We start from the raw sequence: 56,282 nt of genomic DNA on the forward strand, positions 1-56,282 counted from the left end.
GACTGGACTCGAACCAGTGACATACGGATTAACAGTCCGCCGTTCTACCGACTGAACTACAGAGGAATCGTGTGAACGGGGCGAATACTAACGGCGTGAGTCCGGGTTGTCAAAGGCTGTTTTGGTGAAATGCGTTTAACTGCCGATTAATCCAGCAAATCAATGAAAAAGGCCGCAAACGCGGCCTTTAATGGTTACTGCTTGCACAGCGGGCTAACGGGCTGCGTGGCGGCTTCAAGCCAATGACGCACCTCTTCGTTCACCCGCGGGGAGAGCATTTCCCGCACCTGCTGGTGGTAGTCGTCAAGCCAGGCAATGTCCTGCGGGCTGAGCAAATCAACGTCAACGGCGGACAGATCGATAGGGATCAGCGTCAGCGACGAGAACTTGCAGAAGCCAGGCCGGGAGGCAATGACCTCGACCTGGTTTTCGATGCGGATCCCGTGGCTGTCCGCCAGGTAATAACCCGGCTCAATGGTGAGGATGTTGCCCGGCAGCATCGGCCACGGGTTTACCTTCTTCGCCATGCGGTGCGGGTTTTCGTGGATCATCAGCCGGTGGCCGACGCCGTGCCCGGTGCCGTGGTCGTAGTCCAGTCCCAGCTCCCAGAGCGGAGCGCGGGCAAAGGCATCGAGCTGGTGGCCCTGAGTCCCCTGCGGGAACTGCAGCGAGATCAGCGCCAGGAAGCCTTTCAGCACGGCGGTGTAGTGCAGGCGGCGGGTCGCATCCAGCTCGCCAAAACTGAGCGTACGGGTGGCGTCCGTCGTGCCGTTGATATACTGCCCGCCGGAATCATTGAGGTAGAACTGCGCGGCGGTTAGGGCGAAGTTCGTTTCCGGCGAAGAGTGGTAGTGGCACATCGCGGCGTTGCTGCCCGCGGCAGAAATGGTGCTAAAGCTTTGCTCGGTAAAGGTGGAACCCTGCTGGCGGAAGCTCAGCTGTTTTTCCTGCGCCTCCAGCTCGGTGACCGGGTTACCTGCGGCTTCGCGGCGCGGCACTTCTCGGGTCAGCCAGGCAAGGAAATTCACCCAGGCCACGCCGTCTTCGATGTGGCTGTCGCGGTAGCCTGCCAGTTCGGTTTCGTTCTTATTGGCTTTGATTAGCGTGACAGGATCCGGCGCCCACAGCACGCTGCCTCCGCCTTGCTCCACGGCAAAGCGCACGGCGACCGGCGCAGAGTCCGCGTCGATGAGGGTATGTTTCCCGGTTGCCAACTGCTGGCAGCGGGCAAGGAATTCACTCATCGGGCGGAGCGTGATGCCGTTGAGCCAGGCTTTATCCAGCTTCCGCAGTTTTTCTTCCGCTACAAACCATTCAATGTCACCCCTGGCGCTCAACAGTGCGAAGGAGTGCGGCACCGGGCTCATTGGAATATCCGAGCCACGTACGTTCAGCAGCCAGGCGATATTGTCCGGCTGCGTCAGCGCCAGATAATCCGCCCCGGCTGTGCTCAGCACCTGGGCGATCCGCTCACGCTTTGACGCAGCGCTTTCGCCACTGATTTCATCCGGCATGGCGATGATTTCCCCGCAGGGTGCTGCCGGGCGATCGGGCCAGATTGCATCAAGCGGATCGTCATCTAACGCCACCAGATCGCAGCCGCTGGTACGCAGGCTTTCGTACTGGCTGTTGACCATCAGCAGCGGTTCGAAGGCGATGCGTTTACCTGCCGGAAGATTATCGCGGAGCCAAAGGTGCAGCGGCTCGTCGTGCAGATGATGAATCTCGAACTCTGCCAGATTCACCTGATGGCGAGCCTGAACCTGGTAGCGCCCGTCCACAAACAGCAGGGCGCGGTCAGCAAGCACTAGCGCCAGCCCGGCGGAACCGGTAAAGCCGCTGATAAACTCGAGTTTATTGTCATAAGGTGCACAGTATTCGCTCTGATGGGCGTCGGCGCGCGGCACGATGATCCCATCCAGCTTGCGCTCCCGGAGCAGCGCCCGCAGTGCGCCGAGTGATGAAGTGTGTGGCATCCAGCTTCCTTATTCTTTTTATTAACGGAACGGAGGTTCGTTGAAGGTACGCAGCTTGCGCGAGTGCAGCTTTTCACCTTCGGCACGCAGCAAATCAATGGCGCGAATGCCAATCTGCAGGTGCTCGGAAATCGCCCCTTCATAGAAACGGTTGGCCTGGCCTGGCAGCTTGATTTCGCCGTGCAGTGGTTTGTCTGAAACGCACAGCAGCGTGCCGTAAGGCACCCGGAAGCGATAACCCTGCGCGGCAATCGTCGCACTTTCCATATCGATAGCCACCGCGCGGCTGAGGTTGAAGCGCAGCGCAGAAGCTGAATAGCGCAGCTCCCAGTTGCGGTCATCGGTGGTGACCACCGTGCCGGTGCGCAGGCGCTGTTTCACTTCTTCGCCCGGCATACCGCTGACCTGCTTGGTGGCGTCATAAAGGGCGCGCTGCACCTCCGCGATGCTTGGAATAGGAATATCCGGCGGCAGCACCGCATCCAGTACGTGATCGTCACGCAGGTAGGCGTGAGCCAGCACGTAGTCGCCAATTTGCTGGCTTTCACGTAGGCCGCCGCAGTGGCCAATCATCAGCCAGGCATCCGGGCGCAGCACCGCGAGGTGGTCGCAGATGGTTTTGGCATTGGACGGGCCTACGCCGATGTTAATCAGCGTAATGCCGCTGCCGTTTTTATCGATCAGGTGCCAGGCTGGCATCTGGTGTTTCTTCCACGCCAGGTCGGAAATCGCCTCTTCCGGGGCTTCGGTTTCGGCGGTCAGCCAGGTGCCTCCGGCGCAGGACAGGGCGATATACGGGCTGTCCGGGTCGAGGATTTGCTGGCAGCCCCAGCGGACAAACTCGTCCACATAGCGGGTGTAGTTGGTGAACAGCACGAAGGGCTGGAAGTGCTCCACCGGCGTGCCGGTGTAGTGGCGCAGGCGAGCCAGCGAGAAATCCACGCGGCGGGCGTCAAAGTGCGACAGCGGCCAGGCTTCCGTCGGGTGGAACAGGCCGTCGGCAGTTTCATCGCCAATCTGCGACAGCTCGGTGGTTGGGAAATGGCGCGTCAGTCCGGCGCTCATCGTGCGGTCGAGGTTCAGGCCGTCAATCACGTATGGGTAAGGGATCTCATGCTGAGAAGGGCCAACCTCAATGTGCACGCCGTAGTCTTCACTCAGCAGGTTCAACTGTTCGTGCAGGTAGCTCTTAAACAGCGCGGGACGGGTCACCGTGGTGGTGTAGCTGCCGGAGTGGGTAAAGCGGGCATAGGAGCGGGTATTTTTCGGGCCACGGGGAACGCCGTCCCAGCTCACCCGCAGTTCGGGGTAGACAAACAGCCCGTCGGAACGCGCGTCTACGTCCGGCAGCGTGCCATGTTGGGTGTAGAGGGCAATCGCATCGCGAAGGGCGGTTACCGAACTTTCGTACAATGCTTCCAGCTTGTCCAGGGCTTCAGCAGGCGTCAGCCCCTGGCATACAACGTTATTATTCATTGATTCTCCTTTACCGGTTCTCGCCGGGTTAGTGTCTCAGTATGTCACGCCGGGCGAAGAACGGAAGCGGAAGACGGGAAGAGTTGCGAGCCTCATAAAAAATTCATCACAAAAAAATGAATACCCGCGCAGAGGCTGCCGATAACCCCATTGATACCCGAGCTTGATGGGATAACGACAATAACGATGAGGGGAACGACATGGGAATGTTAAAGAATTTTACCGTACGCCGGGTGCTGCTCACCGTGCTGGGGCTGTTCTGCCTGCTGTGGTCAGCCGTGGGCGTGTTTACCGTTTATTCGCTGGCGAAGCTGGGGGACGGCAACGCCGTTGACCATCAGCTGGTGTCGCAGATGACGATACTCAGCAAAGGCAACGACCAGTATTTTCGCTTTATTACGCGTCTTTCGCGGGTGATGGAGGCGAAGGCGGCGGGGGAAGCTGCCGATTTTAAGCCCGTGCAGGAAGCGCTGGATAACATGAAAAGCGAGCTTGAGCGTCTGAAGAGCGTTTCGCCTGGGCCAATGGATCCGGCCGTTTCCGCCGACGTGATCGAAAAATGGCAGCAGCTTTTAGATAACGGCGTGGCGGTGCAGATGCAGCTTGCCCGGCAGGGAAGCGCGTCGGATTATCGCCAGCAGGCCACCCAGGTCACGCCGCCGCTCAGCCGTGCCTTCGGAGCCAGCAGCAGCAAGTTTACCGCCGTGGCCGAAGAACGACTGGACCGGACGCGGGTTGCCGTGGACTCTCTGACTCGCCTGATGAAAATCACCGTGCTGGTGGCGATTGTGATTGGGCTGCTGATCCTGCTGTTTACCGATCGTTATCTGGTGAACCTGCTGGTGAAACCGCTGGACCGCATTCGGGATCATTTCTCGGTCATTGCGAAAGGCGACCTCAGCCATCCGGTGGAGGACTTTGGGCGGAACTGCGTCGGCAAACTGTTCCCGCTGCTGGCCGAGATGCAGGGCAGCCTGCGTGATGCGGTGAGCGCGATTCGCAGCGGCACGGAGAACATTTATCGTGGCTCGGCGGAGATCTCTTCCGGCAATAACGATCTCTCTTCACGCACCGAAGAACAGGCCGCCGCGCTGGAAGAAACCGCCGCCAGCATGGAGCAGCTCACGGCCACGGTTAAATTCAACGCCGAGAATGCGCGCCAGGCCAGCAGCATTGCGGAAAAAGCTTCACAAACCGCCAGCCGCAGCGGCAAGCTGGTGGGCGATGTGGTGGTCACGATGGAAGGGATCTCCGACAGCTCCCGCAAAATCAGTGAGATCACCAGCGTCATCAACAGCATTGCCTTCCAGACCAACATTCTGGCTCTAAACGCTGCCGTTGAGGCCGCCCGCGCAGGTGAACAGGGCAGAGGTTTTGCCGTGGTGGCGGGGGAAGTGCGCAACCTGGCCAGCCGCAGTGCGGGCGCGGCGAAAGAGATTGAAACGCTGATTGCCGACTCGGTAAACCGGGTGAACAGCGGCGCGGCGCTGGTCAACGAGGCAGGCAACACCATGAAAGAGGTGCTGAAGGCGGTGTCTGACACCACGCAAATTATGAAGCAGATTGCCTCGGCAACGGACGAGCAAAGCAAAGGTATTTCTCAGGTGAGCGTGGCGGTCAGCGAAATGGACAGCGTGACGCAGCAAAACGCCGCGCTGGTGGAGCAGATCTCGGCGGCGGCGGCGGCGCTCGAAGGCCAGACTGAAATGCTGCAAAAAGCGGTGGCGCGTTTCCGTCTGTCCGGGCGCGAAGAACACGCCGTGGTGGAAACGAAAGTCAAACCTCAGGCAAAAGCCGCAGCAGCCACCACGGCAGGAGATGACTGGGTCACGTTTTAAGTTTCGATAGCGGGCAGGGTGCGCATCGCGTTTTCGCAGCGCGCCTTGACCGCTTCGTGCAGCAGCCGCACCGTGGACGACAGTTGCTTACGGTGCGGGCAAATCAGATTCAGTGGAATGCTGTCCCCTTCATACTGCGGCAGCAGCAGCTTTAAACGGCCTGCCTGCACATCGTCGCTGACATCCAGCCAGGATTTGTAGGTAATACCTTCCCCTTTTACCGCCAGCCGGTGAATGACTTCCGCATCATCGCTCATCATTGAACCTTTCACCGCCACCTGCTGCATTTTGCCGCGTTGGCTGAACGACCAGCTATTGTGCACCCGCCCGCGAAGCACAAACGTCAGCGCATTGTGTTGGGCCAGGTCGGCAAGGGTTTGGGGTTCGCCATAGCGTGCCAGATAGGCGGGAGATGCAACCAGCACGCGGCGGTTTTCTGGCGCGACCGGCAGGGCTATGTAAGACGCATCATCGTTATTACCGTAGCGAAAAGCCACATCCACCGGATCTTTAAACACGTCGGTGATTCGATCGGAAAACAGAAGTTTCAGGCTTAGCGCCGGGTAAGTGCTGCGAAATTGCTGAAAAACATCCAACAGGAGATTTCGCCCAAGATCCGAAGGGACGGCGATTTGCAGCGTGCCGCGTACTTCGTCGCTGGGGGGCTGGATCTGTTCATACCCGGCATCCAGCGTCTGCAGCACCTGCTGGGCGTAAGGCAGCCAGGCTTCACCTTCGGGCGTCAGGCGCAGGCTGCGCGTTGAGCGGGCGAACAGGCGAATATTGAGGTTCTGCTCCAGGCGCTTAATGGCGGTGCTGACCTGGGCTGGCTGCAGCCCGGCTTCCCTGGCGGTATCGCTAAAACTGTTTAACGCCGCCGCCCTGACAAACAGCGCAAGGTCTTCCAGCCTGAGCATTTTCACTCTCCGAGTATAAGTGTTGTTTCCTGACGCCGGTTTTTCACCTGACGCGCTCCTTGTACCATGATTTTACTCAATTGATGAACCCATTACCTTATTGGAGCTGCTATGAAAGCTATTGCTATTACACGCGCCGCAAAAGACGGCAGCAATATTGATGCGCTGCAGGACATCACGCTGCCGAAGCCCGTTGCTCAGGGGCACGACATTCTGGTGGCGGTGAACGCTATTTCCGTGAACCCCGTTGATACCAAAGTTCGCAGTGGCTTTAGTAGCGAAACCCCTCGCGTACTGGGCTGGGACGCCGTGGGTACCGTTGTGGAAGTGGGGGAAGCCGTCACGCTGTTCAAGCCTGGCGATGCCGTGTGGTACGCCGGGTCGCTGACTCGCCCGGGCAGCAACAGTGAGTTTCAGCTGGTGGACGAACGCATTGCGGCACTTAAGCCTCAGTCCGTGGAAAATGCCGCTGCTGCCGCATTACCGCTGACGGCAATTACCGCGTGGGAAATGCTTTTCGACCGCCTGGGTATTCAGGAAAACGGCAGTGAAGATGCCGTGCTGTTGATTGTGGGCGCGGCCGGCGGCGTGGGCTCAATTCTGACCCAGCTTGCACGCAGGCTGACAAAAGCCACCGTGATTGGCACCGCCTCTCGCCCGGAAAGCCAAAAGTGGGTGAACGAACTCGGCGCCCACCACGTTATCGACCACAGCCAGCCTCTGACGGAAGAATTACAGCGTATTGGCGTGAAGCACGTTACGCACGTTGCCAGCCTGACCAATACCGAACAACATTATGCCCAGCTGATTGAGGCGCTCATCCCGCAGGGGAAATTTGCGCTAATTGATGATCCGACCGCGCTGGACGTTCGCGCCTTGAAGGCCAAAAGTATTTCGCTGCACTGGGAGTTTATGTTCACCCGTTCGATGTTCGTCACCAGCGATATTATTGAGCAGCATAATCTGCTGACGCGCGTGGCCACGCTTATCGACCAGGGCGTGTTAAGAACTACGCTCGGCGAACACTATGGCACAATCAACGCGGGCAACCTTCGCCGCGCCCATGCGCTGCTGGAAACCGGGCGTGCGGTGGGTAAAATTGTGCTGGAGGGATTCTGATATGGCAGCGACAGAAACCCTGACGATTATTGCCATGCTGAAGGCGAAAGCTGGCCAGCAGGAAAACCTGAAAGCCGCGTTGAAAGCGCTGGTCGCGCCGAGCCGCCTTGAGCCAGGCTGCCTCGACTACACCCTGTTTCAGCTTCAGCAAGAGCCGGATACGTTTTACGTTCGCGAGTCATGGCGCGGGCAGCAGGCGCTCGACCTGCACAATGCGCTGCCTCACTTCCAGGCCTTTGTGAAACAAATGGACGCCCTGCTGGCGGAACCGCTGAAGCTGGTACCGCTGGACGAAGTTGCCGTTTAACACTTTACTCGCGGCGGCCAGGCTGGCCGCTGCAAAACACAACGACTTATTCAGGAAAAATAATGAACATTGTTGATGCTGCCTCCCGGCGCTATGCCACGAAAGCTTTTGATGCGTCTAAAAAAATTGCCGCTGAAGACGTGGATAAAATCAAAAATCTGCTGCGCCTGAGCCCGTCGAGCACCAACTCGCAGCCGTGGCATTTCTTGCTGGTAAGCAGTGATGAAGGCAAGGCGCGTATTGCCAAAGCGACTACCGGGCCTTACGCGGCAAACGAGCCTAAAGTGCTGAATGCTTCACATGTCGTGGTGTTCTGCGCCAAAACAGCTTATGACGATGCGCACCTGCAAACATTGCTGCAAAAAGAGCAGGATGATGGGCGCTTTGCCACGGAACAGGCCAAAGAAGGGCAGCACAAAGGCCGCTCTTTCTATGCCAATAAACACCGGTTTGACCTGAAAGATGCGCAGCACTGGATGGAGAAGCAGGTTTACCTCAACCTCGGTACGCTGCTGCTGGGCGTTTCCACCCTGAACATTGATGCCGTGCCGATTGAAGGTTTTGATGCCGCCGCGCTGGACGCAGAGTTTGGCCTGCGCGAGAAGGGCCTGACCAGCGTGGTGATGGTGGCGCTGGGCTATCGCAGCGTGGAGGACTTTAACGCTGGACTGCCAAAGTCGCGCCTCGATTTCAGTCAGATCCTGACCGAAATCTAAGGCGTGATAATAACTTGATTTAACTTTTCCTGGCTGACGCAGGAATGGATATTAGGCCATTCCTGCGTTTATTCATCAAATCGGTGGCATTGAGGTGTGGCAAGCGAAGGGAAATGATCTATACTTTGTTCTCTTAATTCTACGGACGGCGATGGTTGTGAAGGACACGTATTATAATGACAGCAAAGTAAATTCATTAATTCAGCGCGAACTTGATGAATTTATTCTGGATTACAAACATACGACCTACGCGTATGCTGTGATGAATAAGAAAGACCCTTCCCAAATGCGTATTATTAATAACAATCCGCAATGGTTTAACATTTATCTCGAGAATAAATATCAATTTATTGACCCAGTGATTGTCCGGTCTCTCAGCACCCTGGAGGATTTTTCATGGGACAGCGGGATGATGGTCTCTTCCGGGTATACGCTAAAGCGTATTTTTGACGAAGGTTCACAGCACAATATTGTGCAAGGGCATACTTATCCGCTCCACGACTATGTGAACAATCTTGCGGTGCTTTCGCTGATTAGCCATCAGCCTTCAGATGTTAACCTCACTGAAAACCGTGAGGCGGCGATCGCTTTCTTTATCAAGCTGCACCAAAAAATGCTGAATTTATACAGCGATATTCGGCAGAAAAAGAATGTTTTCTTGTCACCGCGTGAGCAGCAAATTTTGCAATGGGTCTATACCGGAAAAACCTATGGCGAGATTGCGACTATCTTGTCCATTACCGAGCGCACGGTGAAATTCCACATGGGCAATGCCATGAAAAAGCTTGGCGTTAACAATGCGCGTCACGCGGTTAAACTAAGTATCGAACTCAGGCTGTTGGATCTGGGTGCCTGACCGACGAGGTTACAGGTTATTGAGCTGGGTGAGCGTCTCACGCAACCATGCGCTGTTTTTATCTTTATTAATAATATCTTCTATAACCTGTTGATTAGCAGGCATGTAAATATAATAAACCGCTTCGCCCTTTTCTGAGAGCCCCTTCTGCAGCACATCAACTTTCCAGTTGGCCTGACGGAAAATGGCGTACATTCCCCGACTTGTCACCGCGTGCATACCGGGATAGCCATTTTTCATGCAATACATAATCATCGCCAGAAATAATGCTTTACTGGCGGGTAGGGTGCGTAAATTACCTTCGTCACGACGATCTTTGTCGAGGAATAATCGGGTAATTTCACAGCATGGAATATCTTTTGGTAAACTAATGTTATTAAAATATTGATAAAATATTTCATCTGTCATTGTCGGATGTTTGGCATCAATAAAGCGTGCGCCGCAAAATAATTTACCTTCCAACATGCCCATTAAATAAGTTGTATTTGCGTTATCGAATTGATCTCTTTCCTGATTATCTTCACATTCCACTTTCCATTCGAGCCGTTCGTGAAATGTTTTTTTGCGTAACGCATACAATTCCCGGGCGAGACCGGGGTGTAAATCATTATGATTACTTATAAAAAATTCAATTGCAGAACACATCGCGTATCCCTGTATGTGGAGGTCCCCTGTACTTAAAGACAGCTTTTTTTTGCCTAAGGCCTTCTCTAAACTTAAAAAAATCCTGACCGGCCGCGCCAACACGCAAGCGGGTCAGGCGGTCAAAGACCTGAGCAACACCAAGGGAAATGTTCACAGATTATTATCTAGTACACCGATTTCCCGATGCACAAGATTGTAAGCACTTGTAATTTTACATTACAAAAAATAAAAATAAAGAAAATTAAGCCCCTGCATTTGCGGGGGCTTTTCTTTTATATCGATTAAGAAGCCTGCTCGTTCAATGCAGTTCCCTGCAATATGCTGCAATTCTCCGCGAAAATTTACTAACATAACGGCCTGCATGTGGGGTAAATATTTTATAACGCGGCGGGGCTGGGTTGCGTGAAAAGCGTACGGTATAACTGAATAGTAGCCGACTAATTTAAAAAGTGAACGGCTGATGCAGAGGAAAAATGAATTTTGTGAAGGAAAGAAAACTTTGTGAAAAATCAAAAGCAAAAAGCCCGCTTAAGTTTCCTTAAGCGGGCTTCTTAAATATGGCTCCTCTGACTGGACTCGAACCAGTGACATACGGATTAACAGTCCGCCGTTCTACCGACTGAACTACAGAGGAATCGTGTGAACGGGCCGCATATTAGCGAGGCCACACGGCCTTGTCAAAGCCTCCAAAGCGTCTTTTGTATCGTTTGCCGATAAAACAAGCAAAAATTGCCAGAAAACAGGCTCAGACATAACTTTACAGCACAAAGATTGCCAATCTTTCGCCAGCCGCTAAGATAAGCCGGGTTAAACAGTGAGGACCTGATGGTAAAACAGCGGCGTATAGGGATTTGGTTTCTTTGCCTGGCATGTGTTGTGGTACTGGTTTGTACCGCGCAGCGCATGGCGGGCCTGCACGCGTTGCAGATGGAAACCGCGGCCAGCGCCGTTGCTGCCCAGGCGGATAACCCGCAGGCTGACGCTGACTCGCCGGTCACGCCGTGCGAACTTAGCGCTAAATCATTATTGAGCGTGCCGCCAGTCTTGTTTGATGGGGCGTTGTTCGCACTTTGCCTGCTGCTTTCCTTACTGGCGCCCGTGCGTTCCACGCGAATGCCGTTTTCAGCTCCAAGAGCGACTTCACCTCCCACCCTCAGGGTACATCTTCGTTTCTGCGTCTTCCGTGAATGACAGACCGGCTGTTTCCGACAGTTAGTTAATCATTTATGGAGAAAAAACATGTTTATTCGCTTCAGGCAGGCGCTGCTGTGCCTGCTCATGCTTTGGTTGCCCGTGTCCTGGGCAGCAGAGTCAGGCTGGCTGCAATCGCCGGATAACGATCACGCCAGCGTCAGGCTGCGCGCAGATACCTCGGGCAGTAACGAAACGCGTCTTTTACTGGACGTGAAGCTCGAAAAAGGATGGAAAACCTACTGGCGATCCCCAGGGGAAGGCGGCGTTGCGCCAGCTATTGCCTGGCAGGGTGAGATGCCCAAAGTAGAGTGGTTCTGGCCGACGCCTGCGCGTTTTGACGTCGCTGGGATCACGACCCAGGGCTACCACGATCGGGTCACCATTCCGATGGTGTTTCACGGCCCGGTGCCGGTGACTATGCGCGGCGTGCTGACGCTTTCTACCTGCAGCAATGTCTGCCTGCTGACCGATTATTCCTTTAGCGTCACGCCTTCCGCGGCAGATGCTCAGTTTGCCCATGATTTCGCTCAGGCGATGGGGCAGGTGCCGGTTGAAAGCGGATTGACCGACTCGCTCAAAGCCGATTATCGCCCGGGAAGCCTGGTAATTAATGCCGTGCGTGCCGGAGGCTGGACAAGTCCGGGCCTTTATCTTGACCCGCCGGAAGAGGCCGATCTTGGTAAGCCTGCGTTCCGCATCGACGGCGACTCGCTGCAGGCCACCGTACCGGTCAGCGACAGTTGGGGAGAAGGTGCGCCAGATTTGCGAGGGAAATCAGTCACCCTGGTGCTGGCCGACAACGGCATTGCTCAGCAAAACACGCTCACCATTGGTTCAGCACCCGCCGCGGCAGGGGGAAATGATGCCTTCCCGCTTTGGCAGGCCGTGCTGATGGCGCTGGTGGGCGGCCTAATCCTTAACCTGATGCCGTGCGTACTTCCGGTTCTGGGCATGAAGCTGGGCTCTATTCTGCTGGTGCAGCAAAAAGATCGGGGCCTGGTGCGCCGCCAGTTTTTAGCCTCGGTGGCGGGGATCATCGCTTCATTTATGGCGCTGGCGCTGCTGATGACCGTCCTGCGGCTGACCAACCAGGCGCTGGGCTGGGGCATTCAGTTCCAGAACCCGTGGTTCATCGGTTTTATGACGCTGGTGATGCTGGTGTTCAGCGCGAACCTGTTCGGCCTGTTTGAATTCAGGCTCTCTTCCAATATGAACACCCGGCTGGCAACGCAGGGCGGCAATGGCATGGCCGGGCATTTCTGGCAGGGCGCTTTCGCCACGCTGCTGGCGACGCCGTGTAGCGCGCCTTTCCTCGGCACGGCGGTGGCGGTGGCGCTCACGGCTTCTTACCCGGTGCTGTGGGGGCTGTTCCTGGCCTTAGGGCTGGGGATGAGTCTGCCGTGGCTGCTGATAGCGCTCCGTCCCGGTCTGGCGATGCGTTTGCCCCGCCCGGGCAAGTGGATGACCTGGCTGCGCCGCGTGCTTGGCCTGCTGATGTTAGGTTCGGCGATTTGGCTGGCAAGCCTGCTGCTGGTGCATTTCGGTGTTTCGATTAGCAAACCAGCGCAGGAAAATATCGCCTGGCAGCCGCTCAGCGAGCAGGCGATTCAGGACGCGCTGGCGCAGCATAAGCGCGTTTTTATTGATGTCACCGCTGACTGGTGCATTACCTGTAAAGCCAACAAATACAACGTGCTCAGCAAAGAGGACGTGCAGGCGGCACTGCAGGCACCGGATGTGGTTGCCCTGCGCGGCGACTGGACGCTGCCGTCCCAGCAAATCACTGACTTTTTGAGAAGCCGCGGCCAGGTTGCCGTGCCGTTCAACCAAATTTATGGCCCAGGCCTGCCGGAAGGCAAAGTGCTGCCGACGCTGCTCTCTCGCGATTCGGTGCTGACAACCCTGGATGATGCCAAAGGAGCGAAACCATGAAATACGCTTTTATTCTAATCCTCTCGCTGTTCTCCGGCCTGGCGCTGGCGGCAAAAGAAGTCCCCGCGCCGTTTTCCGCCGATCAACAAAAGCAGCTGGAAGTGCTGATTGAACAGGCGCTGTTTAACGATCCGGCCAGTCCGCGATTTGGTGCTAAAAAGCCCGTGTTAACCCTCGTGAATTTCACCGATTACAACTGCCCGTACTGCAAACAGCTCGATCCGATGCTGGAAAAAATTGTGGAGAAATACCCGGATGTGGCGGTGATCGTGAAGCCGCTGCCGTTTAAAGGGGAAAGCTCCGTGCTGTCGGCGCGTACTGTCCTGACGACCTGGCGCCAGCATCCAGATCAGTTCCTGGCGCTGCATGAAAAACTGATGCAGAAGAAGGGCTATCACGATGCGGCGAGCATTGCGGCTGCGGTTGAAAAGAGCGGGGCAACGCCGGTCACCCCGGATGAAAAAAGCATGGAAACCTTAAGCACCAACCTTCAGTTAGCGCGTATCGTGGGCGTGCAGGGCACACCAGCCACCATTATTGGTGATGAAATGATCCCTGGGGCGGTTCCGTGGGAAACGCTGGAAGAGGTAGTAAAAGAAAAACTGGCGGCTGCCCATGGCAAGTAAGCTGCGGCGCTGGCTGCGGGAAGGCTTAATTCTGCTGATTTTGCTGGCGGGGGTGATGCTGGTGATGGACTGGTGGCGCGCGCCCCAGTCCCCAGTGGCTTTTGATGCCACGCCGCTGCACACGCTGGACGGGCAGGATGTCACGCTCGGCGCGCTGAGTGCGGAACGCCCGCTGCTGGTCTATTTCTGGGCCAGCTGGTGCGCAGTTTGCCGTTTTACCACGCCGGACGTGGCGAAGCTGCAGGCTGAAGGGCAGAACGTGATAACCATTGCGCTTCGCTCAGGTAATGAACGCGAGGTTTCCCGCTGGCTGGCGCGTAAAGGCGTCCAGTTCCCGGTGGTCAATGATGCCGATGGCGCCATTTCCCGCAGCTGGCAAATTGGCGTCACGCCGACATTCGTCATCGTCGATAAAGGCCAGGTCGTGTCCACTACCAGCGGCTGGACGAGCTACTGGGGAATGAAAATTCGCCTGTGGTGGGCCGGCGTGTGATTCATCGTGCCGGCTTATCACCGGCACGCAGTTTTTTCCTGAAATGCACCATCGCGGTGCATTTGTACCTCTTATGGGGCATAAGCAAGCCTCCTGTTTCGTTAATCCTCGTGGGGGCTTTATCAGTTTCTCTTATTATCCAGCCTGTTATCTCGTTTGCGCCGTAAACGAAAAATGTGGCAAGCATATTGCAAAACCTTTTACGACATCACAGCCATGACTGGCACTGGCATTCCGTAATAGGGGGCAAAATGAATTTAAGACGACTGAAGTACTTCGTAAAAATTGTTGATATTGGCAGCCTGACCCAGGCCGCAGAAGTACTGCACATCGCACAGCCGGCGCTCAGCCAGCAGGTTGCCACTCTGGAAGGGGAGCTGGATCAGCAGCTATTGATCCGCACCAAACGCGGCGTCACGCCGACGGAAGCCGGGAAGATTTTGTATGCCCACGCGCGGACGATTCTGCGCCAGTGTGAGCAGGCTCAGCTGGCGGTGAATAACGTGGGCCAGACTATGCAAGGCCTCGTCTCGATTGGTCTTGCGCCGGGGATGGCGGCGTCCTCTATTACCATGCCGCTGCTGCAGGCCGTGCGTGCCGAACTGCCGGATGTGCAGGTGTATTTGCATGAGAATAGCGGTTCACAGCTGAATGACAAACTGCTCAGCGGACAGCTTGATATGGCCGTGCTGTATGACCGCACGCCAACGGCGGGGCTGACCAGCCAGCCGCTGCTCAAAGAGGATTTGTTCCTCGTGGGCACCCGTGACTGTCCGGGTAACAGCGTTGATTTGTCGGACGTTGCCGCCATGAATCTTTTCCTGCCCCGCGACTACAGCGCGGTTCGCAAGCGCGTGGATGAGGCTTTCTCCCTGCGCCGCCTGACGGCAAAAATTATCGGCGAGATCGAATCTATTTCGACCTTAACTGCGGCTATTGCCAGCGGTATGGGCGTGACCGTGCTGCCGGAATCCGCCGCGCGTTCACTTGCCGACTCAGCCGGTGGCTGGATGGCACGCATTACCAGCCCGTCGTTAAATTTACCGCTGTCGCTGAACCTGTCCGCACGTTTACCGCTTTCACCTCAGGCCCAGGCGGTAAAAGAAATTCTTATGTCTCTGGTCACCCGCCCGGCGCTGGAAAATCGCGAACTGATGCTGGTGGGCTAACTCCGCTTATTACTAAATGGAATAGGTTGCTGGTTTTTATTATTTGTCCCGCCGGGGCTGTGACTTTAACAATGGTGTAAAGAACAGTCACGATCCCGGGGGCGATGTGAATTTTCAGCAACTAAAAATAATCCGCGAGGCGGCGCGACGGGACTACAATCTCACCGAAGTCGCCAATATGCTTTTCACCTCTCAGTCTGGCGTCAGCCGCCATATTCGCGAGCTGGAAGAAGAGCTGGGGATTGAAATATTCATCCGCCGCGGCAAACGGTTATTAGGTATGACCGAACCGGGTAAAGCCCTGTTGGTGATTGCCGAACGTATTCTCAACGAAGCCAGCAACGTGCGTCGCCTGGCGGATCTTTTTACCAACGACACCAGCGGTGTCCTGACTATCGCCACCACCCACACACAGGCTCGCTATAGCCTACCGGTGGTGATCAAAGCCTTCCGCGCCTTATTCCCTGAAGTTCGCCTCGAGCTGATTCAGGGCACGCCTCAGGAAATCGAATCGCTGCTGCACAGCGGCGCGGCGGATATTGGCATCGCCAGCGAACGTCTGAGCACCGATCCTCTGGTGGTGGCCTACCCGTGGTTCCGCTGGTATCACAGCCTGCTGGTTCCGCAGGGACATCCGTTAATTCATACCAGCCCGCTCACGCTGGACGATATCAGTCGCTGGCCGCTGATCACTTACCGGCAGGGTATCACCGGGCGTTCTCGTATAGACGAAGCGTTTGCCCGGCGTGGTTTAACGGCTGATGTTGTGCTTAGCGCGCAGGATTCCGACGTGGTTAAAACCTACGTTGAACTCGGCCTGGGTATTGGGCTGGTGGCCGACCAGGCCAGTGGGGAAGAAGGGAGCCTGGTGCGGCTGGACACTCGCCACCTGTTTGACGCGAACACCGTCTGGCTCGGGATCCGCCGTGGGCAACTGCAGCGGAACTATGTCTGGCGCTTTATTGAGCTGTGTAACCCTGAGCTGTCGGTCGAGGAAATTAAGCGCCTGGCACTGGAGCCAGAAGAACCCGCCATCGATTATCAAATCTGATATTTCCCTGCCCTGAAAAGGGTAATTCAGTATTGTTAATGAAATATTAAATAATTAAATAAACCGGTGCGGGGTGAATTTATATTTACCTCGCGCTTGCTGTATTTAAAAAAATAGTGTTTGGCAAAGTATGGTTCCCCTAAAAATAGAATAAAAAAACGTTCCTTATCGCAAATCATCGATCAATCGCAAATCAATTAATAGCTTTCAGCTATCCATCTGGCCTGACCATAAGAAAAAACCGATCAAATTCATAAAGTTAATCTGAATATATCCGATAAGCCTGTACGAGGTGCTTCCATCCCTTTGTGCTATTTATTCTCTGTTGTTTAGGCGGCAGAGGATTTTGCGCATTCATAAAAATACGCTTCTCAAGGGAGAAAAAATGTCACTACATGATGTAAAAATTCGCAGCAAGTTAACGCTGACTATTGCTATTTTTATTGTGCTGATGGTCTTCAGCTCAGGGCTTTCTTTACTTAGCCTGAGCAGAGCAAATACCGGCATTCAAACCATTGTTAACGATGATTACCCGACGACCGTTAAAGCCAACGATCTGATTGATAGTTTCCAGGAGTTCGTGAATACGCAGCAGCTGATGCTGCTGGATGAAGCCGGTGTATTTCGTCAGAAGTCGGAAAAACACCTTGCGGAGATCAGTGCGCATATTACAGCGCTGCTGGCGGACCTGAACAAATCCAGTACCGACGCTGCGTCACAAAAAGCGCTGCGGGAGCTGGCCGATATTCGTAAACAGTATCTGGACTCGCGTTTCCGTATTTTACAGGCGGTGCAACAAAACGATCGCGCCGCCGCGCTGCAGGAAATGATGGCCACCACCATCCAGATTCAGGAAAAATATAAAGATAAGGTGCAAGAGCTTATCGTTATCCAGAATCAAAAAATGTCCGCTGCTGGCCAGCAGGTTGATAAAGATTACCACTCTAACCGGCTGGTCACTGTGCTTCTGACTTTGCTGAGTATCGCCCTGGGTAGCCTCATCGGTATGTTTGTGGTGCGCTCTATTACTCGCCCGCTGGTTCGCGCCGTTGAATTTGCCGGGGCGATTGCTGAAGGCGACCTTACGGGCAGCATCACGGTTACCCATAAAGATGAAACAGGCGAACTGCTGCAGGCGCTGATGAGCATGAAAGTCCGCCTGCAAGAGATTGTCCATCAGGTTCAGCAGGGATCGGAAACTATCTCTTCTGCCGCCGCGCAAATTGTCGCCGGGAACCAGGATCTTGCGGCTCGCACCGAAGAGCAGGCCAGCTCCGTAGAGGAAACGGCGGCTTCCATGGAGCAGATCACCTCCACGGTGAAAAACACCTTTGACCACACCAACGAGGCAACCAAGCTCTCTTCCGAAGCCGCAACGGTGGTGAAAAACAACGGCCAGATGATGTCTCAGGTCACCAGCAAAATGCGCGTGATTAATGAAACCTCCAACCGTATGTCAGACATCATTAACCTCATCGACTCCATCGCGTTCCAGACTAACATTCTGGCGCTGAATGCGGCGGTAGAAGCGGCTCGTGCCGGGGAGCATGGCCGTGGTTTTGCCGTGGTTGCCGGGGAAGTTCGCCAGCTGGCGCAAAAAAGTGCTTCATCTGCGAGCGAGATCAGAAGCCTGATTGAGAACTCAACCACCCAGACTCGCGAGGGCATGGGGCTGGTGGAAAAAGCGAATGCCCAGATTGCCGGTATGATCGAAAACGTGCAGGAAATGAACACCATCCTCGGGGAGATCAAACAGGCCAGTCAGGAGCAAACCGACGGCATTTCCCAGATCAACAGCGCCATTGGTATGATTGATTCCACCACCCAGCAAAACTCCGCGCTGGTGGAAGAATCGGTTGCCGCCGCGGCATCTCTGAATGACCAGGCGAAGCAGCTGCGTGACCTGGTGCGGGTGTTCCGCCTGCAGTAATTCAGCTTTCCTTCTCAAAGCCAGCGTTAGCTGGCTTTTTTCATTTCTACGCACGGTTTTTATCTCCGGCATGACAATGCTGCTTATTATTGTTATGTTATAACATATCAATAATAGCTGCGCAGTCAGTAAGGAGTTGCAATGTCATCGTTAACACAGGCCCACAATCGGCCAAAGAAACTGCCCGTTACCGTGCTGTCCGGTTTTTTGGGTGCCGGTAAAACCACTTTGCTGAATCATATTTTAAATAACCGGGAAGGGCGGCGGGTGGCGGTGATCGTCAACGATATGTCCGAGGTGAATATTGACGCTGCGCTGGTGCGTGAGGGCGGTTCAAGCCTGACGCGCACCGATGAAAAGCTGGTGGAGATGAGCAACGGCTGCATTTGCTGCACCCTGCGTGAAGATCTGCTGGTGGAAATCAGCCAGCTTGCCCGGGAAGGGCGTTTTGATAACCTGGTCATCGAATCTACCGGTATATCCGAACCGCTGCCCGTGGCGGAAACGTTCACCTTTGTGGACGATAAGGGGGAAAGCCTGTCCGATATCGCCCGGCTCGACACCATGGTGACGGTGGTGGACGGCTTTAACTTCCTTCGGGATTATGAATCCTACGACAGCATTCAGTCTCGCGGCGAGTCCATGGGCGAAGGGGACGAGCGCACCGTGGTCGACCTGCTGATTGACCAGATAGAATTTTGCGACGTGCTTGTACTTAACAAAACGGATCTTATCGGCGACGCGGAGAAACGCCGCCTGATGTCCGTGCTGCATTCCCTTAACCCACGCGCAAAAATCATCACTTCGGCGTTTAGCCAGGTTAGCCTTGATCAGGTTCTGGATACCGGGCTGTTTGACTTCGATGCCGCCGCTCAGGCGCCGGGCTGGCTAAAAGAGCTGCGCGGCGAACATACGCCGGAAACCGAAGAATACGGCATTCGTAATTTTGTTTTTCGTGCCCGGCGCCCCTTCCACCCGGCGCGTTTCCAGATGGTGACCGACGGCGGTCTGAAAGGCGTGATTCGCTCCAAAGGCTTTTTCTGGCTGGCAAGTCGCCCTCAGCATGCCGGATCCTGGTCCCACGCGGGCGGCGTGATGCGCCAGGGGCTGGCAGGGATGTGGTGGGCCAGCATTCCCCGTGAACAGTGGCCGCAGGATGCCGACAGCCTCCGGCACATTTTAAAGCACTGGGAAGACGGTATTGGCGATGCGCGCCAGGAGATTGTTTTCATCGGCATTGATATGGACGAGGCGAGCCTGCGCGAGAAGCTGGAGTATGCCTTGCTCACCGATGCCGAAATGGCAGAAGGGCCTAAAGCCTGGGCACGGTATTACGATCCGATTGATGCCTGGTTCGACTGACTGAAGCCCGGCTGCCCGTTGACAGGCAACCGGGCAACCTGGCCTAGTGCAGCTCTACGGCGTAGTTATCCACCGGGGTGATTTTCTTGATCAGCTTGTTATCAAACAGGAACTGTTCGTAGGCCTGGTAGCGGGCGCGGTCGAGTTTAGCCGGGTCAGTTGCAAACAGCGGCAGGCTTGCCTGCCAGGCCTGCTTATTCAGCTCGGTATTCAGCTCCGCATGGGCTTTGGCAAAGGCCTGCCAGGTTTCCTGCGGATGTGCCTGCAGGTACTCGTTGCCTTTTTTCAGCGCGGCGAAGAATTTTTTGATCTTCGGTTCATTCGCCGTTTTACGATTCGCCACAAAAATCAGCTCATCGTAGGCGGGGACGCCGTAGTCCTCGACGTTAAACACCACCGGGGGTTTACCCTGAAGCTTCAGCTCGATCGCTTCGATATTGCGGTAGCCGCCGATCACCGCATCCACCTGGCCCGCCAGCAGGGCGCTGGTGAGCTGGAAGTTGACGTTGATGAGCTTCATCTCTTCCGGTTTGACGTGCTCATGCTCAAGCAGGGTGGCAAGCGTCGCCTGCTCGATACCGCTGACGGAATAGCCGATTTTTTTGCCTTTAAGATCCGCTGGTGATTTGATGGTCTGATCCAGCGTCATCACCGTATTCAGCGGGGTGTTAATCAGCGTCCCGACGCGCACCAGCGGCAGCCCCTGATCGGCAAAGAAATGCAGCTGTGGTTGGTAGGTAATGGCCAGATCGGCCTGCCCGGCGGCAACCAGGCGCGGCGGCAACGCCGGGTCAGACGGCGGGATGATCTTCACGTCCAGCCCTTCGGCCTTAAAAGCGCCAATTTGTTCGGCCACCATAATGGGCGCGTGATCGGGATTAATGTACCAGTCCAGCACCAGGGTCAGCTTTTCAGCGGCGGAGGCCTGAGCGGCAAAGGCGGCGGTGAGCAGCAGGCCACACAGCGTTTTTTTCATCTTCTTAATTCCTTAATTAAGGCGGTTATTCGTTGTTTTCAGGCGACCAGACAATCAGCTGCCGCAGCAGGGCATCGACCGCCAGCCAAAGCAGAACGGTCATCAGGACTAAAATAAACAGCGCGGCAAAGCAGACGTCGGTTTGCATGCGGGCGTTGGCGTTCAGCATGACGTAGCCCAGCCCTTCGGCAGAGCCCACCCATTCGCCAATAATTGCCCCGATGGGGGCGACGGCGGCGGCCATGCGCAGCCCCGAGCCAAAAGCAGGCAGCGCCGCCATCAGCCGGACGTGCCTCAGCTGCGCCCAGCGTGAAGCCCCCATCGTGCGGGCCAGATCCAGATAGTCGTTATTCACCCGGCGCAGTCCGTCAAAGAACGACGACACCACCGGGAAGAAAATCACCAGCACCGCCATCGCCACCTTGGCGCTCATGCCAAAGCCGAACCACAGCACCAGCAGCGGTGCGAGGGCAAACACCGGGATTGCCTGACTGGTGAGTACCAGCGGCATCAGCCAGCGCTGGAGGCGGGGGGAAAACATCATGCCCAGCGCCAGGCCTGCACCGAGGAGTACGCCCAGAATTAGCCCGCTGATAATCTCTGAGGCGGTGACCAGCGTGTGCCAGGCGAGATAATCGCGGCCATCCCATAACACCAGTGCCACCGAAGCGGGAGAGGGCAAAAGAAAGGCGGGAATATTGCCGAGGGTAAGCAGATACCAAAGTAGCAGCAGCCCGGCAAAGACGGTCAGCCCGCGGCGCAGGCGTGTAGCAGGGGTGTCTGAAGTCAGCTTCATTCGGCGGCCCTGATCAACTGTTGCAGCAGCCCGGCCTGGCTTTGGAGTAGATCTACATCGTCCGGCGCGCGGGGCGGCTGCCCGGCAATAACATGCGTATCGTCGATGCCCGCAGGCCAGCGGGAGAGCACCAGCAGGCGGTGGCTGAGCCGACAGGCTTCCATCGGATCGTGAGTGATCAGCAGCACGGTATTTTTTGCCAGCAGCCTGGCCGCCAGGTCCTGAATGGCCGTGCGGGTGATGGCATCCAGCGCCGAAAACGGCTCATCCATCAGCACTATCGGGCGCTTTTCGTAAAGCGTTCTGGCGATGGCGGCACGTTGCCTCATCCCGCCCGATAGCGAAGCTGGCAGGGCTTTGGCATAGCCTGCCAGCCCGACCTGCTCAATCAAATGTTCCGTCCATTGTCTGTCGACCGCTTCACCACGCAGGCGAGCTCCGAGGGCCACGTTCTGCTCAATGCTGAGCCACGGGTAGAGCAAATCTTTCTGCCCCATCCAGGCGATACGCCCGGCAACCGGCAGACCGTCGCTGCAGGTCACGCTTCCGCCACTGGCCTGCGCCAGCCCGGCGATAATCTTTAGCAGGCTGGTTTTACCGGCCCCGCTCGCGCCCAGCAGGGCAACGAAGCTGCTGCCGGGAATATCAAAATTCAGCCGCTCAAAAATGGTCTGCTGGCCAAAGCGCAGGCTGAGATCGCGCACCTGAATGCCCGGCGAAGTCGCGCTGTCGGTCATGAGGCATTCAGCCCCATCTGCCAGAACGCGGATTCAAGCTGCGTCGCGGTGGTAAAAATCTGTGATAGCTCTGAGAAGCGGCTTTCCGCGCCACGCTGGTGGCCTACGTTTTCGAGCAACTGCACAGCGGCCCGCACGCCGGTGAGGTAGCCTTCATCGCCATAGTTACGGATCCAGTTCGCGTAGGGATTGCCTGCCATCACCGTGTCGGGGCTATGCAGCAGGCCAAGGCCGATTTCTGCATATCCGGCCACGCAGGGCAGCAGCGCAGCCAGCAGATCGAGCGCGTCGCCTGAATGGCCAATATCCAGCACGTAACGGGTGTAATTCATGGTTTCTGGCGCTTCCGCCTCGGCCACTATTTGCGCTTCGTCCAGGCCCCAGCTTCGACAGTAAGCCACATGGAGCGGCAGCTCGGAGACAATGGCATTCAGCGATGCGGTTGCGGTGCGCATTTCCGGCAGCGTGCGAAGCTTGCTGACCAGCAGGGCGTAGGCGCGGGCAAAATGAATCAGGAAAAGATAATCCTGGGTCAGATAGCGCTTGAATGCGGCTTCAGGCAGCGTGCCGACAGCAAGCTGCTGCAGAAAAGGGTGATCGACGTAATCCTGCCAGTGCTGGCCGGCCTGCTCGCGCAGTCGTCCGTAAAGACCGTTTTCGAAAAGTGGGGTGTACATGGGACCTCCTGGGTAAGTGGAGATCCGGGCGCGCAGAGGTATGAACAGACAATAACAGAGCTGTGATTGCCGACCGTCCCTTCGCTGGCATGACCCAGATCAGGTTCAAAGGGTTCGGCTTACGCCATCTCAGCCCATACAGGACACCCCTCGGAGGTGCCTGTTATACGACATTTACTTTTTGATTACAATCGCCGGGCGCTGTGTCTGATCTTGCTGAAAGCGACGATCCGTTTAGTGCGGTATCGCAATATTTTGCTGGCACACGGGGCGGGAATTTTGTCACTGTAGGCCGGTTACCTACGAGTCTAAGGATGATATCCGATGAAAAAGATTGGCTTTCTCTCGTTTGGCCACTGGTCGCCTGCCGCCCAGTCCGGCACGCGCTCTGCGGCGGATACGCTGCTGCAGTCCATCGATCTTGCCGTTGCTGCAGAAGAGCTTGGCGCGGACGGCGCTTACTTCCGCGTGCACCATTTTGCTCGTCAGCTAAGCTCGCCTTTCCCGCTGCTGGCGGCCATTGGGGCAAAAACTAAACGTATTGAAATCGGCACCGGCGTGATCGATATGCGCTATGAAAACCCGCTTTACATGGTGGAAGATGCGGGCGCCGCGGACTTGATTGCCGGGGGCCGCCTGCAGCTTGGAATCAGCCGTGGCTCGCCGGAGCAGGTGATCGACGGCTGGCGCTATTTTGGCTATGTGCCGGGCGAAGGAGAGACCGAAGCCGATATGGCGCGCCGTCATACCGAAGTGTTCCTCGAGGCGCTGAAAGGGGACGGTTTTGCCGAACCTAACCCGCAGCCGATGTTTCCTAATCCGCCGGGGTTGCTGCGTCTGGAGCCGTTTTCTGCCGGGCTGCGGGAGCGAATCTGGTGGGGAGCCAGCTCCAACGCGACCTCGGAGTGGGCCGCGAAGTTAGGGATGAACCTGCAAAGCTCCACGCTGAAAACCGATGAATCCGGCGAGCCGTTTCATATCCAGCAGGCGAAGCAAATCCGTGCTTATCGGGCCGCGTGGAAAGAGGCGGGCCATACGCGTGAGCCGCGCGTTTCCGTCAGCCGCAGCATCTTCGCGTTAATGGACCAGCGCGACCGCAACTACTTCGGCGGCAGCGGCAAAGAAGGCGATCAGGTTGGCTACATCGAGCCACAAACCCGGGCCATTTTCGGCCGCAGCTATGCCGCTGAACCGGAACTGCTCATTAAGCAACTGGCGCAGGATGAAGCGATTGCTGAAGCCGACACGCTGCTGTTAACCGTGCCAAACCAGCTGGGCGTGGATTATAACGCGCACGTCATCGAATCTATTCTGAAGCACGTTGCACCAGAGTTGGGCTGGCGCTAAATAAAACAGGGAAAAGGTCATGCTATGAGCGAGGATTTTTACTGGATTAATGAGCCAAAAGTCTGGCAAGAAGGCGACGGCGGGCTGACGGTTGTCACCGATGAACAAACCGACTTCTGGCGCAAAACATGGTACGGGTTTGAGCGTTTCTCCGGCCATTTTTATGGCTGCATCGTGCGGGGGGATTTTACTTTCCAGGTGAAGGTCAAAGCTGAATTTAGCGCACTCTACGACCAGGCCGGCATCATGCTGCTGGGGGATGAATCCCACTGGCTAAAAGCGGGCATCGAGTTTAACGACGACGCGCCTGCTATTGGCAGCGTGCTGACGCAGGGCCATTCCGACTGGGCAACCGGCGTCTTTCCCGGTCAAGCAAATCTGTTCTGGATGCGCCTGACCCGAAAAGGGGACAGCCTGCGGCTGCAGTATTCCGTTGACGGCAAAAGCTGGCCGCTGCTGAGACTGGCGCATTTCCCCGGATTCGACGCATGCAGGGTAGGCGTGATGTGCTGCACCCCGCAGCGTGGCGGGCTGGCGGTGAACTTCGAAGAAATGATGCTGAGTGCCGCGCTGGATAAAGGACTGCACGATTTAAGTTAATCAGCCGTTTAGTCGGGCGGCGCCCCGCCAGACATTTGCCAGGCAGGGTTTCTCCTGGCGGGGACAAAGCCGGTAAAGGGGCAAATGTTTTTCCGTTGGGCATTGAAAATAAAGTGCAAACGCTTCGCGCTTCATTCAGCCCGGTATAATTCGTAGTATATTGTGAGTATTGATGGTTATCAGGTGCTCTTCATGTCTTACTCCATCGGCGAATTTGCCCGGCTCTGCGGGATAAACGCCACCACGCTCCGTGCCTGGCAGCGTCGTTACGGCCTGCTCAAGCCGATGCGAACCGATGGCGGTCATCGGCAGTACAGCGACGAAGATATCCAGCAGGCGCTTAACATTCTCGACTGGGTGAAAAAAGGGGTGCCGGTCAGCCAGGTTAAGCCGCTGCTGGCCCGGCCTGAAATGCGCCGGGCGAACAACTGGCTTGGCCTGCAGGAGAGTATGTTGCAGCGGCTGAATGAGGGGAAAATCGAATCTCTTCGCCAGCTTCTCTACGATGCAGGCCGGGAATATCCGCGCGCGGAACTGGTGACGGAAGTGTTGCGCCCGCTGCGCAGTAAAGTCTCGGCTAACGTACCGGCCATCATGACCCTGCGCGAAATTCTCGACGGCATCATTATCGCCTACACCTCGTTTTGCCTTGAAGGGGATAAAAGAGCGCCCGGTGACAACTGCCTGATTACCGGCTGGCATCTGAGTGACCCCTGCGAAATCTGGCTGGAGGCGCTCAGGCGAACCGGCCAGGGACACCGCATCGACGTGCTTCCCGTTCCGCCTGCCGTCCTGGCCCCGGAAATCTTTCCCGATCGAAAATGGCTGCTGGTCACCTCCGGTAAGCTGACGGCGACACGTAAAAAGCAGCTTGAACTCTGGCAGCAGCAGGGTGCTATGTTCGAGGTCATTCCCCTCTAGGCTCGTTTTCCCCTCCACAATATCCTCCTCCAGCGGCCCGCTGAAAACGCGGTGGGCCGAGCTGTGCTATCAAAAAATGAAAATCTACCGCATCGTTTAACTTTTTGTAAATAATTGAAATTGTTAATTTTTTAAAAATATCACAATCAAAACTTGGACAAATATAAGTATTTGTGCAAGTTTTAATTATACGATAACGTTAGGTGCTTCACCGCGAGGGTGAAACTCATGGGCACAACGCCAACCGCCATTCATCGCTTTGTTGATTATTACGCCGGGCTGGACAAGCAGTCGCCCTCGGCGCTGGCCGGGCTTTACGCCTCCGATGCCATACTCATCGATCCGTTTGGCGAGCATCGCGGGTTGCCTGAGATCCAGCGCTACTTCGCCCACCTGCTGGCCAGCGTGGTGTACTGCCGTTTTGCTATCGATCCCCCGCTATATGATGAGGCGCGTTTTGCCGTCGGTTGGACAATGCACTGGTCTCACCCGAAGGTCTCCGGTGGAAAAGGGCTGTCCTTGCCTGGCTGTTCGGTGGTTGATCTCAAGAACGACCTGATTATTCGCCAGCGCGACTACTACGATGCCGGAGAAATGCTGTACGAACATCTGCCCCTGCTGGGTTGGGCGGTTCGCAGCGTGAAAAGAAGGGTGCGCCCATGATGACTGTCCTTATTACGGGCGCAAGCTCCGGCATCGGCGCCGGGCTGGCAAAATCCTGGGCCGATGAGGGCCATCGCGTCATTGCCTGCGGCAGAGATGCGGCGCGGCTGGCAACCTTGCAGCAGCACAGTTCAAACATCGCGGTACGCCAGTTCGATATGACCGACCGGGATGCCAGCCGCGAAGCGCTGGCCGACTGCCGGGCGGATCTGGTTATCCTTTGCGCGGGAACCTGTGAGTATCTGGATCACGGCCAGGTGGATGCCGCGCTGGTTGAGCGGTTGATGGCGACCAATTTTCTTGGGCCGGTCAACTGCCTGGCCGCGCTTCAACCTCGGCTTGTTGCCGGCAACCGCGTCGTGCTGGTCAGTTCGATGGCCCACTGGTTGCCATTTCCACGGGCAGAAGCCTATGGCGCTTCGAAAGCCGCGCTGACCTGGTTTGCCAATAGCCTGCGCCTGGACTGGGAGCCGAAAGGGATTGCCGTCACGGTGGTTTCACCGGGCTTTGTGGACACACCGTTAACTCAAAAAAACGATTTTTCCATGCCTGGCCGGGTAAGCGTTGATGCTGCGGTGAGGGCGATTCGCCGTGGCCTGGCTAAAGGCCGCGATGACATTGCTTTCCCGACGGGATTCGGCCTGGTGATGCGCCTGCTGGCGGGGTTACCCGTAGGTCTACAGCGCCTCTTTTTGCGCAGGATGGTTCGCGCATGAACATCGCTATTATCGGCGGCGGTATCGCCGGGCTGACCTGCGCCTGGCGGCTCGCCGGACATCATCAGGTCACCCTCTTTGAGGCGGGTTCCAGCGTGGGAGGCCACACTGCCACCGTGGATGTTGCTACGCCGCAGGGAACCTATGCCATAGACACCGGGTTTATTGTCTATAACGACAGGACTTATCCGCGGTTTATGGGCCTGCTGAGCGAGCTTGGCATCCGTGGGCAAAAAACGCAGATGAGTTTTTCGGTGCATAACCCGCAAAACGGGCTGGAATATAACGGCCACACATTTAGCTCGCTGTTCGCCCAGCGTCGCAACCTTTTTAACCCGTCATTTTGGGGACTGTTAAAAGAGATTGTCCGTTTTAACCGGCAGGCAAAAGCCGCGCTGGCGGGAGAGATTGATGCCCTGGCGACGTTGCAGGATTTCCTTGCTCAGCAGCAGTTCAGCGCCTTTTTTGCACGTCACTACATTTTGCCCATGGGGGCTGCTATCTGGTCCTCGTCGCTGGAAGAGATGCGCCGTTTTCCTCTGGCGCTGTTTCTGCGCTTCTTTGAGCACCATGGCCTGCTGGATATTACTCAGCGTCCCCAGTGGTACGTGGTACCCGGTGGTTCTCGGGAATACATCCGGGCGATGCTGGCACAGCTGGGTGAAAGGCTGACCGTGCATCTCAACTCGCCGGTGCAGTGCGTTGTCCGTCATCATGACGGCGTTAACATCCAACTGGAACACGCAAGCCAGGCGTTCGATCAGGTGATTTTTGCCTGCCACTCGGCTCAGGCGCTGGCGATGATTGAGCACCCCACTCAGGCCGAGCACGAAGTGTTGGGCGATATTGGCTGGCAGCGTAACGAGGTGGTGTTACACAGCGATCGCCGCTGGCTGCCGGTGCGCGAACGCGCCTGGGCAAGCTGGAACTATCGCTTGAGTTCGCAGGAGCGGGCCAGCGCCTGCGTCACTTACAACATGAACATTCTGCAAGGGTTGCCGAAAGAAGCGCCGCTGTTTTGCGTGACGCTTAACCCGGAAACGCCCATCGATTCCCGCTTCGTCTGGCAGCGGTTTGTTTATGAGCACCCGCTCTTTAACCCTCAAAGCTGGCGTGCGCAGGCGCGTCGCGGCGAGATTAACGGCCACCAGCGAAGCTGGTTCTGTGGTGCCTACTGGTACAACGGTTTTCATGAAGATGGCGTGCACAGTGCGCTGGATGTGGTGCAAGGCATTGCGGCCGGAGGAGGGCAATAAGATGAACAGTTGCCTTTATGAGGGGATCTTGCGCCACCGCCGCCTTCAGCCTAAAACGCACCACTTTACCTATCGTGTGTTCATGGCCTGGCTTGATTTAGACGAGCTTGATGCGCTGCCGGGGATTGGCATTCGCCGTAACTGCTTCGCCGCTGCCGCTTTCCACGATGCGGATTACCCGCTGGGTACGCCGCTCAAAGAGAAAGTCCTTGCGCGGGTGAAAGACCTGACAGGGGAGCAGCCTGCAGGGCGAGTTATACTTCTGACCCAGCTGCGCTACTACGGCTTCCACTTTAACCCGGTCAACTTTTACTACTGTTATGCCGGCGACAACAGCCTGCGCTGGGTGCTTGCCGAGGTGCGTAATACTCCCTGGAACGAGCGCCATTACTATGCCGTGGATGGACAGACGTCACGTCCGATTGAAAAAGCCTTCCACGTTTCGCCGTTTAACCCGATGGACATGGTGTACCACTGGCGTTTTAACCCCCCCGGCAAAACGCTGCACATGCATATTGAAAATCATCAGGCCTCGAAAGTGTTTGATGCCACGCTGTTGCTGCGCCGTCAGGCCCTGACGCGCAAAAATCTGACGTCCATGCTGCTGCGTTTCCCGGCGATGACGTTAAAAACTGCGGTCGCCATTTACTGGCAGGCGCTGCGGCTGTGGCTCAAACGTGTGCCTGTTTACAATCATCCGGCCAGCAGGAGTGAACGTTCATGACCAGTCCCGCCTTTGCGCTTGAACCTGATGTGCCGCGCAGCGTCCGCATCGCACGCTGGCTGTTGTTTCGCTTGTTGAGCGGTATAGAGCAAGGGTCTGTCACCGTGCGTGAAGGATCGCAGACCTTCCATTTTGGTGATGCAGCCGCCTCACTTAGCGCCGGGGTGCAGGTTATCTCCCCGAGAGTTTACTGGCGAGTGCTCACCGGCGGGAGCCTGGCAGCCGCCGAAGCCTGGATGGACGGTGACTGGGAGAGCGAAGAGTTAACCCCGTTACTGCAAATTCTGGCGCTAAACGGGCGTGTTTTAGGGCGGCTGGAAAACGGTTTCCGCCTGCTGGGTAAACCCGTGGAGCGTTTTCGCCACTGGACGCGGCGTAATCGCCGGGAGCAGGCGCGGGAAAACATCGCCGCACATTATGATTTGGGCAATACCTTTTATTCGCTATTTCTCGATCAAGAACTGCTCTACTCCAGCGCGCTGTTTGCCTCTGAGGAGCAGGATCTGGTTCAAGCCCAGCGTGCAAAAATGGCGCGCCTGTGTGAACAGCTGACGTTAAAGGCAAGCGATCATCTGCTGGAGATTGGCACCGGCTGGGGGGCGATGGCGGAGTACGCCGCGTCTCACTATGGCTGCCGGGTTACCACCACCACGCTGTCCCAGGAGCAATACGACTGGGCGAAGGCACGCATCGCTCGTGCGGGACTGCAGGACAGAGTCGAAGTGCTGCTTTGCGATTATCGGGATTTGACCGGGCAATATGACAAGCTGGTTTCGATAGAGATGATCGAGGCAGTAGGGCAGCGCTATCTGCCCGCGTTCTTCCGCACCTGCCAGGCACGCCTGCGCCCGGGAGGAAAAATGGCGATTCAGGCCATCACCATTCAGGACCAGCGCTACCGGGACTACAGCAAAAGCGTCGACTTTATCCAGCGCTACATATTTCCCGGCGGTTTCTTACCCAGCGTTACGGTGATGAGCGACCTGATGACCCGCCACACCGACTTTGTGGTGCGTAACTTGTTTGATATGGGCCCCGATTATGCCCGCACGCTGGCGCACTGGCGGCAGCGTTTTATTCATGCCTGGCAGGAGATTGAGGCGCTGGGGTTTGACGCCCGCTTCCGCCGGATGTGGCTTTATTACTTCGGCTACTGTGAGGCCGGATTCAACGCCCGCACCATCAGCGTGGTGCAGCTGACCGCAGAGCGGGTATGAAACGCTATCTGCAAGTTTGTCTGCTGCTGTGTCTGAGCGCGCTTTCGTCAGCGGCCCACGCTGCCGACTGGCTTAGCTGGCGTAAAGTGGGAGACGCGACCCTGACCTGGGGGCCGTTTACCGTCTATACCTCTCAGCTGCGCACGCCGGATGGGCGCTATCAGGGGCTGAAGCAAGATCAGGCGTTGATCATTACCTATAAGCGCGATATCGACCGCCAGGCGCTGGTGGATGCCACCCGCGAGCAGTGGCAGGCGCAGGGTATCCTGGCGAGCGAACCGCGAAGTGAGGCCTGGCTGCGGATGCTGCAAACGCTTTGGCCGGATGTCACCACAGATGCGCAGCTGGCTTTTGTCCTGACTGACGGGCAGGGCCAGTTCTGGTATCGCGCCTCTGCGGCGCAAAAAAGCTTTACGCCACTAGGGCCGCGCCAGACTGCTGATTTCAGTACGCGCTTTCTGGCCATCTGGCTGGGACCCCGAACGCAATACCCTGAGCTGCGCCAGCAGCTGACCGGAGGTGAAAAATGAAACGCATACTGTTACTCACTCTGGGGATGCTGATGCTGTTGGCTGGCTGTAGCACCGAGATTACTGATTATCGTCACCAGCAGCCTACGCTAGACATCTTCCATTATTTCCAGGGCAAAACTGAGGCGTGGGGCATGGTGCAGGATCGCAGCGGGAAACAGCTGCGCCGCTTTCACGTTGAGGTCGACGGCAATGTTGTGGGGGACACCCTGACGCTGAATGAACATTTCCTCTATGACGATGGGGAACAGCAGCAGCGGGTGTGGCGCATCCGCCGCGTCAGCGCGGAACGCTTCGAGGGTACGGCCGGGGATATCGACGGCGTGGCGACGGGCCAGGCCGCAGGCAACGCTTTTAACTGGCGCTACAGCATGAATGTTAAAGCCAACGGCAGCACCTGGCTGCTGCACTTTGACGACTGGATGTACCTCCAGGACGACAAACATATCTTCAATAAAACCGAGATGAAAAAATTCGGGGTTACCGTAGGCACAGTCACGCTGTTCTTCACCCGAAAAATTTAGTCAGAGAGGATAAAGCGATGAGCACCAAACCTGTGATTGGGATCAGCGGCTGTTTAACCGGTTCTGCCGTGCGATTTGATGGCGGGCACAAGCGAATGGCCTTTGTCATGGAGGAACTGGCGCAGAGCGTGACCTTCAAACCGGTCTGCCCGGAAATGGCGATTGGTCTGCCTGTTCCCCGGCCCGCTCTGCGCCTGGTGAAACTGGGCGAAGGGGAGATCAGAATGCGTTTTAGCCAGGCGCCGCATGACGACGTCACGGAGAAAATGGCTGATTTCGCCACAAACTACGTCTCGGGTCTGGATGGGCTGGCTGGATTTATCGTTTGTGCTAAATCGCCGAGCTGCGGGATGGAACGTGTCAGGCTGTACGACGTGAAGGGCAACCCTGGCCGCAAGGAGGGCGTGGGGACGTTCACCCAGGCGTTGCTGGAGACATTCCCCTGGCTGCCGGTGGAAGAAGATGGTCGCCTGCACGATCCGATGCTGAGGGAAAACTTTGTGGAGCGCGTTTTCGCGCTGCATGAACTGAACACGCTGCGGGCTAACGGCCTGAGCCGCCGCGCGTTACTCGATTTCCATAGTCGGTACAAACTTCAACTGCTGGCGCACCATCAGGCGGGCTACCGCGAGATTGGCCCTTTCGTCGCCTCGATGCATGAGTGGGACGAGCTCGACAGCTTCTTTGTGGCCTACCGTGAGAAGCTGATGGCAATCCTTAAAACGCCCGCCTCGCGGAAGAATCACACCAATGTGTTGATGCATATTCAGGGGTATTTTCGTCCCAGGCTGAATACTCGCCAGCGCGGTGAGCTGCGGGATGTGATCCTGCATTATCGCGACGGGTTGTTGCCGATCCTGGCGCCTCTGACGTTGCTGAAACATTATCTGGCGGAGTACCCGGATCGCTATCTGCTGACGCAGAATTACTTTAATCCTTATCCGGATTATTTAGCGCTGCGGCTCGGCGTAAATTAACCGACCAAATGAAGGAGGCCGAACCTGCATTCGGTCTCCGGTCTAACGCTTCGGCTGCAACTCATAAATCCACGCGGTGACGGTGCGGCCATCAGGCGTGGTGACCTCGACTTCTACCCGGTCGTATCCGTCTTCAAATTCATCCAGCATCGGCCAGTGCTCGCTCAGGTTTTGGGATAAAAACAGATAGCCGTGAACCTCCGGGCCATTTTTATCCAGCACGATGCCGGGGAAGTCGGCGGCAGCGCCCCAGCCGCGTTGGTAGAAAGTGCCGCGCACATAGCCCGGCAGCCACTCGCCGCCGATGTTTTCCATAATGTGGACGTTAACGTGCCCGGGACGAAGCGTGCCGTAAACAAACAGTGATTCCATTTTTCCTCAACGCGTAAAGCCGCTAAATCAGGACCAGAGCAGGGGATTCAACATACGGCGTATTGCGGCGGCTGGCAACGGGAAAGCAGGGGGATTAATTCAAGGGATGCATGCTGATGAAAATCGTCGGCATCCTGGTACTGTTCAGAGGCTGTGTCGTGATAGTTACTCCGTTTATTTAAACCCTGGCCAAGAACATAAACATCACCCGTTGCTGGAGATACAGCTTCCGGTAACATGAACTGACCCCGGAACTGCTGGCAACAATGGATCAATCCTCGTTTACGGCGGAACTGCTGGCCGGAATGAATGATGAAACGCGAATGCTCATCTCTGACCAGCAGGAATATTGTCGCCAGTATCCTGTTAATACCATATATCGTAGCAACCTTATCAGAGAGTGCGGAACAGTTCGGGCTGCCTACAACGGAAAACAGATCAAAATTTCAGGCGGCAGAAAGGTTAAGGTTAGAAGGTGATGAAATTGAAAAAAATTGAATTAACGGGAGTTGCTGATGTGGATCATAAATCGTATATAGCGATTGCTTAGGCTTAATCCTTATATGATTATTTCTCACCCCCAAGAATTTAGCCTGGGCAATATTCTAATTCGATGTATCTTTTGGGACTTGTAAAGGGATAGTAATTACAATTAGTTGTTAGATTTATGATGATTAGGGAGATTGTCATGTCAAAATATCACGAGCCTATGTTGCTACACCCCTCTCGATTATTTTCATCTGTCGGGACCTGCGGTACCAATGCTTCTGAAGATGTAAAAAATATCCAGAAAATGATGCTGGATGCTGGTTATCAGCAAGCTACAGGGAGACATCTACGTATAAATGGGCAGTGTGGTCAGCAAACCATAGAGGCTATTCGTTGGTATCAGCGTTTGCTGAACATGCATCCGTCTGGATTAGTTCATCCAGTGGACAGTGCATTTATGGTGGCGCTTGAGAATGCTGCTCCGGGCTGGCGACCAAGACACCAGCATGGACCATTAAGGGTAATGGAAGGGCAGATCACTTTTGATGCGGAGGGCGCTGATTATGTTACCGCTGTGGCACCGTTCAGACAGCACCGAACGCCTTACTTTTCGAGGATACTTCACTGGCCGACTGATGTTTCGTCCGGTGTTACTCTGGGGCGCGGCTATGATATGGGAAATCGTTCCACTGGCGAAGTCTTTGCAACATTGCGTGGAGCAGGATTGGAAGAGTATAAGGCAAGGCTTTGTTCCAGAGCTGCCGGGCTTAAGGGGAGGCTAGCAGGTGAGTTTGTGAAGGTGTACGGGCCATTAGTGGGAGAAATCACCCATCAGCAGCAAATCAGGCTCTTTGAAATTGCGTACAGAGAAAAGCTCGAATATACAAGGGGCGTCTATAGCCGGGTATCAAGGCGAATACCTGATGCTCCAGCATGGCAAAGTTTTGAACAACGGATAAGAGATGTTTTGGTTGATATATTTTTCCAAGGGGTGGAGAATGCTGAAGCATTATTCAGAGCGGCAATAAAAGGAAAGTCCGCCCTAATTGAACTTATCCGAGCATCATCTATTTATATGTCATATGAAAGCAACAGGAAAAGGTTAAGGTATTTGAAATGAAAGAAAAAATATTTTCATTAATAGTGGTGATGATGTTTTCCTTGCCTTCCTATGCGGGGTTGTCAACCGGAAATGAAAGAGACGCCTGTTTTAAAGAGCATAAGGAAATTGCTGATGCATATAATTGTCTCTATCAAAAACGGGTAGAGAGTGATAATCAGTTAGATGTTTTGATATCTGAAATCAGTAAAAAAATTATATCCAACTATGATTATCCCACAGAGAAACCTGATAGTTCTGATGAAACTGTTGGCTCCGTATATAATAAATATTTTTTAGATTCTCAGAAAGCCTGGATGACTTACAAGAAAAATCTTTGTCTCGGTGTGGCAAGTTCAATCGGGGAGGCGGCGCGTGATTATCAATCATATAAAGATCAGTGTGAGATAAACCTGAACAAGCTTCATATAGAAGAACTTCATATCATGGATTTACCTCCTGCCAAGTAAACATACAGGGGAGCATATTCGGGGTCAGGGTCACTACACTGAAAGAGCGTGTTTTATCACGCCTGGCCTTTAGCTCTTTAACCTCTGCCTGTTTCTTTGCATTAGGTCAATGCCCTGAGCAAAGAGTCTTTTAGCTTCATCACGGCGCTGCCTTGCATCAGCAAGTGAAACAGCAGGGTAGACACCTATAGAGAAGATTTTTTGCTTCCCGTCGAAGCGGTAAGCATTTGCCAGTATTTGGAACCTTTAGGGCTAACGCGAAGGAACATACCAAAGCCATCGGTCAGCTTGTATTACTTATCAAGGGGTTTGGCGTTTTTTACTTTAGTATCAGGAAGTGGCATAACGGCATACCCCGCTTGTTGGTAAAAACGCAATCGAACTACCATTACCTACATATTTACCAGCTAATAGGTATGGCTTCGGGTGGTTTTTAGTGAACGAGGGTGAACCTGAAGAAGGGGATAACCAACTGATAGAAATGCAGAAAGCAGACGTCAGTGAACGTCTGCTCCCTTAAATATGGCTCCTCTGACTGGACTCGAACCAGTGACATACGGATTAACAGTCCGCCGTTCTACCGACTGAACTACAGAGGAATCGTGTGAACGGGGCGAATATTAGCGTCGGCCATAAAACCTGTCAACAGTAAAAGTAACGCATTAATTCATATGGTTAAATTTACGCCTCGTTGCTGATTTAATGCACCGTATTTCCGGCAGTGCCGGGGGAGTTTTCACGCTCAACCAGGCGCTGGAGCGGATCCTGCCCATAGAACTGGCAAAAACGCTGGTAAAGCGAGGCGAAACGCGGCGTGAACAGCTGTGGCGCGCTGAAGAAATATTCGGAAAGCACGGCAAAACATTCAGCTGGATCGGTGGCGGCATAGGCGTCGATGCTGGCGGCATTTTCGCCCACCATGTCGATTTCATCCTGAATGCTGTCCATCGCGGCGTGGAGGTCGTGTTCCCAACCGGCCACATCCCGCAAAGCAATTAACGGTACGCCGCTGGCGCGGTCGCCGTTGCGGCTGTCCAGCTTGTGGGCAACTTCGTGAATAATCAGGTTAAAGCCGGAGGCATCGAAGGAGTCCTGCACGTCCAGCCAGTTAAGCACGATAGGGCCCTGCTGCCAGCTTTGCCCGGACTGCACCACCCGCTGGCTATGCACCAGGCCGAAGTCGTCCTGCCATTCGTCATCCACAATAAACGGCGCAGGGTAGAGCAAGATTTCGTGGAAACCGTCCAGCCATTCAATGCCCAGTTCCAGCACCGGCAGGCAGAACAGAAGTGCAATACGTGTGCACTTCAAATCATCCAGCTCAAAACCCTGCAGCGGAACCAGCCGTTTTTGCTGTAAAAAACGGTCCGCAAGGCCAATTAATTTCTGCTGCTCGGTTTCACTGAGTGATGCCAGCACGGGAATGGCTAACGCTTGCTCCCACGGTAACGCGGGGGCGGCGCTTGAATCGGTTGCTTTCCAGGGCCACTTAATCATGTTACTTGCTCGCAAAGTCATCGTTTGAACTGAAACGAAAGAACCCAGACTGTTAAAATGCCGCATAACCTGGCATGATGGCAACCACCAGAACGGAGAGATGCCGGAGCGGCTGAACGGACCGGTCTCGAAAACCGGAGTAGGGGTAACTCTACCGGGGGTTCAAATCCCCCTCTCTCCGCCAATTATTCAAGCACTTATCGCATTTCATTTCAGTGACCAATCTCTCGCTCCCGCAATACAGGTAACCTTATGTGTGACAGTAACGCCTGGCATCGGCTGCGATTTCCCTGTTGTTGAAATACCGCCGCGCATTAAGTTCTATACTCTCCCGAGGATTTTGTACAACGGGAAAAAAATATGCTTAATACTTACGTTATCCTTGCCATCTCTATATGTGCAGAAACGCTGGCGACCACCATGATGAAAGCCTCTGACGGGTTCAGCCGTCTGGTTCCCAGCGTGGTGGTGGTTGTGGGCTACGCAATTTCATTCTATGGCCTCTCCCAAGTGGTGAAGACCATGAATATTGGTATCGCCTATGCGATCTGGGCGGGGATGGGAATATTCCTGGTTTCGGTGATGTCATTTCTGTTTTATAAACAAAAACTCGATCTTCCGGCTATCGCAGGCATGTTGTTTATTGCCGTGGGCATCATGATTATTCAGCTTTTCTCAAAGTCTGTTACCCACTGACCGCCGTTAATAACGGCTATTCCCCGGCCTTACTGTTGTCGCGCCACTTGAAGGTGACGCGCTGATACCATGGCTCGGGGACAGGGTGAACAATGCTGCGTAGTGCTCTGGCGTAATCCATCACCAGCCCTGGAGTCCAGGCCATAGAAGTGGCACGTTTACGCACCTGGGCGGCTATCCAGAGCTCGGGCATCGCGAGCGTTCTGAGTATGGACAACCAGCTTCGCGTATGTTTTGAAAGCACGCCATCCAGCGACGCTTCAAGAGCGTAAGCTACGCTGCTCGAGCAATTACGGTAGGTGAGGTTGTAAGTTTTTGTCAGCTTGTAGGCACTCCAGAAACGCTGTAAGGCTTTGCCATTGTAATGATGGAAATAGATCTTGCGATCTGACTGGCACCACTCTGCGGATTCAGTGGCATAGTCAGGCTGATACGTTCCCGGCACATCATTATCGCGTGTGGCCTTAAGCGTATTCAAAAACTCGGCTGGCGACCTATCAATGTCTTCTGCAGGATAAAGGCTGATGTAAAGATCAGGTGGGACTTCAAGCGCGGCGTGGCCCGTTGATATAACACCTTCGGAGTCTACTGCGGCGATATAGCGATTGATGACCGGCCGTGGAATTGTTGACGCGCTGGCTGTACCTTCCGGGGTCCAGATATGTACGGTTAGCGGTTCACGAAAATCAACGTTCGCGGGTTCGGCGAGGTTAGGCTTGATATTCGTGCCTTTTTTCACTTCAACACCTATTCCTGCAGGCACTAAAAGGTCGAAGACCGAGATACCTTCTCGCAGCCTTGCAACGCGAAGTGCAAGACGTACGGTATGGATCCCGCTGAAAATCATCAGTGTTCCCAGGAAGAACGATACCGTAGCTTTATAATGCGTAGGCCAGGGGCTGAACATAAAAAAGGCGAACATAATTTGAGCTAAACCGGTGATCAGGGTGCCCTTCCAGTGGGGGAAACGTACAATCCACGCCGAGAAAATAACGAACAGGCCAATGACGAAATAAGCAAAACCAAACACGATGGCCAGCAGCAAATTGCTGTAGGGCTGGTTGGATAAGATAAGCAGCGAGACGAAACAAAAAATCCCCCCCTTAAAGTAAAGCACGGCTTTTTGCGCTCCGACTCCGCCGGAAGCGATGCTCAGCGTTACCAGACTTTCCAGCAGCAAAAGCAGGCCAAAAAAGCGCAACGGGAAATAGGTCACGCCGTCCAGACCGTCCAGGAAAATAGCCAGTCCGAGCAGGCTCCAAAGACTCCCCAGCAGGATCAGATATTTAACCCTTGAGCGCATAAAGTCGACGCCGAACAGTAACAACGCAATCTGAATCACAAGTTTGTCTCTCCTTAAAAAGTGCTCACGTCCGTGTTTAGATAGCCAGATCGTAATGGCTGACCTGCCAGTTTCCGACAATAATGCTTGTCCCGCCGTTGGACATAGCAACGCCGCCGCTGTCAACCAGCGTGAGCCATTCATCCTCATTCACCTTGATACGAAATATCAGGGGTTTGCTTTTGTTCGGAACAGGGGAGAGCCAATGCTGCCGAAGTTTTTCCCGATCTGAGGGATGTACCTGCGCCAGGACTCGCTCGATGGTGTCGAACGCTTGGGGCGAAGTTGAACCCAGGAGTGAAGAGAGATCGTTTTCCCAGTTGAAAATACCGGTTTCAGGCTCCAGTCGATAAAGTATGCCATTACCCGCCAGTCGGCCAGTGTCCGGATTGAAACGCGTCGTAGAGCGGCTTAACACTCGCACAAAGACGACCAGTAAGGCGGTCGCAGAGAGATAGCTCAGCGCCAGCAGCAGGGATTCGGTGAAGCTAAGGCCGTGGAGAAAGAAGGGCCCCTGATGCTGGTCGGTAAAGTGGATAACAATCGCCCCCAGTGTCAGCAGGCCAATCGAGCCTCCACGATTCCCCCAGACCAGGGAAAGCATTAGCGTCAGCACAATCGGTAAGCAAGAAAGGGCAAAATAGAGCGCGGCGGCTTCGGTTCTGAGCCAGGTCCCGCTGTAGTCGAAAATAAACACCGTTGCGGCACAAATCAGCAGTAACAGCGCCAGACCTGTCAGACGGGAAGACCAGGTAAGAGCGGCCTGGAGGCCACGCTTATTCACGAAGCCCATGACGACGGTCGTTGCGAAGAAAATCCCGGTCACGTCGGCAACGAATCCATTCCAGATGGTCTTTGTTATCGGCTGGTCGGTGAAATACGCGTAGCCTCCGCCGACGATTAGCGCATCGAACAGGCTGACAATAAAGGTGGCGCAGATCCACAGCAGGATGACGTGCAGGTCGTCATTGGGCCGAGAGAAACGGCGTACCAGCCACGCAATAAGCACGTTGGCAGGCATCGCCAGCAGCGAATAACCCAGCGTGGTTAAAAAAAGAGGCAGGCTGTGCCAGGCTTCGTCCTGCAGGATGCTTGCTACCGCGAAGATAAGGATAAGAGCAGGGTAGTCACGCCAGCGGGCAGACAATAAAGCCGCTACGGCAACGCCCGATGGGAACCAGACAATCGCTATTGCGGAGTTCGGGTCGTCAAATTTTAGCGAGATAAGCCCGGACAGATAATAGACCAGCCCCCACAAAAGCAGGATAGCGGTTTGCTGCAGCCAGGAAGGGAAATACGTTTTCATTTCTCGTCCATTTTTGATTCAGGAATGCGCGCAGCATTCCGCTGTCGGGCGTTATTTTACGTAAAGGCTAACAACCCTTGGCTGAAAACACAAAATAGGGCCATTTACTAGACTTCAGACTGCATGCCGCGCATCGACTTTCTCTGCTGAGAAAATAGCCCTGACGTTAGCCGCTGAAGGTTGTATTTGCCCTTCATGTTGATGATTGTCTTCTATATCTTGCTCGTGGGTCTGCCCATGCGATCCGGTTTCTGCCACGATGCTTTGCTTATAAAGATCGGGGCGTTCTTCGGCTCCCGGGCATACGCAGTGGGAAGCGGGAGAGGGGATCAAAGCGGTACGCAGAGATTCCCGAAGTTCGCGTTGCACCCATTTCATGGCCTGATTTGGCATCGCTGAGACGGACATTTTCCCTGCCAAAATACAGGGCTTCACGTTCCAGACCATCAATAAAATATCCTTGCGGGTCCCTGCATCGGTCGAATGATAAATTTTCGCGGATGTCAGGTGCGAGCTGGCCTGATCTTCCCAGCTATAAACCAGCAGGGCAGCAGTATCACTTCGGTCATTCAGCGGCTTTACCGTGGGTTTAAAAATGCCGATGACAATCAGTGCGGCCAGCATACTAAGCAGTAAGCCACTGCACAATAACAGCAGGCGTTGGCTGTTTTTATTAAGTAAAAATAAGCGTGTTTTGAACCCGGACATCCCAACCAACTCCAGGGCTGAATCGGTCGTTTCCAACAAGAAAATGCCCCTCATCCAACCCGAATTTAATAAGCGAAACAGCAAAACCTTTATGTAAAAATTAGATTAATTTACTGTGAATAAAATGCTCTGAAAGCAGAGGGTTATTACTATTAATCCTCCACGATCATCCTCCTTAAGAGTAAATAATGGCTCAACGATAAGGAATAAACCCAGAATTATACTGGTTATTTGCCGCTGCCCTTTACTTTCCTGGAGTTAATGATTTAAATGGTGATGTATTTAAGTGGGATGTTCTGTTGGTTTGCTGTTGATTGGCATAAATTATCTGTTTTTCCCTGCAGACGCTACGCAGCGATCAAGCGCTCATCCACTGGCGCAGGTTTTCCAGCATCGCCATGCACTTTTGCAGCTGCTCTTCGGCAACAAACTCATCGGGCTTGTGCCCCTGGTCCATGCTACCGGGGCCACAAATCAGCGTGGCAATCCCGGCTTCGTCAAAAAGTCCGCCTTCGGTGCCAAATGCCACGGTGCTGAACTCAGCGCTGTCGCACCACTGCGCCAGCCATCGGGCAAATTCTGACTGGGCATCCGTCAGCAGGCCGGGGTAGTGGCTCAAGGGAGTAAACCGGATGGCGCTTGCCGGGGAGATGTTTTGCATGGCGGGCACCATTTTTTGCTGCGCATAGCCCTGAATGTCGGCGATCGCCGCCGTGACTTCGACGCCCGGCAGGTAGCGGATCTCAAAATCAAACTGGCATTCCTGCGGCACAATGTTCAGCGCGCTGCCGCCGTGAATGGTGCCAACCTGGAGCGTACTGAACGGGGGATCAAAGCGGGCATCCGTCTTTTGGGTCAGCGCCTCACGAACTTCTCCCAGTTTGCCGATAAGCCGGGCGGCATATTCAATGGCGTTCACCCCTTCTGGCGCATAGGCAGAATGGCAGGCTAGGCCGTGCACCTCACAGCGGATGGCAATTTTCCCTTTGTGCCCGTAAACCGGGCGCATTTCGGTTGGCTCTCCAACAATACACAGCGCGGGTTTCTCTTTGGAGGCACGGAGGTGCTCCACCAGGCTGCGCACGCCAAGGCAACCGACCTCTTCGTCGTAGGAGAAGGCGAGGTGCAGGGGTATTTTCAGCGGCTGTGAAAGAAACGCCGGGACGGAGGCCAGCACGCAGGCGATGAAGCCCTTCATGTCCGCTGCCCCGCGCCCATAATAGCGGCCATCCCGGTAAGTCATGTCGAAAGGAGGGACGCTCCACTGTTGCCCGTCCACAGGCACCACGTCGGTATGGCCGGAGAGCATCACGCCACCGCCGCCTGCCGGGCCAAACACCGCATAAAGATTGGCTTTACGCCCGTCTTCACTGTGAAACAGCTCCGCACTGATGCCCCATTCGGCAAGGTAATCGCGAATATCCTCGATCAGCGCCAGGTTCGACTCGCGGCTGGTGGTATCTCGCGCCAGTAACTTCTGCAATAAAGGAATCAGTTGGCTATTCATCGCCTGGCACACCATAACTGGGGGCTTCTCGCGGATCGAGTGCACGGATCAGGTAATCCTGCATTTGTGGTTTATAGGCCAGCCAGAGCGAATGCAGCGCGGCAATCGGGTTATCGTCAGCCCAGTCCACGCGCAGGTCGACTACCGGCCAGACGACGGTGTCCACTACCTTTAATGCAGCCGAGTGTACCGGCCCGGCTTCACCCCCTTTTTCCAGCGCCGCTTCAAGGGCGGTCATTAGCCTGTCAGCCAACGGGCCGGGGCATTGTTCGAAGCGTTCGATCATGGCGTTAATTACTGACTTATCGGCCAGCATATTGCCCGCCGCCACGCAGTTGTCCCCTTCCACGGCGTGGTAAATGCCCAGCGAATTAATGCCGCTGTGGCAGGCGGTTTTGCCGTTGCTGTCGATGACCGTCACCTGCCGGTAGTCGCCGTGCAGATGTTCACTGGCGACCAGCTTTAGCGCCTCCTGCGGCGTGGCACCTTCGCCCAGCTTCGACAGCACCATCGGGCCCAGCGCGGGCAGGGTAATATTCTGGCTCGACACCGCGCCGACGCCCGGCACCAGCCACGGGCAGCGAGCGCCGACCGCGATGCTGGACGAGCTAATGGCGATGCCAAGCTGGCCGGTGTCCCGGCAGCGTGCGGCGATGGAAAAGGTCATTTTTCCCCCTGAGTATCGCCCGGGATCACCGCGATAACATCGATTTCCATTAGCCACTGCGGCTGGCCGAGGGCGGAAACCACCAGCCCGGTGGAGATCGGGAAGACGCCTCTCAGCCATTTGCCGACTTCCTGATACACCGGCTCGCGGTAGCGCGGGTCGATAATGTAAGTTGTGGTTTTCACTATGTGGGAGAGATCGCTCCCGGCTTCCTCCAGCAGTTGCTTAACGTTTTTCATGGCCTGCTCAGCCTGCGCCTGCGGGTCGCCCAGCCCAATCAAATTCCCTTCAAAATCCGTCCCGACCTGGCCGCGCACATACACGGTGTTCCCGGCGCGTACCGCCTGGCAGAGATCGTTGTTCAGCGACTGATTAGGGTAAGTCTCTTTGGTGTTAAACATGCGAATACGGGTATGCGTGGGCATCGGTTAATTCCTTGTTGGCAAAAAGGTTAGCGCTGGGAAGCGTCGAGATAGCGGCTGTATTTGCGCTGGGTTTCAATGTGGTCGGCGACGTATTTCGCGTCATGCCACACGCCCCAGATAAACGTTGAGCCCCGGCGGGAAAGCCACGGCAGGCCGAGAAAATAGACGCCCGGCTCGCTGGACACGCCGCGCTGGTGGCGTGGTTTGCCCTGAGCATCAAAAGCATCCACGTTGAGCCAGCCGTAGTCCGGCGCGTATCCGGTCGCCCAGATAATCGAGGTGATGCCCGCTTCGGCCAGGTTCAATTCCAGCGTGGGCTGGGTGACGCAAAGCGGATCGGCCGGGAAGACTCGGGCCTGCGGCTCTTCAGGCAGATCGATCCCGTTGCGGGTAATCCACGCATCGGCGGCGTCCAGCAGGGCCAGGTAACTTTCATCCCCCTGGCGGATGTTGTGTGCCAGATTATCTTCAAAAAAGACTTTCCCCTCGGCGAAGCGCTGGGTCAGGCCGACGAGGTGAATGCCCTGGTGTGCGAGTGCCCGGAAATCAACGGTGTGGCCGCCGCGAGCGCCACTCACCGCAATGGTGACGTGTTCTTTGCCAGGCTGATTGGCCGCAGCATCCCACAGCCCAAGCACCCCCAGCCACCAGCAGAAGTCCCGGTTGCGGTAGGCGCGGGGAGGGCGGTCGTGGGCACCCACGGAAAGGTAAACCTGCTTGCCCGCACGCTGTAGCTCATCGGCGATCTGTACCCCGGAAGAGCCAGCCCCCACCACAAGCACCGCGCCAGCCGGTAGCTGAGCCGGGTTTTTGTAGGCGGCGGAATGAATCTGGTGCAGCCCGTCATCTGCCGGAGCAATGGCCGGGATGACCGGGCGCTGGAAAGGTCCGGTGGCGGCCACGATATGCTTTGCTTCGACAATACCGTCGCTGGTTTCCACCGTGAAACCCGACCTGCCGTGATGGCGCGTCACGCTTTTCACTTCCACGCCGGTTTTTACCGGCGCTTCAAATTTCCGGGCGTAGTTTTGGAAGTAGTTCGCCACCTCGTCTTTGGGGATAAAACTGTCCGGGTCGGCGGCGTCAAATTCAAGGCCAGGAAAGCGGTCGTGCCAGGCCGGGCCGTTGGCAACCAGCGAATCCCAGCGGCCGCTGCGCCAGGCTTCGGCGATGCGGTTTTTCTCCAGCACCAGATGGGGAATACCGAGGCGCGTCAGGTGCTCGCTCATGGCGATCCCGGCCTGGCCGGCACCAATCACAAGGGTATCTGTCTGTGTTTTTATTTCGGTCATGTCTGTTTCCTTGATGCTCGGGAAATAAGGTTCAGCGCAGCTTCGCGATGGCACAAGGTTATTAAGCGGCAGACATTCCGTAAAATATTATAAATCTAGGGATAAGGTATAAATAAAGTGGTCTCCAGCTATGGGCTATGAATTTCCTGTATTTTAAGACGGTGAAACACCACTTTTTAATTTTCGACCAGGGTTTTCGGCATCAGCTCAAAGGTGCGGCAGTAATCCATAAATAAGCGCGTCGGCCGGGTCGGCTCGTTATTGCGTAAATAAGCCATCACCAGCGTAGAGGCCGCCATATCATCAATGATTTCCACCTGCTTAACGCGCTGACCGTCATAGGTTATGTCGGTGCAGGGGCGGGTGACCAGCACCGAAAATCCCATGCCCTGGCCGACCATGCAGCGCACCATTTCAATCGACGGCGAACTGTAGGCCACCTCCGGGTGCAGGCCTTTGTCGGTGAAAATATTCATGAAGTAGCTTTTGCTGGGAATAACGTCCAGCAGGATCATCGGTTCGCGACTGAGTTCTTTGAGCGTGACGGTGGTTTTTTTCGCCAGCGGATGAGCCGCAGGCAGCAGAGCGTAAGGTTTCTGCGGGGCGTTCAGTTTTTCGGTATGCAGCGTGCTCTCTAACTCCAGGTTGTACATAAAGGCGAGGTCGAAGCGCCCGCGGTGCAGCCCGTGGGTCAGTTCATTTTGCTCCCCGTCGTACAGTCGGATGGTTATGTCAGGATAAAGCTTGCGAAACCCGGCGATGAGCCTCGGCAGATAAAGCGGGGCCGCGGACTCGAAGCAGCCGATGGCGATGGTGCCGGAAACCAGGTCGTTATCCGCTTTGGCATTTTGCTCAAACTGGTATGAAAGCCGCAGCAACTCGCGTGCTTTTTCATAAAACCGCAGCCCGCCTGGCGTGAGCGAAACGCCCTGCGCGTGGTGGCGAATAAAAAACTGCTGCTCAAAAGTGTCTTCCAGGTTTTTGATGGCAATGGAAACGGAAGGCTGGGCGATATGCAGCTGCCTTGAGGCTTCAGCGATGCTCTGCGCCTCCACGACGGTGACAAAGTACTTGAGCTGCTTGAGCGTGAAATGTGTCATGGCGCTAACCCCGCTTTTTTATTGTCAATGCAGCCTTGAAGAGAGTTTCAGGCTATTCAGTCAGTTTGCAGCAAGGCCCATGCCAGGTGTAACAGTGGTGGACACAAACGGCAAAATTATGCCCTGAAAAAATATTTTCATTTTTATTGGCCACGAATTATCCCCAAAAAGTGGCAGAGGAAAAATAATCCGCACCTTTTTGGTGCGGGTGAATATTTTGAGCCGCTATTATCTGCCTGAAATATGTCTTTATTGGCTTTTCTTTGGCGAATTAATATCTTGCGCTGCGCTGGTGCAAAAAAATAACCATTGCATTAAAACAATTTTTTATAGAGGTAAGGCATATTTTTCGTCCTTTATCCCGACGCGCTTCTCCTGCAGCATGACCCCATCGCAAACGCTCATCGAGTGATTATCGTCCTGGCGAATATATTGCAAGGCATTCCCCGGCGCGAAAATCATCCGTTGTTTCAGGTGCCGCCGTTGGGGCATCCATAAAAATGATTAACCACCTGCACTGGAGTCATCGCATGTTTACATCCTCACACAGCAAGGCGTTATTTTCCTGCATGGCGGCGGCGCTGCCTTTACTGCTCAGCGGCGGGGCTCAGGCGGCCGTGATGACCCCCGGTCAGCTTACGGTGGGGAGCGATATTACCTTCCCGCCTTACGAATACCTCGACGGCAAAACCCCGGCGGGTTTCGATATTGAATTTATCAACGGCGTGGCCGAAGCGATGAAGCTGCAGCCCAATTACGTGGATACCCGCTTCACCAGCCTGATCCCCGGCCTGCAGGCGAAACGCTTCGAGCTGATTGCTTCCGCGCTGTTTATCACCCCGGAGCGCCAGAAGGTGATCGACATGGTGCCTTACCTGAAAACCGGCGAGTCGCTGCTGACGCTGAGCAATGCCAGCTTCAAGCCAACCAAGCCGGAAGAGCTTTGCGGGCATAAAGTCGGGTCGATGCAGGGCACTTACTGGCTGGAAAAACTGCACACGCTGTCGGCGGATTACTGCGTGAAGCAGGGGCTGAAGCCGATTACGGTTAGCGAATTCTCAACCGACCCGCAGACAACCCAGGCGCTGCTTTCCCACGCGGTTGAAGTGCAGATGACCGATGCCGCCGTGGCAAGTCAGGTGGTGGACAAAATGAAAGGGCGACTGGCGGTGACCTCGACCGACCTGCTGTACCCGGTGCTGGTGGGGCTTGGGGTGAGTAAAACCAACCCGGAGCTGAAAAAAACGCTGAACGACGGCATCGCGGCTTTTAAAGCGAGCGGCAAGTACTCGGCATTAGTGAAAAAGTATCACCTGGCGGAGCCGTCCGAAGCCGAAATTCAGGCCAGCAGTTTGTAATCATTACCGCCGGGGAGTACAGATATGTCGTTTGACTGGAACTATTTATTCAGCCTGTTTAGCAATGCCGATTTTTGGCAGGCAACCTGGACCGTGATTAAGCTGAGCCTGCTGAGCTGGGTAATCAGCATTGGCTTTGGCTTTCTTCTGGCGCTGGGCAAACAGGCGGCGTCTCCCTGGCTCTCTTTACCGGCGCGGGCCTATATCTGGCTGTTCCGCAGCCTGCCGCTGCTGGTGCTGCTGATTTTTGTCTATAACCTGCCTCAGGCGCTGCCCGGCAGCTCGGCCTTGTTAAGCGACCCGTTCTGGGCCGGGCTTATCGCGCTGGTGCTGAGTGAAACGGCCTATATTGCCGAGATTCACCGTGGTGGCCTGCTGGCTATCCCTCGCGGGCAGCGTGAGGCCGCCCATGCCCTGGGGCTGCGCTACGCCGGCATTCAGTGGCTGGTCATTGTGCCGCAGGCGCTGCGGGTGGCGCTGCCGTCGCTGGCGAACGAATACATCTCCATTGTGAAACTTAGCTCGCTTGTTTCGGTGATTTCACTGACCGAGATCCTGATGGTTGGGCAGCGGCTTTACTCGCAAAACTTCCTGGTGATGGAGACCATGGCGGCGGTGGCTTTCTATTATGTGTTTATCGTGACCGTTTTTGATTTCCTGCTAAAGCTGCTGGAAAAACGGCTGGATGTCACCCAGCGCAAAACCGCACGCCTGCCGGAAGCCGAACTGGAAGCGATGGCGGCACAGGAAAGCGGGCTGGTTGCTCGCCCGGCTCTGGCAGTGAATGTTCCCGCGCTGCAGGCCCGCAAGCTGCACAAGGCCTACAACAACGTGGAGGTGCTTGGCGCGGTGAACCTGGACATCAAGCCCGGTGAAGTGGTGTCCGTCATTGGTCCGTCAGGTTCCGGCAAAACCACGCTGATTCGTCTGCTGAACGGCCTCGAGCAGTTGGATAACGGCGAGATCCTGATCAACGGCCAGCCGTTTATTCGCCTGGAAAAACACGGGGCCCAGAAGCCGCAGTATTTGGAAAACGCCGCGCACCGGCTGAACATCGGCATGGTGTTTCAGGGCTTTAACCTGTTCCCGCACTTAACGGTGATGAAAAACCTGATGCTGGCCCCGCACTACCATCGCCTGGCGACGGATGCAGAGCTGAAGCGCGATGCCTGCGTGTTGCTGCGCAAAGTCGGCATGCTCGAGCACGCCCACAAATACCCACACCAGCTTTCCGGCGGGCAGCAACAAAGGGTGGCGATTGCCCGGGCTTTAATGATGCGTCCGCAAATTATGCTGTTCGATGAGCCTACCTCGGCGTTGGATCCTGAAAAGGTGAATGAGGTGCTGCAGGTGATTGAGAACCTGGCGGAGGAGGGCATCACGATGGTGATTGTCACCCACGAGATGAACTTCGCGTTCAGCGTGTCGGACAGAATTGTGTTTATGGAAAAAGGGCGAGTCGTTTGCGATGACTCTCCTCAGGCGCTGCGCAGCGGAGAGAACCCACGTATTACCGAATTCCTGAAAGACGTAAATCTGGCCCCTGTTACGGCCTAAAAAAACGGGCTGCGGTAACATTATCCTGCCGCAGCCCGGGTGGATTAAATCTCTATTACCTTCACGCCGGAACTGCGCGCCATTCGTACGCACTCCGCCGTATCTTCTCCCCCAGGAAAGGCCAGCAGCACGTCGGGGCGGCTGTCCTCCAGCATAAACAGATTGCGGCGGGTTTCCGCGTATTTGCCGTGCAGCGCCCAGTTGGCCGGGTAGCGAATGACGTGCACGTCGGTGCCGCGTGCCCAGGTTTCAATGGCGCCGCCGAGCGACTGATGTCCCCCGTGGATCAGCACATTCATTGTCTGCGTGCTGGCATATAAATCCAGCACGCGGGTGAGGGTATGGGTGTCGGCATAAAACCGACCTGCGCAAATTAAAACTCTCACTTTTCTGTACCTTAACGTTGCTTTCCTTGAAAAGATGCTTCGTCCACCTTGCGGCGGTTATTGTTTTTTAAGCGTCCGGCGGCGTTTCGATAAAGCGCAGCGACTTATCGCCCAGACGGTCAATTACCGGGTAGGCCACGGCCGCGATGTGGTGATGTACGCGGCGGTAGTCCCGCAGCACTCGCTGGAAAATGTCGCCGGATTCCGCCCAGGCATTTTTGTCCTCTCGCAGTTTTTTGAAGTGCTCGCGGCTGGCGGAAGCCTCGAGCTGACGAATGGTTTCCTTGCGCTGCACCAGCTGATGGGCCGCGGATAAATCTTCACGCATAAACGCGGCGATGCCGAGGCGCAGGCTGGTGAGGATCTCCGCGTGCAGCAGGCGAATATTGTGTAATTCAAAGTCGCTGAACAGTTCGCCACGGCGAGCGCGGCGCGTAGCTAACTGGGTCAGGTTGCTGGAAAGAATGTCCCCAGCATGCTCGAAGTTGATGATGAACATCAGGATCTCCTGGGCGCGATCGGCATCCGCGTCATTCAGCCCGTCATGGCTGATATCGGCCAGGTAAGCACGCACCGCCGCGCTGAGCAGATCCACCGACTGATCAAGTTGGCGAATCTCATCGGCAGCCTGCTTTTCCTGGGTGACAAACAACACCAGCAGGCGGTCCAGCATGATGGTCAGCATGTCGGCTGCGCGCAGCGATTCACGGACTGAATTAGACAGGCCGATGTAAGCCACTTCGAGGCCGGCATCGTCCAGATACATCGGCATCCCAGGGTCGCCCACGCGCTCTTCTTCCGGGAACAAACGCTCCAGGAAACGAGCCATCGGCGCGGTCAGACCGATAAACAACAGTGCGAGCACGGCGCTAAAGGCCGTGTGGAACCACACCACCAGCTGCGGCGTGCTCAGCCCGGACTTCTGCGCAAGATCCGTCAGCAGCGGAAGCATTAAGAGCGCCAGCGCGCAGCCGACCAAGCGAACAACCAGGTTGCCAACCGGCAGGCGACGAGCCACGGCGGAGCCCGCGTTCAGTACCGGCGGCAACGCCCCACCAATATTGGCTCCCATCACCAGAATCAGCGCTGTTTCTGGCCCCATCGCGCCGGTGGCCGCGAGGGAAGCGATCAGCAAAATGATCGCCACGCTGGAGTGGCACAGCAGCGTCAGGATCGCGGCCACCAGCAGGGCGATTAAGATATCGCCCTGCAGCCCCTGCATCACGGCGTGAAACACCGGCGTGACTTCGATTTCCGCCAGCGTGCCGCTCAGTAAATGCAGGGCAAGCAGCATCAGGCCGAGGCCAATCAGGGCGCAGCCCACGCTCTCAAAGTTGGAATGGTCGCGCAGCTTGAAGACCACAAACCCGGCAAGCAGAAGCAGCGGGATGGCCATTTCCATGTCGAAGCTCATCAGCTGCACCACCAGCGTGGAGCCGATATTAGCGCCGAGCATCACCGCCAGGGCTGGGGCAAGGCTCAGCGTCCCTGCGGCGGTGAACGACGTCGCCATCATGCTTACCGCGGTGCTGCTTTGCAGAACGCCGGTAATGCCGATCCCGGCGAGCAGGGCCGTCCAGCGGCTGGTGAGGTGGCGTCCCATCCAGTTGCGCAGCGGCGTGCCGAAGCCGCGCTGCAGCGCAGTTGAAATCATATGGCTGCCCCAGAGCAGCAAAGCGATGGCGCCAGCCAGGTTAATTAACAGAGTAGTTCCGGACATAATCAATTCCCCCTCTTCAGGGCGGGTGGTGTAACAAAACGCAGTAACCTGATCGAAAAACGATGTATGGCGCTGGCGAGGTTCAGTAACGCTTTCGCGTGTCGATAGTTGATTTTCCCTCCGGCGAACCAGGCCAGGGCGTGGACGCGAAGGGTGCGGGTTATTTTCATTAAAAATAAGACAACCAGTGCGATGGTCTTATTTTTAATCAGGAAAATAATGGAATGTTGCTTTTCCATAATGCTTTCCAGCTTGTGTTGCTTGCCTGAAAGGTGCCGCCGAAGCGGCACTTTTTTACCTTACTTAACGCAGCGTTAGTGCCACTGCTTGAAGCGACGCATGTAGAACGTTTTCATGCCCTGAGCCACGCAGCAGTAGGCGAGCAGGGTAGCCACCAGCCACGGGAAGTACTGCCACGGCAGCGCCTGCAGCCCAACCAACGGCCCGAGCGGAGAGAACGGTACGTAAATCCCAATCGCCATAATCAGCCCGGTCATCATGAGTACCGGCCAGGCGGCAGTGCTCTGAATGAACGGAATTTTCTGGGTACGCAGCATGTGCACCACCAGCGTCTGCGACAGCAGGCCTTCAACGAACCAGCCGGACTGGAACAGGGTCTGCATGTGCTCGCTGTTGGCGCTGAACACAAACCACATCAGCGCGAAGGTGGTCATGTCAAAAATGGACGACGTCGGGCCAATCCAGACCATGAAGCGGCCAATGTTTTTGGCATCCCACTTGCGCGGCTTGCTCAGGAACTCTTTGTCCGTTTTGTCCCACGGCAGCGCGAGCTGGGAAATGTCGTACATCAGGTTTTGCAGCAGCAGCTGGATCGCAAGCATCGGCAGGAACGGGATGAATGCGCTGGCGACCAGCACCGAGAACACGTTGCCGAAGTTGGAGCTGGCGGTCATGTTCAGGTACTTCATGATGTTGCCAAAAGTCTCGCGGCCTTTGATCACGCCTTCTTCCAGCACCATCAGGCTCTTTTCCAGCAGGATGATGTCGGCGGATTCCTTGGCAATATCGGTGCCGCTGTCGACCGAGATACCGACGTCGGCATCGCGCAGGGCTGGGGCGTCGTTAATCCCGTCGCCCAGGAAGCCCACGGTATGGCCGTTGGCCTGCAGCGCCTTCAGCACGCGAGACTTCTGCAGCGGCGTCAGCTTGGCAAACACGGTGCGCTCTTCCACCAGCTGCTGGAGGGAGGCGTCGCTCAGTTGCTCAATCTGCGGGCCGAGTACCGGCTCACCCGGCTCCAGCCCGACCTGGCGGCAGATGCGGGTGGTGACGATGGCGTTATCGCCGGTCAGCACTTTTACCGCTACGCCAATGTCCATCAGAGCAGCAATTGCCGGGCCTGCACTCTCTTTCGGTGGATCGAGGAAGGTGAGGAAACCGCGGATAATCAGGTCATGCTCATCGTCGGTGCCGTACTGTTTTTTCGCCTCGGCTTTAGGAATATCGCGAGTGGCCACCACCAGGACGCGGAAACCGTCTTTGTTGTAGTCATTGGTCATTGCCAGCATGGCGTCACGGCGCTGATTATCCAGCGCGACTACCTTGCCGTTCTCTTCCATGTGGGTGGCAATGCTCAGCATCTCTTCCACGGCGCCTTTGCACACCAGCAGGTGATTGCTCTGGCTGTCCTTCACCACAATCGACAGGCGGCGGCGGACGAAATCAAACGGCATCTCGTCGACTTTGCTGTAGCCCTGCGGTTTGACGAAGTTTGGCTCATTGTCAGAGAAGTAAATGACTGCCTGATCCATCAGGTTTTTGATGCCGCTTTGGTGGTAGCTGTTCAGCCAGGCCAGCCCCAGCACGGACTCGTTTTTCTGGCCGTTGGTGCCCACGTGATGCTCGAGGATGATCTTATCCTGCGTCAGCGTCCCGGTTTTGTCGGTGCACAGCACGTCCATTGCGCCCAGGTTCTGGATAGCGTTCAGGCGCTTAACCACCACTTTACGCTTCGCCATAGCCACCGCGCCTTTGGCGAGGTTGGCGCTGACGATCATCGGCAGCATTTCAGGCGTTAACCCTACGGCTACCGCCAGGGCAAACAGCAGGGCATCCCACCATTCGCCTTTCAGCAGGCCGTTAATCAGGAACACCACAGGCACCATCACCAGCATAAAGCGGATCAGCAGCCAGCTGACGCTGTTCACGCCGCGGTCGAAGGCCGTTTGTGCGCGGCTGCCGACAATCGCTTTAGCCAGCGAGCCAAAGTAAGTCCGTGGCCCGGTTGCTACCACCACCGCCTGCGCGGTACCGCTGACCACGTTGGTGCCCATAAAGCAGATGTTCGGGATATCCAGCAGGTTTTCGCTGTCGATCGCCTTATCGTGCGCGGACTTTTGCGCCACGTCGCCCAGGGTGTCGTATTTCTCAATCGGCAGCGCTTCACCGGTCAGCACGGCCTGGCTGATAAACAGATCCCGGGACTCAATGAGGCGCACGTCTGCCGGGATCATGTCCCCCGCATAGAGCTGCACGATGTCGCCCACGACCAGTTCGCGCATCGGGATTTCACGCGGGGTTCCTTTTTGCCCTGCGTGTTCACGACGCACAACCGTGGCGGTGGTGCGAACCATCGCTTTCAGCGCCTCGGCAGACTTCGCCGAGCGGTGCTCCTGCCAGAAACGCACCAGGCCGCTGAGCGCCACCATGGTGCCGATGATAGTCACCGTCGTCAGGTCGCCGTCTTCGCCGTGGCTGGTGGGCAGCCAGTAATCGGTAAAGAAGCTGATCCCGGCGAGAATGCCGAGCACGTAGATAAATGGGTTATTAAATGCCATCAGCAGCTGAACCAGCGCGTGAGGCGGCTTGTCATGGGCAACTTCGTTCAGGCCATCCCGCTCCAGCCGGGCGCTGGCGTGGGCTTCCTGCAGCCCTTCCCGGGTGGTGTTCAGGTTGACCAGGGTTTCTGCGATGCCGTTTTTGGCTTCCTGGGCGGCACGCATAGACAGCGTGCTTTTTTTATTACGGTTCTTGGTTTGTACAGTCATGGTGGTGCTCCTGTCGCCGGACGGCAGCAGACTCTTTAAGGTAAACGCCAGATTAAGGGCGACCGAAAATAGCCCGATGCCGCATGAGCGATCGGTTTTAAATTAATTTCGCACAGGGTTTCTCACTATTTATTTATTAAAAATAAACAGGTAAGAAATTTATATTTTCTTTTCTCGGGACGTGTTTATTCCTGCTGAGAAATATGCCAGAAGGCATCAGCGAATAAACAGGTACCAGCAGTGACGTAACTCAGCGAGGCGCACGGAAGCGGGCTGCGGCATAGCGCGCAGACGAACCTACGGCGTAACGGCTGAATCAGGCTACGAAGGGTCGACTTTGAGGGTCTTCGCCATCAGAGAAGCTGCAACGACGCTCCAGCTGGCCGGTGACAGGACTGACACGCCAGTTAGTGATGCGTTGATTCAACTCACTGATTTTCGAAGAGAAAATTGAGTTTGACTGTTTTTTGCGTGCGGACAACACCCGATCGCGGGGCGGCCGGACACGCAGCGTTGATGTCACTGTTTTGACACCAGGAAAAAGGGTAGATTTGAAGTTCATAACACACCTCGGGACCGTGAAAACCCTGGTCGAGGTGGGACAACACGAGAGCATCAGGCTCCGGCGAGACACACCAAAACGAAGAAGTGATCACAATCGATTTCATGTTTACTTTCCCGAACCGCCATTAAGGCCATGTTCGGGCAGCTACTAAATTCAGTATCCATTAGTCTCTTATGTCAGGTTAGGAAAGGCCGCAACTTCGGCCCGTGAAATCTACCCATGGGCAGTACTATTGTCAACCCGCCAGTGGAAATTAAATGTGTTCGTTTATATTTCAGTGAGGGAATATTGAGGGAAGAGAATAAAGGATATTTTTTATCTCACTCCCTGAGTTGTGTTTTTTTCTAACTTGTAAACGGCCTGGGGGATCGCCGTCATTCCCCCGAAACCCGGTGTTCTCGTTACTGACCCTCACCCTAACCCTCTCCCTGGAAGGGAGAGGGAACAGATTACGTATTGTTCTGACCTGCAGTTTTCTCCCTCGCCCCTTTGGGGAGAGGGCCGGGGTGAGGGGAGGATTTGTGCCCGATTCTTGTTTAGACGAGAGATATCGTCACCATTAATATTTTCCTTAAACTAAATCAAAACTTGCGGGCAAAGCCGGTTTTTGCCCCTCGCGCTTTGATTTGAAACAAAATTTAACGCTTATAGCGGTTCATCTGCTGCGTTAGTGTGATAAAAATCACATTAAGACGGCAGTGGAACTGCGGTCGACAACCCGTTTTTGTTTCAGTTGAAAGTTAGGTCGAACGTTATGGATGCGAAACCAACTCGCAGCCCCGGCGGCAAAATTGCGCTGTGGCTGTTCTATGCTTTTTGTTTGTACATCGTTTGGGCGATGGTGCGTTATTTTTGGGTCGTCAGTGGGGTAACCAGCGGCGATTTAGGCACCTTTAGCGGTAAACTCCTCGGGGCGCTGATGGGGTTGCTGGTGTTAGGTTCCGTCGCGGCGGTGCTGGGCTGGATAGCATGGTACACAAGGCCGCGTGCTTATCCTGTTCGCGCCAGAGAAAACCGGCTGCGTTGAAACCAAATTGCCCGATGAGCCACCTGCTTTTGCGTGGCTCAGGCTGTATACCTTCCCGCTGTAAAACTTCCGCTGAAGCCAGCCTATTTATTTCATGCTCTTTCCCGGCATCATTTAATTTTTCTCTGCGCTGCAATACTATTTATTCCTCATTAAAAAGAGGGTTTATCGTATTTATATAACTGTGCGTAAAGTCACGTTTGTTATTTTTCGAACTGTCTACACTGCGGGAAGATTTATGGGGAAAACTATGCACATTTATATTGTTCGAATCATAACGTTTGTTCGCACTATGTTGCCGATGTTCGGCAGCAGGGCGCGCGTTTGGTTGAATAATAGCTGCTGGTTTAATAGCGTGAGCGAACTGGAAAAAGACGACGCCGTTTATTCTGATTCGCTGGATAATGTTTGTGCCGTAAATTGGTCCCGGCTCTGGTGCAGCGCCGGCGTTCTATATCATTCACTTCGCTATTCGCATTCTCCGTCCTTAAAAAAGGAACATACCGCTCTGCGTCCGCGCCGCCTGGCCGTTCGCAAACGCTATGAACTTTCGTTCCTGTGCCGTATTTCCAGCCTGCATCAGCTGATGATGTGTCTTCACGCCGGCGGTGATGCCGGAGACGCCGCGATGCTGGCCCATGTTCGCCCCCAAAGCACAATGCGCTTTTCAGCCATTGTGCTTTTTTATTGCCTTTCTTCAGCCAGATAAGGAGTTGTTATGTATATCGTTTGTGTTGCAGCTTGCCCTACGGGCATCGCCCATACCTACATGGCTGCGGAGGCCCTGGCCCTGGTGGGTCAGCAGCGTGGGCATGAAGTGAAAGTCGAAACGCAGGGCAGCATGGGCGTTGAAAACGAAATTACCGCCGACGATCTTGCCCGGGCCAACGCGGTGATTCTCGCGGCGGATGTGGCGATTACCGGCAAAGAACGTTTTGACGGCATGATGAAACTGGAGTGTAGCGTGGCCGATCCTATCAAGTTTGGCGAGGCCGTGTTTGAGGCGATAGAGGCGGAGATAGCACATGGCTAAATTCAGGGCTGAGGCGGGGATGTCGACCGGCAAAGAGGTCAAAAATGCCATCATGACCGGGGTGTCATGGATGCTGCCGTTTGTCATTGCCGGGGCGGTGATCATGGGCATCGCGCGCATCGGTGCTTCGCTCTACGGCATCGAAAATATCTGGGATGCCAGCCACGCTCAGGCGGCGAGCATCATTGTGCAGATGCTGCATAAATTCGACGGATTTGGTGGCCTGGCGCTGTCGCTGATGCTGCCGGTGGTCGCCGGGTATATCAGCTTTGCCATCGCCAATAAGCCGGGGCTGGCGCCGGGGATGGTGGGCGGCTTACTGGCCAGCAGCCTCGGAACCGGGTTTCTTGGGGCGCTCGCCGCCGGTTTTGTTGCGGGATACATCGTGCG

At 55.4% G+C, this 56,282-nt stretch carries 55 protein-coding genes, 4 tRNA genes, 1 pseudogene and 1 riboswitch (1 of these 61 running past the window's edge); of the genes and pseudogenes, 34 read left to right on the forward strand and 26 right to left on the reverse strand.

Features of this window, described 5'->3' with window-relative positions:
• The 3 genes from A936_RS11575 to A936_RS11585 form a co-directional block, all read right to left on the reverse strand.
• Window positions 1–58, reverse strand: a tRNA-Asn gene (locus A936_RS11575).
• A gap of 136 nt (window positions 59–194) precedes the next feature.
• A complete protein-coding gene (locus A936_RS11580) occupies window positions 195–1,976 on the reverse strand; it encodes an aminopeptidase P family protein (RefSeq protein WP_008457973.1) in 1,782 nt (593 codons plus the stop codon).
• A gap of 21 nt (window positions 1,977–1,997) precedes the next feature.
• Complete coding sequence (locus A936_RS11585) at window positions 1,998–3,452, reverse strand: AMP nucleosidase (RefSeq protein ID WP_008457975.1); 1,455 nt, start codon at window positions 3,450–3,452, stop codon at window positions 1,998–2,000.
• Window positions 3,453–3,652: 200 nt separating this feature from the next.
• Between A936_RS11585 and A936_RS11590 the strand changes: the two genes are divergently transcribed.
• Window positions 3,653–5,290: a methyl-accepting chemotaxis protein gene (locus A936_RS11590; RefSeq protein WP_008457977.1), complete on the forward strand. Its 1,638-nt coding sequence runs from the start codon at window positions 3,653–3,655 to the stop codon at window positions 5,288–5,290.
• Here the strand turns inward: A936_RS11590 and A936_RS11595 are convergent.
• Window positions 5,287–6,207 carry a LysR family transcriptional regulator gene (locus tag A936_RS11595; RefSeq protein ID WP_034808923.1) on the reverse strand — a complete coding sequence of 307 codons (921 nt, stop codon included), beginning with the start codon at window positions 6,205–6,207 and terminating at the stop codon, window positions 5,287–5,289. The two genes, A936_RS11590 and A936_RS11595, sit on opposite strands and share 4 nt — an antisense overlap.
• 111 nt (window positions 6,208–6,318) lie before the next feature.
• Between A936_RS11595 and A936_RS11600 the strand changes: the two genes are divergently transcribed.
• The 4 genes from A936_RS11600 to A936_RS11615 all read left to right on the forward strand — a co-directional run bounded on the left by A936_RS11600 (window position 6,319) and on the right by A936_RS11615 (window position 9,205).
• Complete coding sequence (locus tag A936_RS11600) at window positions 6,319–7,326, forward strand: zinc-binding alcohol dehydrogenase family protein (RefSeq protein ID WP_008457981.1); 1,008 nt, start codon at window positions 6,319–6,321, stop codon at window positions 7,324–7,326.
• A 1-nt stretch (window position 7,327) separates the two neighbouring features.
• On the forward strand, window positions 7,328–7,633 hold the full coding sequence (locus A936_RS11605) for a putative quinol monooxygenase (RefSeq protein WP_008457983.1): 306 nt from the start codon (window positions 7,328–7,330) through the stop codon (window positions 7,631–7,633).
• Between the two features lie 62 nt (window positions 7,634–7,695).
• Window positions 7,696–8,349 carry an oxygen-insensitive NAD(P)H nitroreductase gene (gene nfsB / locus A936_RS11610; RefSeq protein WP_008457985.1) on the forward strand — a complete coding sequence of 218 codons (654 nt, stop codon included), beginning with the start codon at window positions 7,696–7,698 and terminating at the stop codon, window positions 8,347–8,349.
• A 151-nt stretch (window positions 8,350–8,500) separates the two neighbouring features.
• Window positions 8,501–9,205 (forward strand): helix-turn-helix transcriptional regulator, encoded by a 705-nt coding sequence (locus tag A936_RS11615; RefSeq protein ID WP_008457987.1) that lies wholly within the window; start codon window positions 8,501–8,503, stop codon window positions 9,203–9,205.
• 9 nt (window positions 9,206–9,214) lie between these two features.
• Here A936_RS11615 and A936_RS11620 read toward each other — a convergent pair whose 3' ends face one another.
• Window positions 9,215–9,850 (reverse strand): acyl-homoserine-lactone synthase, encoded by a 636-nt coding sequence (locus A936_RS11620; RefSeq protein ID WP_008457988.1) that lies wholly within the window; start codon window positions 9,848–9,850, stop codon window positions 9,215–9,217.
• Between the two features lie 558 nt (window positions 9,851–10,408).
• Window positions 10,409–10,484, reverse strand: a tRNA-Asn gene (locus A936_RS11630).
• A gap of 191 nt (window positions 10,485–10,675) precedes the next feature.
• Between A936_RS11630 and A936_RS11635 the strand changes: the two genes are divergently transcribed.
• From A936_RS11635 to zigA, 8 genes are all read left to right on the forward strand, one after another.
• A complete protein-coding gene (locus A936_RS11635; RefSeq protein ID WP_034808929.1) occupies window positions 10,676–11,041 on the forward strand; it encodes a hypothetical protein in 366 nt (121 codons plus the stop codon).
• 48 nt (window positions 11,042–11,089) lie between these two features.
• Entirely contained in the window at window positions 11,090–12,976 is a 1,887-nt protein-coding gene (locus tag A936_RS11640) for a protein-disulfide reductase DsbD family protein (protein ID WP_008457992.1), read from the forward strand.
• On the forward strand, window positions 12,973–13,602 hold the full coding sequence (locus A936_RS11645; RefSeq protein WP_008457994.1) for a DsbA family protein: 630 nt from the start codon (window positions 12,973–12,975) through the stop codon (window positions 13,600–13,602). The genes A936_RS11640 and A936_RS11645 overlap by 4 nt, the downstream gene beginning before the upstream one ends.
• Entirely contained in the window at window positions 13,592–14,095 is a 504-nt protein-coding gene (locus A936_RS11650; RefSeq protein WP_008457996.1) for a protein disulfide oxidoreductase, read from the forward strand. The genes A936_RS11645 and A936_RS11650 overlap by 11 nt, the downstream gene beginning before the upstream one ends.
• Window positions 14,096–14,346: 251 nt before the next feature.
• On the forward strand, window positions 14,347–15,264 hold the full coding sequence (gene nac / locus A936_RS11660; RefSeq protein ID WP_008458002.1) for a nitrogen assimilation transcriptional regulator NAC: 918 nt from the start codon (window positions 14,347–14,349) through the stop codon (window positions 15,262–15,264).
• Window positions 15,265–15,370: 106 nt separating this feature from the next.
• Complete coding sequence (gene cbl / locus A936_RS11665) at window positions 15,371–16,315, forward strand: HTH-type transcriptional regulator Cbl (protein WP_008458004.1); 945 nt, start codon at window positions 15,371–15,373, stop codon at window positions 16,313–16,315.
• 385 nt (window positions 16,316–16,700) lie between these two features.
• Window positions 16,701–18,245 (forward strand): methyl-accepting chemotaxis protein, encoded by a 1,545-nt coding sequence (locus A936_RS11670; RefSeq protein WP_008458007.1) that lies wholly within the window; start codon window positions 16,701–16,703, stop codon window positions 18,243–18,245.
• A 141-nt stretch (window positions 18,246–18,386) separates the two neighbouring features.
• Window positions 18,387–19,607, forward strand: coding sequence for a zinc metallochaperone GTPase ZigA (zigA, locus tag A936_RS11675; protein WP_008458009.1), 1,221 nt, complete (start codon window positions 18,387–18,389; stop codon window positions 19,605–19,607).
• 43 nt (window positions 19,608–19,650) lie between these two features.
• On the opposite strand, the gene A936_RS11680 is transcribed toward zigA, so the two are convergent.
• Genes A936_RS11680 through A936_RS11695 form a run of 4 tightly spaced genes read right to left on the reverse strand, consistent with a single transcriptional unit; the run spans window position 19,651 to window position 22,793 of the window.
• On the reverse strand, window positions 19,651–20,583 hold the full coding sequence (locus A936_RS11680) for an ABC transporter substrate-binding protein (RefSeq protein ID WP_008458011.1): 933 nt from the start codon (window positions 20,581–20,583) through the stop codon (window positions 19,651–19,653).
• A gap of 25 nt (window positions 20,584–20,608) precedes the next feature.
• Window positions 20,609–21,379 carry an ABC transporter permease gene (locus tag A936_RS11685; protein WP_008458013.1) on the reverse strand — a complete coding sequence of 257 codons (771 nt, stop codon included), beginning with the start codon at window positions 21,377–21,379 and terminating at the stop codon, window positions 20,609–20,611.
• Window positions 21,376–22,116 carry an ABC transporter ATP-binding protein gene (locus A936_RS11690; protein WP_008458014.1) on the reverse strand — a complete coding sequence of 247 codons (741 nt, stop codon included), beginning with the start codon at window positions 22,114–22,116 and terminating at the stop codon, window positions 21,376–21,378. The genes A936_RS11685 and A936_RS11690 overlap by 4 nt, the downstream gene beginning before the upstream one ends.
• The gene (locus A936_RS11695) at window positions 22,113–22,793 is read right to left on the reverse strand and encodes a TenA family protein (RefSeq protein ID WP_008458016.1); all 681 of its coding nucleotides are present in this window, start codon (window positions 22,791–22,793) and stop codon (window positions 22,113–22,115) included. The genes A936_RS11690 and A936_RS11695 overlap by 4 nt, the downstream gene beginning before the upstream one ends.
• Before the next feature lie 59 nt (window positions 22,794–22,852).
• Window positions 22,853–22,954: riboswitch (TPP riboswitch) on the reverse strand.
• Window positions 22,955–23,117: 163 nt separating this feature from the next.
• Between A936_RS11695 and A936_RS11700 the strand changes: the two genes are divergently transcribed.
• From A936_RS11700 to A936_RS11750, 11 genes are all read left to right on the forward strand, one after another.
• Window positions 23,118–24,140 carry an LLM class flavin-dependent oxidoreductase gene (locus A936_RS11700; RefSeq protein ID WP_008458018.1) on the forward strand — a complete coding sequence of 341 codons (1,023 nt, stop codon included), beginning with the start codon at window positions 23,118–23,120 and terminating at the stop codon, window positions 24,138–24,140.
• Between the two features lie 24 nt (window positions 24,141–24,164).
• Window positions 24,165–24,740: a DUF1349 domain-containing protein gene (locus tag A936_RS11705; RefSeq protein ID WP_008458020.1), complete on the forward strand. Its 576-nt coding sequence runs from the start codon at window positions 24,165–24,167 to the stop codon at window positions 24,738–24,740.
• A gap of 192 nt (window positions 24,741–24,932) precedes the next feature.
• A complete protein-coding gene (locus tag A936_RS11710) occupies window positions 24,933–25,661 on the forward strand; it encodes a MerR family transcriptional regulator (protein ID WP_008458022.1) in 729 nt (242 codons plus the stop codon).
• A gap of 228 nt (window positions 25,662–25,889) precedes the next feature.
• The gene (locus A936_RS11715) at window positions 25,890–26,324 is read left to right on the forward strand and encodes a nuclear transport factor 2 family protein (RefSeq protein WP_008458025.1); all 435 of its coding nucleotides are present in this window, start codon (window positions 25,890–25,892) and stop codon (window positions 26,322–26,324) included.
• Window positions 26,321–27,040, forward strand: coding sequence for an SDR family NAD(P)-dependent oxidoreductase (locus tag A936_RS11720; protein WP_008458027.1), 720 nt, complete (start codon window positions 26,321–26,323; stop codon window positions 27,038–27,040). Before A936_RS11715 ends, A936_RS11720 begins: the two co-directional genes overlap by 4 nt.
• Entirely contained in the window at window positions 27,037–28,296 is a 1,260-nt protein-coding gene (locus tag A936_RS11725; protein ID WP_008458030.1) for an NAD(P)/FAD-dependent oxidoreductase, read from the forward strand. Before A936_RS11720 ends, A936_RS11725 begins: the two co-directional genes overlap by 4 nt.
• Window position 28,297: 1 nt before the next feature.
• The gene (locus A936_RS11730) at window positions 28,298–29,020 is read left to right on the forward strand and encodes a DUF1365 domain-containing protein (RefSeq protein WP_008458034.1); all 723 of its coding nucleotides are present in this window, start codon (window positions 28,298–28,300) and stop codon (window positions 29,018–29,020) included.
• Window positions 29,017–30,237, forward strand: coding sequence for an SAM-dependent methyltransferase (locus A936_RS11735; RefSeq protein WP_008458036.1), 1,221 nt, complete (start codon window positions 29,017–29,019; stop codon window positions 30,235–30,237). The genes A936_RS11730 and A936_RS11735 overlap by 4 nt, the downstream gene beginning before the upstream one ends.
• Complete coding sequence (locus tag A936_RS11740) at window positions 30,234–30,767, forward strand: hypothetical protein (protein ID WP_008458039.1); 534 nt, start codon at window positions 30,234–30,236, stop codon at window positions 30,765–30,767. The genes A936_RS11735 and A936_RS11740 overlap by 4 nt, the downstream gene beginning before the upstream one ends.
• Window positions 30,764–31,291, forward strand: coding sequence for a DUF3833 domain-containing protein (locus A936_RS11745; RefSeq protein ID WP_008458041.1), 528 nt, complete (start codon window positions 30,764–30,766; stop codon window positions 31,289–31,291). The genes A936_RS11740 and A936_RS11745 overlap by 4 nt, the downstream gene beginning before the upstream one ends.
• A gap of 17 nt (window positions 31,292–31,308) precedes the next feature.
• On the forward strand, window positions 31,309–32,268 hold the full coding sequence (locus A936_RS11750; protein WP_008458042.1) for a YbgA family protein: 960 nt from the start codon (window positions 31,309–31,311) through the stop codon (window positions 32,266–32,268).
• Between the two features lie 42 nt (window positions 32,269–32,310).
• Here A936_RS11750 and A936_RS11755 read toward each other — a convergent pair whose 3' ends face one another.
• Entirely contained in the window at window positions 32,311–32,640 is a 330-nt protein-coding gene (locus A936_RS11755; protein ID WP_008458045.1) for a gamma-glutamylcyclotransferase family protein, read from the reverse strand.
• 688 nt (window positions 32,641–33,328) lie between these two features.
• Here A936_RS11755 and A936_RS11765 point away from each other — a divergent pair.
• Window positions 33,329–34,249: a DUF8812 domain-containing protein gene (locus tag A936_RS11765; protein WP_008458048.1), complete on the forward strand. Its 921-nt coding sequence runs from the start codon at window positions 33,329–33,331 to the stop codon at window positions 34,247–34,249.
• Window positions 34,246–34,698, forward strand: coding sequence for a lysozyme inhibitor LprI family protein (locus tag A936_RS11770; RefSeq protein WP_008458050.1), 453 nt, complete (start codon window positions 34,246–34,248; stop codon window positions 34,696–34,698). Before A936_RS11765 ends, A936_RS11770 begins: the two co-directional genes overlap by 4 nt.
• 31 nt (window positions 34,699–34,729) lie before the next feature.
• Here the strand turns inward: A936_RS11770 and A936_RS23610 are convergent.
• From A936_RS23610 to mtfA, 3 genes and pseudogenes are all read right to left on the reverse strand, one after another.
• A pseudogene (locus A936_RS23610) lies at window positions 34,730–34,985 on the reverse strand (Arm DNA-binding domain-containing protein); the annotation flags it as partial.
• Between the two features lie 236 nt (window positions 34,986–35,221).
• Window positions 35,222–35,297, reverse strand: a tRNA-Asn gene (locus A936_RS11775).
• 100 nt (window positions 35,298–35,397) lie between these two features.
• Entirely contained in the window at window positions 35,398–36,195 is a 798-nt protein-coding gene (gene mtfA, locus A936_RS11780; RefSeq protein ID WP_008458051.1) for a DgsA anti-repressor MtfA, read from the reverse strand.
• A gap of 94 nt (window positions 36,196–36,289) precedes the next feature.
• Between mtfA and A936_RS11785 the strand changes: the two genes are divergently transcribed.
• A tRNA-Ser gene (locus A936_RS11785) sits at window positions 36,290–36,379 on the forward strand.
• Window positions 36,380–36,555: 176 nt separating this feature from the next.
• Window positions 36,556–36,891, forward strand: a complete 336-nt coding sequence (locus A936_RS11790; RefSeq protein WP_008458053.1) for a DMT family transporter — start codon at window positions 36,556–36,558, stop codon at window positions 36,889–36,891.
• Window positions 36,892–36,907: 16 nt separating this feature from the next.
• Here the strand turns inward: A936_RS11790 and A936_RS11795 are convergent, their stop codons facing one another.
• From A936_RS11795 to A936_RS11830, 8 genes are all read right to left on the reverse strand, one after another.
• A complete protein-coding gene (locus A936_RS11795) occupies window positions 36,908–38,233 on the reverse strand; it encodes an HdeD family acid-resistance protein (RefSeq protein ID WP_008458056.1) in 1,326 nt (441 codons plus the stop codon).
• Between the two features lie 37 nt (window positions 38,234–38,270).
• Window positions 38,271–39,539, reverse strand: a complete 1,269-nt coding sequence (locus A936_RS11800; RefSeq protein ID WP_008458058.1) for an MASE1 domain-containing protein — start codon at window positions 39,537–39,539, stop codon at window positions 38,271–38,273.
• 114 nt (window positions 39,540–39,653) lie between these two features.
• Entirely contained in the window at window positions 39,654–40,283 is a 630-nt protein-coding gene (locus A936_RS11805) for a hypothetical protein (RefSeq protein WP_237717578.1), read from the reverse strand.
• Between the two features lie 322 nt (window positions 40,284–40,605).
• Window positions 40,606–41,754 (reverse strand): acetylornithine deacetylase, encoded by a 1,149-nt coding sequence (argE, locus tag A936_RS11810; protein ID WP_034808949.1) that lies wholly within the window; start codon window positions 41,752–41,754, stop codon window positions 40,606–40,608.
• Complete coding sequence (locus A936_RS11815) at window positions 41,747–42,421, reverse strand: DUF1028 domain-containing protein (protein ID WP_008458063.1); 675 nt, start codon at window positions 42,419–42,421, stop codon at window positions 41,747–41,749. The genes argE and A936_RS11815 overlap by 8 nt, the downstream gene beginning before the upstream one ends.
• Window positions 42,418–42,846, reverse strand: a complete 429-nt coding sequence (locus tag A936_RS11820; RefSeq protein ID WP_008458066.1) for a RidA family protein — start codon at window positions 42,844–42,846, stop codon at window positions 42,418–42,420. The genes A936_RS11815 and A936_RS11820 overlap by 4 nt, the downstream gene beginning before the upstream one ends.
• A gap of 26 nt (window positions 42,847–42,872) precedes the next feature.
• Window positions 42,873–44,138, reverse strand: a complete 1,266-nt coding sequence (locus A936_RS11825; protein ID WP_008458068.1) for a flavin-containing monooxygenase — start codon at window positions 44,136–44,138, stop codon at window positions 42,873–42,875.
• Between the two features lie 176 nt (window positions 44,139–44,314).
• Window positions 44,315–45,238, reverse strand: a complete 924-nt coding sequence (locus A936_RS11830) for a LysR substrate-binding domain-containing protein (protein ID WP_008458071.1) — start codon at window positions 45,236–45,238, stop codon at window positions 44,315–44,317.
• Between the two features lie 530 nt (window positions 45,239–45,768).
• Between A936_RS11830 and A936_RS11835 the strand changes: the two genes are divergently transcribed.
• Window positions 45,769–46,596: an ABC transporter substrate-binding protein gene (locus tag A936_RS11835; RefSeq protein WP_008458073.1), complete on the forward strand. Its 828-nt coding sequence runs from the start codon at window positions 45,769–45,771 to the stop codon at window positions 46,594–46,596.
• 24 nt (window positions 46,597–46,620) lie between these two features.
• Window positions 46,621–48,153 (forward strand): amino acid ABC transporter permease/ATP-binding protein, encoded by a 1,533-nt coding sequence (locus A936_RS11840; protein ID WP_008458074.1) that lies wholly within the window; start codon window positions 46,621–46,623, stop codon window positions 48,151–48,153.
• A gap of 44 nt (window positions 48,154–48,197) precedes the next feature.
• Here the strand turns inward: A936_RS11840 and A936_RS11845 are convergent, their stop codons facing one another.
• From A936_RS11845 to mgtA, 4 genes are all read right to left on the reverse strand, one after another.
• Window positions 48,198–48,539 (reverse strand): DUF2493 domain-containing protein, encoded by a 342-nt coding sequence (locus A936_RS11845; RefSeq protein ID WP_008458076.1) that lies wholly within the window; start codon window positions 48,537–48,539, stop codon window positions 48,198–48,200.
• Between the two features lie 67 nt (window positions 48,540–48,606).
• On the reverse strand, window positions 48,607–50,259 hold the full coding sequence (locus tag A936_RS11850) for a Na/Pi cotransporter family protein (protein ID WP_008458078.1): 1,653 nt from the start codon (window positions 50,257–50,259) through the stop codon (window positions 48,607–48,609).
• A 2-nt stretch (window positions 50,260–50,261) separates the two neighbouring features.
• Entirely contained in the window at window positions 50,262–50,498 is a 237-nt protein-coding gene (locus tag A936_RS11855; RefSeq protein ID WP_008458080.1) for a hypothetical protein, read from the reverse strand.
• A 75-nt stretch (window positions 50,499–50,573) separates the two neighbouring features.
• A complete protein-coding gene (gene mgtA, locus A936_RS11860) occupies window positions 50,574–53,267 on the reverse strand; it encodes a magnesium-translocating P-type ATPase (RefSeq protein WP_008458082.1) in 2,694 nt (897 codons plus the stop codon).
• A 1,319-nt stretch (window positions 53,268–54,586) separates the two neighbouring features.
• Between mgtA and drpB the strand changes: the two genes are divergently transcribed.
• The 4 genes from drpB to A936_RS11880 form a co-directional block, all read left to right on the forward strand.
• Entirely contained in the window at window positions 54,587–54,859 is a 273-nt protein-coding gene (gene drpB / locus A936_RS11865) for a cell division protein DrpB (RefSeq protein ID WP_008458086.1), read from the forward strand.
• A gap of 355 nt (window positions 54,860–55,214) precedes the next feature.
• Window positions 55,215–55,568, forward strand: a complete 354-nt coding sequence (locus A936_RS11870; protein ID WP_157141409.1) for a hypothetical protein — start codon at window positions 55,215–55,217, stop codon at window positions 55,566–55,568.
• 9 nt (window positions 55,569–55,577) lie between these two features.
• Complete coding sequence (locus tag A936_RS11875; protein WP_008458091.1) at window positions 55,578–55,892, forward strand: PTS fructose transporter subunit IIB; 315 nt, start codon at window positions 55,578–55,580, stop codon at window positions 55,890–55,892.
• Window positions 55,885–56,282: the start of a PTS fructose transporter subunit IIC gene (locus A936_RS11880; RefSeq protein WP_008458093.1), read on the forward strand. Its footprint extends 718 nt past the window's final position; only the first 398 of its 1,116 coding nucleotides appear in the window; its start codon is at window positions 55,885–55,887; the stop codon falls past the right edge of the window. The genes A936_RS11875 and A936_RS11880 overlap by 8 nt, the downstream gene beginning before the upstream one ends.

The sequence above is a fragment of the Enterobacter sp. Ag1 genome, from assembly GCA_000277545.1.
Lineage (GTDB): Bacteria > Pseudomonadota > Gammaproteobacteria > Enterobacterales > Enterobacteriaceae > Cedecea.

Coding starts and splice junctions, on each gene's coding strand:
- A936_RS11770 (WP_008458050.1), top strand. CDS start 34,246: ATGAAAGAAAAAATATTTTCATTAATAGTGGTGATGATGTTTTCCTTG.
- A936_RS11765 (WP_008458048.1), top strand. CDS start 33,329: ATGTCAAAATATCACGAGCCTATGTTGCTACACCCCTCTCGATTATTT.
- A936_RS11735 (WP_008458036.1), top strand. CDS start 29,017: ATGACCAGTCCCGCCTTTGCGCTTGAACCTGATGTGCCGCGCAGCGTC.
- A936_RS11690 (WP_008458014.1), bottom strand. CDS start 22,116: ATGACCGACAGCGCGACTTCGCCGGGCATTCAGGTGCGCGATCTCAGC.
- A936_RS11605 (WP_008457983.1), top strand. CDS start 7,328: ATGGCAGCGACAGAAACCCTGACGATTATTGCCATGCTGAAGGCGAAA.
- A936_RS11830 (WP_008458071.1), bottom strand. CDS start 45,238: ATGACACATTTCACGCTCAAGCAGCTCAAGTACTTTGTCACCGTCGTG.
- A936_RS11715 (WP_008458025.1), top strand. CDS start 25,890: ATGGGCACAACGCCAACCGCCATTCATCGCTTTGTTGATTATTACGCC.
- A936_RS11585 (WP_008457975.1), bottom strand. CDS start 3,452: ATGAATAATAACGTTGTATGCCAGGGGCTGACGCCTGCTGAAGCCCTG.
- A936_RS11680 (WP_008458011.1), bottom strand. CDS start 20,583: ATGAAAAAAACGCTGTGTGGCCTGCTGCTCACCGCCGCCTTTGCCGCT.
- A936_RS11635 (WP_034808929.1), top strand. CDS start 10,676: ATGGTAAAACAGCGGCGTATAGGGATTTGGTTTCTTTGCCTGGCATGT.
- A936_RS11745 (WP_008458041.1), top strand. CDS start 30,764: ATGAAACGCATACTGTTACTCACTCTGGGGATGCTGATGCTGTTGGCT.
- mgtA (WP_008458082.1), bottom strand. CDS start 53,267: ATGACTGTACAAACCAAGAACCGTAATAAAAAAAGCACGCTGTCTATG.
- A936_RS11730 (WP_008458034.1), top strand. CDS start 28,298: ATGAACAGTTGCCTTTATGAGGGGATCTTGCGCCACCGCCGCCTTCAG.
- A936_RS11840 (WP_008458074.1), top strand. CDS start 46,621: ATGTCGTTTGACTGGAACTATTTATTCAGCCTGTTTAGCAATGCCGAT.
- A936_RS11700 (WP_008458018.1), top strand. CDS start 23,118: ATGAAAAAGATTGGCTTTCTCTCGTTTGGCCACTGGTCGCCTGCCGCC.
- A936_RS11835 (WP_008458073.1), top strand. CDS start 45,769: ATGTTTACATCCTCACACAGCAAGGCGTTATTTTCCTGCATGGCGGCG.
- A936_RS11850 (WP_008458078.1), bottom strand. CDS start 50,259: ATGTCCGGAACTACTCTGTTAATTAACCTGGCTGGCGCCATCGCTTTG.
- A936_RS11725 (WP_008458030.1), top strand. CDS start 27,037: ATGAACATCGCTATTATCGGCGGCGGTATCGCCGGGCTGACCTGCGCC.
- A936_RS11825 (WP_008458068.1), bottom strand. CDS start 44,138: ATGACCGAAATAAAAACACAGACAGATACCCTTGTGATTGGTGCCGGC.
- A936_RS11815 (WP_008458063.1), bottom strand. CDS start 42,421: ATGACCTTTTCCATCGCCGCACGCTGCCGGGACACCGGCCAGCTTGGC.
- A936_RS11740 (WP_008458039.1), top strand. CDS start 30,234: ATGAAACGCTATCTGCAAGTTTGTCTGCTGCTGTGTCTGAGCGCGCTT.
- A936_RS11875 (WP_008458091.1), top strand. CDS start 55,578: ATGTATATCGTTTGTGTTGCAGCTTGCCCTACGGGCATCGCCCATACC.
- zigA (WP_008458009.1), top strand. CDS start 18,387: ATGTCATCGTTAACACAGGCCCACAATCGGCCAAAGAAACTGCCCGTT.
- A936_RS11800 (WP_008458058.1), bottom strand. CDS start 39,539: ATGAAAACGTATTTCCCTTCCTGGCTGCAGCAAACCGCTATCCTGCTT.
- argE (WP_034808949.1), bottom strand. CDS start 41,754: ATGAATAGCCAACTGATTCCTTTATTGCAGAAGTTACTGGCGCGAGAT.
- A936_RS11615 (WP_008457987.1), top strand. CDS start 8,501: ATGGTTGTGAAGGACACGTATTATAATGACAGCAAAGTAAATTCATTA.
- A936_RS11685 (WP_008458013.1), bottom strand. CDS start 21,379: ATGAAGCTGACTTCAGACACCCCTGCTACACGCCTGCGCCGCGGGCTG.
- A936_RS11720 (WP_008458027.1), top strand. CDS start 26,321: ATGATGACTGTCCTTATTACGGGCGCAAGCTCCGGCATCGGCGCCGGG.
- A936_RS11670 (WP_008458007.1), top strand. CDS start 16,701: ATGTCACTACATGATGTAAAAATTCGCAGCAAGTTAACGCTGACTATT.
- A936_RS11640 (WP_008457992.1), top strand. CDS start 11,090: ATGTTTATTCGCTTCAGGCAGGCGCTGCTGTGCCTGCTCATGCTTTGG.
- A936_RS11590 (WP_008457977.1), top strand. CDS start 3,653: ATGGGAATGTTAAAGAATTTTACCGTACGCCGGGTGCTGCTCACCGTG.
- A936_RS11755 (WP_008458045.1), bottom strand. CDS start 32,640: ATGGAATCACTGTTTGTTTACGGCACGCTTCGTCCCGGGCACGTTAAC.
- A936_RS11580 (WP_008457973.1), bottom strand. CDS start 1,976: ATGCCACACACTTCATCACTCGGCGCACTGCGGGCGCTGCTCCGGGAG.
- A936_RS11820 (WP_008458066.1), bottom strand. CDS start 42,846: ATGCCCACGCATACCCGTATTCGCATGTTTAACACCAAAGAGACTTAC.
- drpB (WP_008458086.1), top strand. CDS start 54,587: ATGGATGCGAAACCAACTCGCAGCCCCGGCGGCAAAATTGCGCTGTGG.
- A936_RS11645 (WP_008457994.1), top strand. CDS start 12,973: ATGAAATACGCTTTTATTCTAATCCTCTCGCTGTTCTCCGGCCTGGCG.
- A936_RS11620 (WP_008457988.1), bottom strand. CDS start 9,850: ATGTGTTCTGCAATTGAATTTTTTATAAGTAATCATAATGATTTACAC.
- nfsB (WP_008457985.1), top strand. CDS start 7,696: ATGAACATTGTTGATGCTGCCTCCCGGCGCTATGCCACGAAAGCTTTT.
- A936_RS11595 (WP_034808923.1), bottom strand. CDS start 6,207: ATGCTCAGGCTGGAAGACCTTGCGCTGTTTGTCAGGGCGGCGGCGTTA.
- A936_RS11855 (WP_008458080.1), bottom strand. CDS start 50,498: ATGGAAAAGCAACATTCCATTATTTTCCTGATTAAAAATAAGACCATC.
- A936_RS11695 (WP_008458016.1), bottom strand. CDS start 22,793: ATGTACACCCCACTTTTCGAAAACGGTCTTTACGGACGACTGCGCGAG.
- A936_RS11750 (WP_008458042.1), top strand. CDS start 31,309: ATGAGCACCAAACCTGTGATTGGGATCAGCGGCTGTTTAACCGGTTCT.
- mtfA (WP_008458051.1), bottom strand. CDS start 36,195: ATGATTAAGTGGCCCTGGAAAGCAACCGATTCAAGCGCCGCCCCCGCG.
- A936_RS11790 (WP_008458053.1), top strand. CDS start 36,556: ATGCTTAATACTTACGTTATCCTTGCCATCTCTATATGTGCAGAAACG.
- A936_RS11650 (WP_008457996.1), top strand. CDS start 13,592: ATGGCAAGTAAGCTGCGGCGCTGGCTGCGGGAAGGCTTAATTCTGCTG.
- A936_RS11600 (WP_008457981.1), top strand. CDS start 6,319: ATGAAAGCTATTGCTATTACACGCGCCGCAAAAGACGGCAGCAATATT.
- A936_RS11705 (WP_008458020.1), top strand. CDS start 24,165: ATGAGCGAGGATTTTTACTGGATTAATGAGCCAAAAGTCTGGCAAGAA.
- A936_RS11710 (WP_008458022.1), top strand. CDS start 24,933: ATGTCTTACTCCATCGGCGAATTTGCCCGGCTCTGCGGGATAAACGCC.
- nac (WP_008458002.1), top strand. CDS start 14,347: ATGAATTTAAGACGACTGAAGTACTTCGTAAAAATTGTTGATATTGGC.